At 48.5% G+C, this 57,671-nt stretch carries 51 protein-coding genes (2 of these 51 cut by a window edge); 14 read left to right on the forward strand and 37 right to left on the reverse strand.

The features are described from left to right. Window positions 1-1,356, forward strand: the 3' portion of a protein-coding gene (locus W04_RS10770) for an EAL domain-containing protein (protein ID WP_053910824.1). It extends 3,159 nt beyond the left edge of the window; 1,356 of the gene's 4,515 nt are visible here — the last part of the coding sequence; its start codon lies beyond the left edge, outside the window; it ends in the stop codon at window positions 1,354-1,356. A 37-nt stretch (window positions 1,357-1,393) separates the two neighbouring features. Here W04_RS10770 and W04_RS10775 read toward each other — a convergent pair whose 3' ends face one another. Next, window positions 1,394-4,174, reverse strand: coding sequence for a hybrid sensor histidine kinase/response regulator (locus tag W04_RS10775; protein WP_053910825.1), 2,781 nt, complete (start codon window positions 4,172-4,174; stop codon window positions 1,394-1,396). Window positions 4,175-4,213: 39 nt separating this feature from the next. Next, on the reverse strand, window positions 4,214-5,131 hold the full coding sequence (locus W04_RS10780; RefSeq protein WP_045979060.1) for a cation diffusion facilitator family transporter: 918 nt from the start codon (window positions 5,129-5,131) through the stop codon (window positions 4,214-4,216). Window positions 5,132-5,479: 348 nt separating this feature from the next. Between W04_RS10780 and W04_RS10785 the strand changes: the two genes are divergently transcribed. Next, the gene (locus tag W04_RS10785; protein ID WP_022944611.1) at window positions 5,480-5,914 is read left to right on the forward strand and encodes a hypothetical protein; all 435 of its coding nucleotides are present in this window, start codon (window positions 5,480-5,482) and stop codon (window positions 5,912-5,914) included. A 118-nt stretch (window positions 5,915-6,032) separates the two neighbouring features. Then, on the forward strand, window positions 6,033-6,884 hold the full coding sequence (locus W04_RS10790) for a patatin family protein (protein WP_082342210.1): 852 nt from the start codon (window positions 6,033-6,035) through the stop codon (window positions 6,882-6,884). Between the two features lie 11 nt (window positions 6,885-6,895). Here W04_RS10790 and W04_RS10795 read toward each other — a convergent pair whose 3' ends face one another. The 7 genes from W04_RS10795 to ahpC form a co-directional block, all read right to left on the reverse strand. Next, entirely contained in the window at window positions 6,896-8,521 is a 1,626-nt protein-coding gene (locus W04_RS10795; RefSeq protein ID WP_053910827.1) for a methyl-accepting chemotaxis protein, read from the reverse strand. A gap of 213 nt (window positions 8,522-8,734) precedes the next feature. Further along, window positions 8,735-9,082 (reverse strand): 2OG-Fe(II) oxygenase, encoded by a 348-nt coding sequence (locus tag W04_RS10800; RefSeq protein WP_373432700.1) that lies wholly within the window; start codon window positions 9,080-9,082, stop codon window positions 8,735-8,737. A 142-nt stretch (window positions 9,083-9,224) separates the two neighbouring features. After that, a complete protein-coding gene (locus W04_RS10805; RefSeq protein WP_045978978.1) occupies window positions 9,225-9,965 on the reverse strand; it encodes an alpha/beta hydrolase in 741 nt (246 codons plus the stop codon). 41 nt (window positions 9,966-10,006) lie between these two features. After that, complete coding sequence (locus W04_RS10810; RefSeq protein WP_045978977.1) at window positions 10,007-10,474, reverse strand: nuclear transport factor 2 family protein; 468 nt, start codon at window positions 10,472-10,474, stop codon at window positions 10,007-10,009. Window positions 10,475-10,629: 155 nt separating this feature from the next. After that, entirely contained in the window at window positions 10,630-10,974 is a 345-nt protein-coding gene (locus W04_RS10815; protein ID WP_053910829.1) for a 5-carboxymethyl-2-hydroxymuconate Delta-isomerase, read from the reverse strand. 322 nt (window positions 10,975-11,296) lie between these two features. Beyond that, complete coding sequence (gene ahpF, locus W04_RS10820) at window positions 11,297-12,865, reverse strand: alkyl hydroperoxide reductase subunit F (RefSeq protein ID WP_053910830.1); 1,569 nt, start codon at window positions 12,863-12,865, stop codon at window positions 11,297-11,299. A 71-nt stretch (window positions 12,866-12,936) separates the two neighbouring features. Then, a complete protein-coding gene (gene ahpC, locus W04_RS10825) occupies window positions 12,937-13,506 on the reverse strand; it encodes an alkyl hydroperoxide reductase subunit C (protein ID WP_045978974.1) in 570 nt (189 codons plus the stop codon). Window positions 13,507-13,762: 256 nt separating this feature from the next. Here ahpC and W04_RS10830 point away from each other — a divergent pair, with 256 nt between their 5' ends. Genes W04_RS10830 through W04_RS10840 form a run of 3 tightly spaced genes read left to right on the forward strand, consistent with a single transcriptional unit; the run spans window position 13,763 to window position 15,409 of the window. Then, window positions 13,763-14,182, forward strand: coding sequence for a DUF3429 domain-containing protein (locus W04_RS10830; RefSeq protein ID WP_053910883.1), 420 nt, complete (start codon window positions 13,763-13,765; stop codon window positions 14,180-14,182). Window positions 14,183-14,237: 55 nt separating this feature from the next. Beyond that, on the forward strand, window positions 14,238-14,603 hold the full coding sequence (locus W04_RS10835) for a hypothetical protein (protein WP_053910884.1): 366 nt from the start codon (window positions 14,238-14,240) through the stop codon (window positions 14,601-14,603). A gap of 2 nt (window positions 14,604-14,605) precedes the next feature. Beyond that, window positions 14,606-15,409 (forward strand): Rossmann-like fold-containing protein, encoded by an 804-nt coding sequence (locus W04_RS10840; RefSeq protein ID WP_053910831.1) that lies wholly within the window; start codon window positions 14,606-14,608, stop codon window positions 15,407-15,409. Here the strand turns inward: W04_RS10840 and W04_RS10845 are convergent. The 20 genes from W04_RS10845 to galU all read right to left on the reverse strand — a co-directional run bounded on the left by W04_RS10845 (window position 15,345) and on the right by galU (window position 37,205). After that, entirely contained in the window at window positions 15,345-16,103 is a 759-nt protein-coding gene (locus tag W04_RS10845) for a hypothetical protein (protein WP_053910832.1), read from the reverse strand. The genes W04_RS10840 and W04_RS10845 overlap by 65 nt on opposite strands. Continuing rightward, a complete protein-coding gene (locus tag W04_RS10850) occupies window positions 16,076-16,798 on the reverse strand; it encodes a tyrosine-protein phosphatase (protein ID WP_053910833.1) in 723 nt (240 codons plus the stop codon). The genes W04_RS10845 and W04_RS10850 overlap by 28 nt, the downstream gene beginning before the upstream one ends. A gap of 8 nt (window positions 16,799-16,806) precedes the next feature. After that, complete coding sequence (locus tag W04_RS10855) at window positions 16,807-19,020, reverse strand: polysaccharide biosynthesis tyrosine autokinase (protein WP_053910834.1); 2,214 nt, start codon at window positions 19,018-19,020, stop codon at window positions 16,807-16,809. A 14-nt stretch (window positions 19,021-19,034) separates the two neighbouring features. Next, complete coding sequence (locus W04_RS10860) at window positions 19,035-19,550, reverse strand: polysaccharide biosynthesis/export family protein (RefSeq protein WP_022945851.1); 516 nt, start codon at window positions 19,548-19,550, stop codon at window positions 19,035-19,037. Then, window positions 19,550-20,746 carry an outer membrane beta-barrel protein gene (locus W04_RS10865; protein WP_197275959.1) on the reverse strand — a complete coding sequence of 399 codons (1,197 nt, stop codon included), beginning with the start codon at window positions 20,744-20,746 and terminating at the stop codon, window positions 19,550-19,552. The genes W04_RS10860 and W04_RS10865 overlap by 1 nt, the downstream gene beginning before the upstream one ends. A 16-nt stretch (window positions 20,747-20,762) precedes the next feature. After that, complete coding sequence (locus W04_RS10870) at window positions 20,763-22,163, reverse strand: undecaprenyl-phosphate glucose phosphotransferase (protein ID WP_053910836.1); 1,401 nt, start codon at window positions 22,161-22,163, stop codon at window positions 20,763-20,765. A 137-nt stretch (window positions 22,164-22,300) separates the two neighbouring features. After that, complete coding sequence (locus tag W04_RS10875; protein ID WP_053910837.1) at window positions 22,301-23,035, reverse strand: WecB/TagA/CpsF family glycosyltransferase; 735 nt, start codon at window positions 23,033-23,035, stop codon at window positions 22,301-22,303. Window positions 23,036-23,044: 9 nt separating this feature from the next. Beyond that, a complete protein-coding gene (locus tag W04_RS10880) occupies window positions 23,045-24,067 on the reverse strand; it encodes an acyltransferase (RefSeq protein WP_053910838.1) in 1,023 nt (340 codons plus the stop codon). Then, window positions 24,064-25,272: a hypothetical protein gene (locus W04_RS10885; protein ID WP_053910839.1), complete on the reverse strand. Its 1,209-nt coding sequence runs from the start codon at window positions 25,270-25,272 to the stop codon at window positions 24,064-24,066. Before W04_RS10885 ends, W04_RS10880 begins: the two co-directional genes overlap by 4 nt. Then, entirely contained in the window at window positions 25,262-26,341 is a 1,080-nt protein-coding gene (locus W04_RS10890; RefSeq protein WP_053910840.1) for a glycosyltransferase family 4 protein, read from the reverse strand. The genes W04_RS10885 and W04_RS10890 overlap by 11 nt, the downstream gene beginning before the upstream one ends. Before the next feature lie 2 nt (window positions 26,342-26,343). Next, window positions 26,344-27,669 (reverse strand): phenylacetate--CoA ligase family protein, encoded by a 1,326-nt coding sequence (locus W04_RS10895; RefSeq protein WP_053910841.1) that lies wholly within the window; start codon window positions 27,667-27,669, stop codon window positions 26,344-26,346. Then, window positions 27,670-28,677, reverse strand: coding sequence for a hypothetical protein (locus W04_RS10900; protein WP_053910842.1), 1,008 nt, complete (start codon window positions 28,675-28,677; stop codon window positions 27,670-27,672). Beyond that, a complete protein-coding gene (locus W04_RS10905) occupies window positions 28,677-29,519 on the reverse strand; it encodes an AAC(3) family N-acetyltransferase (RefSeq protein ID WP_053910843.1) in 843 nt (280 codons plus the stop codon). The genes W04_RS10900 and W04_RS10905 overlap by 1 nt, the downstream gene beginning before the upstream one ends. After that, entirely contained in the window at window positions 29,503-30,750 is a 1,248-nt protein-coding gene (locus W04_RS10910) for a VpsF family polysaccharide biosynthesis protein (RefSeq protein WP_053910844.1), read from the reverse strand. The genes W04_RS10905 and W04_RS10910 overlap by 17 nt, the downstream gene beginning before the upstream one ends. Next, a complete protein-coding gene (locus W04_RS10915) occupies window positions 30,743-32,161 on the reverse strand; it encodes a lipopolysaccharide biosynthesis protein (RefSeq protein WP_053910845.1) in 1,419 nt (472 codons plus the stop codon). Before W04_RS10915 ends, W04_RS10910 begins: the two co-directional genes overlap by 8 nt. After that, window positions 32,154-33,302, reverse strand: coding sequence for a VpsD family glycosyltransferase (locus tag W04_RS10920; protein ID WP_053910846.1), 1,149 nt, complete (start codon window positions 33,300-33,302; stop codon window positions 32,154-32,156). Before W04_RS10920 ends, W04_RS10915 begins: the two co-directional genes overlap by 8 nt. Further along, window positions 33,299-33,844, reverse strand: a complete 546-nt coding sequence (locus tag W04_RS10925; RefSeq protein ID WP_157576410.1) for a serine O-acetyltransferase — start codon at window positions 33,842-33,844, stop codon at window positions 33,299-33,301. Before W04_RS10925 ends, W04_RS10920 begins: the two co-directional genes overlap by 4 nt. Further along, a complete protein-coding gene (wecC, locus tag W04_RS10930) occupies window positions 33,844-35,097 on the reverse strand; it encodes a UDP-N-acetyl-D-mannosamine dehydrogenase (protein WP_053910848.1) in 1,254 nt (417 codons plus the stop codon). Before wecC ends, W04_RS10925 begins: the two co-directional genes overlap by 1 nt. Window positions 35,098-35,108: 11 nt before the next feature. Beyond that, window positions 35,109-36,242: a non-hydrolyzing UDP-N-acetylglucosamine 2-epimerase gene (gene wecB, locus W04_RS10935; protein WP_053910849.1), complete on the reverse strand. Its 1,134-nt coding sequence runs from the start codon at window positions 36,240-36,242 to the stop codon at window positions 35,109-35,111. 36 nt (window positions 36,243-36,278) lie between these two features. After that, window positions 36,279-37,205 (reverse strand): UTP--glucose-1-phosphate uridylyltransferase GalU, encoded by a 927-nt coding sequence (gene galU, locus W04_RS10940; RefSeq protein WP_053910850.1) that lies wholly within the window; start codon window positions 37,203-37,205, stop codon window positions 36,279-36,281. A gap of 292 nt (window positions 37,206-37,497) precedes the next feature. Here galU and W04_RS10945 point away from each other — a divergent pair, with 292 nt between their 5' ends. From W04_RS10945 to W04_RS10965, 5 genes are all read left to right on the forward strand, one after another. After that, entirely contained in the window at window positions 37,498-38,100 is a 603-nt protein-coding gene (locus tag W04_RS10945) for a transglutaminase-like cysteine peptidase (protein ID WP_053910851.1), read from the forward strand. Window positions 38,101-38,107: 7 nt separating this feature from the next. After that, window positions 38,108-40,084, forward strand: a complete 1,977-nt coding sequence (locus tag W04_RS10950; RefSeq protein ID WP_082342213.1) for an EAL domain-containing protein — start codon at window positions 38,108-38,110, stop codon at window positions 40,082-40,084. A gap of 17 nt (window positions 40,085-40,101) precedes the next feature. Beyond that, window positions 40,102-40,590, forward strand: coding sequence for a hypothetical protein (locus W04_RS10955; protein ID WP_053910853.1), 489 nt, complete (start codon window positions 40,102-40,104; stop codon window positions 40,588-40,590). Between the two features lie 209 nt (window positions 40,591-40,799). Next, window positions 40,800-41,954, forward strand: a complete 1,155-nt coding sequence (locus W04_RS10960; protein WP_157576413.1) for an O-antigen ligase — start codon at window positions 40,800-40,802, stop codon at window positions 41,952-41,954. Between the two features lie 146 nt (window positions 41,955-42,100). Then, entirely contained in the window at window positions 42,101-43,594 is a 1,494-nt protein-coding gene (locus tag W04_RS10965; protein WP_197275960.1) for a VCBS repeat-containing protein, read from the forward strand. 57 nt (window positions 43,595-43,651) lie between these two features. On the opposite strand, the gene W04_RS10970 is transcribed toward W04_RS10965, so the two are convergent. The 6 genes from W04_RS10970 to W04_RS10995 form a co-directional block, all read right to left on the reverse strand. Beyond that, entirely contained in the window at window positions 43,652-45,100 is a 1,449-nt protein-coding gene (locus W04_RS10970; protein ID WP_053910855.1) for a DASS family sodium-coupled anion symporter, read from the reverse strand. Between the two features lie 11 nt (window positions 45,101-45,111). Then, complete coding sequence (locus W04_RS10975; protein ID WP_053910856.1) at window positions 45,112-46,059, reverse strand: porin; 948 nt, start codon at window positions 46,057-46,059, stop codon at window positions 45,112-45,114. Window positions 46,060-46,219: 160 nt separating this feature from the next. Continuing rightward, window positions 46,220-47,575 (reverse strand): sigma-54 dependent transcriptional regulator, encoded by a 1,356-nt coding sequence (locus tag W04_RS10980; RefSeq protein WP_053910857.1) that lies wholly within the window; start codon window positions 47,573-47,575, stop codon window positions 46,220-46,222. Beyond that, window positions 47,572-49,290 (reverse strand): ATP-binding protein, encoded by a 1,719-nt coding sequence (locus tag W04_RS10985; protein WP_053910858.1) that lies wholly within the window; start codon window positions 49,288-49,290, stop codon window positions 47,572-47,574. Before W04_RS10985 ends, W04_RS10980 begins: the two co-directional genes overlap by 4 nt. 166 nt (window positions 49,291-49,456) lie before the next feature. Then, window positions 49,457-51,559: a hypothetical protein gene (locus W04_RS10990; protein WP_231658116.1), complete on the reverse strand. Its 2,103-nt coding sequence runs from the start codon at window positions 51,557-51,559 to the stop codon at window positions 49,457-49,459. 215 nt (window positions 51,560-51,774) lie between these two features. Beyond that, window positions 51,775-52,209, reverse strand: a complete 435-nt coding sequence (locus W04_RS10995) for an organic hydroperoxide resistance protein (protein WP_045979053.1) — start codon at window positions 52,207-52,209, stop codon at window positions 51,775-51,777. A gap of 203 nt (window positions 52,210-52,412) precedes the next feature. Here W04_RS10995 and W04_RS11000 point away from each other — a divergent pair, with 203 nt between their 5' ends. Both W04_RS11000 and W04_RS11005 read left to right on the forward strand, forming a co-directional pair. Next, window positions 52,413-53,273, forward strand: a complete 861-nt coding sequence (locus tag W04_RS11000) for a DMT family transporter (protein WP_053910887.1) — start codon at window positions 52,413-52,415, stop codon at window positions 53,271-53,273. Between the two features lie 143 nt (window positions 53,274-53,416). Further along, window positions 53,417-55,330: a CHRD domain-containing protein gene (locus W04_RS11005; protein ID WP_053910859.1), complete on the forward strand. Its 1,914-nt coding sequence runs from the start codon at window positions 53,417-53,419 to the stop codon at window positions 55,328-55,330. Window positions 55,331-55,382: 52 nt separating this feature from the next. Here the strand turns inward: W04_RS11005 and W04_RS11010 are convergent, their stop codons facing one another. Next, window positions 55,383-56,351, reverse strand: coding sequence for a YihY/virulence factor BrkB family protein (locus tag W04_RS11010; protein WP_053910860.1), 969 nt, complete (start codon window positions 56,349-56,351; stop codon window positions 55,383-55,385). A gap of 132 nt (window positions 56,352-56,483) precedes the next feature. On the opposite strand from W04_RS11010, the gene W04_RS11015 reads away from it, so the two are divergent. Next, entirely contained in the window at window positions 56,484-57,548 is a 1,065-nt protein-coding gene (locus W04_RS11015; RefSeq protein ID WP_082342216.1) for a mechanosensitive ion channel family protein, read from the forward strand. Here W04_RS11015 and W04_RS11020 read toward each other — a convergent pair. Next, a protein-coding gene (locus tag W04_RS11020) for a MarR family winged helix-turn-helix transcriptional regulator (RefSeq protein WP_022945819.1) crosses the window boundary here: on the reverse strand, window positions 57,545-57,671 show its end. It continues 320 nt past the right edge of the window; only the last 127 of its 447 coding nucleotides appear in the window; its start codon lies off the right edge, out of view; it ends in the stop codon at window positions 57,545-57,547. The genes W04_RS11015 and W04_RS11020 overlap by 4 nt on opposite strands.

The following is a 57,671-nucleotide window of genomic DNA, read 5'->3' on the forward strand; positions in this document are numbered from 1 at the left end:
GTGATCACCGATTTGACCGAGCAAAAGCGTGCTGAAGACGAGTTACGCTACTTAGCCAATTACGACCCCTTAACTGGGTTACCGAATCGCACTATGATGCGTTCAAAAATATCCCAAGCAATTGACTACGCGAAAGAAAACGCCTCACTGTTAGCCTTATTATTTATTGATTTGGACAAATTTAAGCCGGTAAATGATTCGTTTGGCCATGCCGTTGGTGACCAAGTACTGTGCTGCATTTGTGAACGCATCAGCGAACAATTAGACGACAATGCGCTGCTCGCGCGTCAAAGTGGCGATGAGTTCTTGTTACTTATAGAACATGTCCATTCACCACAGATGCTCAGTGAATTTGCTGAGCACTTAGCCAAGGTGTTAGAGCAACCCATAAAAATTGGCAATATCACTATCAATATCTCTGTCAGTGTGGGGATTGCCCTGTCTCCTTTCGATGCGGATAACGCCGAAGATCTTATTCGTAATGCCGATATGGCGATGATCCATGCCAAGAATGCAGGGCGTAATGGCTATAAGTTCTTCACCGAACAAATGAACAACCGCATTACCCATAAACTAATGCTAGAAAATGCGTTACAAGATGCCTATCGCGATGAGGTGTTACTTAACCACTACCAGCCCATTGTGCATGACTTCCAAAAACGCATTGTAGGTGTGGAGCTACTGCTGCGCTGGCCACATGAAGGCACATTTATCTCTCCAGGAGAATTTATCCCCATCGCCGAGGAGATAGGCTTAATCGATGCCATTACCGAGCAAGCACTACACAGAGCCCTGCGCGATTTAAAGCCTTGGTTTGAGAGCTCTGATGATTTCTATTTATCTTTGAACCTGTCGCCTATTCATATCTTAAAGTCGAACTTAAGCGACCGCCTACAAGATATATTGGCACTTCACCATGTTAGCCCCACACAGCTTCGCTTGGAGATCACCGAAAATACGCTACTCGAGGATAAAACCAAAGCGGCAGAGCAACTTAACCGCTTACACAGCGCCGGATTCAAACTTTTCCTCGATGACTTTGGCACTGGTTTCTCATCACTGACCTATTTGAGTCAATTCCCTATTGATGTCATTAAGATAGACCAAAGCTTTGTACGGCAAATTGGGGTAAACCCAACCAATGAATCCATCATTCGCACCATTCACAACTTGGCGCGTAGCCTTGGCTTATACTGTATCGCCGAGGGAGTGGAGACCAGAGAGCAAATCTTTTTCCTCAATAAGTTAGGGTGTCACCATTTACAAGGGTTCTTCTTTGCTCGACCAGTGGACGCACAAACACTGCTATCGAGTGAGTTTATCGATGGCGTGATTGATAAAACCAAGAGTTTGTAGTGCTTGAGTGTCGTCGATGCTTTGAGTTTACCCTTAGTTAGTGGGAAATTTTTAACACAGCGCGAATACTGCGGTGCAACTCGTGCGCTTGCAGTGGCTTGGACACGAAAGCATTCATCCCCGCCGCCAAACAACGGTTTTTGTCCTCTTCATAGGCGTTGGCAGTAATCGCGATAACTGGCATGACGCCATATTTATGCGGCTCTTTGCGAATATGTTGGGTACATTGATACCCATCCATGTGCGGCATTTGACAATCCATGAGCACCACATCATAGCGTTGCTGATGGAGCATATCCAAAGCGTGTACCCCATCTTGAGCGATGGCCACCTCACAGCCCAAAGGTTCAAGCATCTTGGCAAGGACTAATTGATTTACAGCGTTGTCCTCAACCACAAGGACGTGTCGCTCAGTTAAATCAGGCGCCGAGAGTTCGCTATGTTGGTCCATCTCGACGTGCTCACAGGCAGGCGCTTTGATGGTAAAACGAAAGCAGCTGCCTTCTCCTTCAGCGCTGGAAACGCAGATATCGCCGCCCATTTTTTGTACCAAAGAGCGGCAGATTGCCAGCCCCAGACCAGTGCCCCCGTACCGCCGAGCTGTTGACACATCAGCCTGAGTAAATTCCGTAAAGATGCGTGCTTGCTGCTCTGCGCTCATGCCTATGCCAGTATCACGCACCGCCACCTGAAGCTCATCATCGCGGTATTGCACGCTAAGGACAATCTCTCCTCGCTCGGTGAATTTTTTCGCGTTGCTTAATAAGTTGGTGATCACTTGGTTGAGTCTGAGCTCATCAACACGAATACTAGAGGGCACATTCGCGGCTATATCGCACGCAAAGCCCACCTCTTTGTTGTCGTTGGCGCTATGAAATACCTGCTCTACGTGAGTGAAAAATGCTCGAGTAGCCAGTGGCTGTGCGTTCAACTCCAAGGCATTAGCTTCAATTTTACTAAAATCCAGTATGTCGTTAAGAATTTGCAGTAGGTTTTGTGCACTTGCACCCAAGGTGGTTAAATACTGGCGTTGCTGGGCGCTCAGCTGCGAGTCTTGCAGCAAAATGTCGGTGATCCCGAGCACACCGTTCATGGGTGTACGCAGCTCATGGCTCATATTAGCTAAAAACTGTGACTTTGCTCGGCTGGCCTGGTTTGCTCTATGCACCGCAGTCTTGAGCTCTGCAGTTTGCTCTTGTACTTTACGCTCCAACTCTTGGTTAAAGCGCGTTAGTTGTTTGTTCAAATCGCGGTTGCGGTCATCGGATTGTGCTAACTGCTCAAAACTCTGCTGCAGTTGCACCACCAGTGAATCAAACTGTTCGTGTAGTTGCTGAACTTCATGCCACTCGTGTTGGCTAAGCGGCGTCTTATTTGGCAGCATCGGGTAGCGCTGCATTACTTGGGTTAAAAAATTAAGTGGCGCAACCAATCTTTGGCTTAGCTGGCGAATGAAAATCCCCGCCAGCAGCAAGAGTACCAGCGTAAGCAACAACACATACAGCCAGGTTGAAGCGACCACAGTGTTTACATGAAGGCGGTTCATCATAGCGATGACCGTCCAACCTGTTTGGGAGCTATTAAGTGACCGGCTGTAATACAGCTCATTGTTAACAGAGCGGTACAAAGCGCTTGAATCACCGTTAAACTCCGCTAAAGCAGGTTGCTCGAGATGGCTTAGCACTTTGAAAGTATTTACACTGCTATACACCACGTGATTGTTGGCATCCATTACCAGCAATTCCCCTTGTTGCTCGAACAAGTAGGGCTGAAAGCGACGAAAAGACTCTAATCGCAGCGACCCCTCAATCACGCCTGCAAACTGTTGTTTTTCGTATATCGGTGCCGAGATGCCAACAATGGGGTTGTCACCTAAACCTCGACCGCGAAAAGCACTGGAAATATAGCCGTTAGGGTGGCTATGCGCTTGCGTGAAATAATCGCGGTCAGTCACATCTCGCTGCTGTGCGGAGAGCCCATCAAGAAGCGACTTGGGCCATCCCACATACGCCACCCCTTGCTGATTAATCAGCACTGTAGAAATAAAGCCAGGGTACATTTGCCCTAAATGACTAAGCTGCCAACGCTCATCAACACCTTGCGCCAAGGTATCGCGCGCCGAAACAATGGCATTTTGATGTTGTTCTAGGTAGCTATCTATTTGTTGCGAGACCCTATCTGCATGGGCGCGTAATTGTGTATTGACCTCATACTCTATACGCTCATAGTGATCGTTAACCAAAATCACGGTCGTCAACAACACCACCAATAGAATCAATACACTGACCACGTAGCTGAGGATATGTTTGAGCGAGTTTTGCCGATAGTGCCAAACTATAAAGGGTAAAAAGTAGCTTAATAGGTCAACTACAGCTAATGAAATAATGGCGTTAAGTAAATACTTGAAAATAGCAGTGGTAAGCGATAACCACGGCAACTCGACCATCCAATGACCAAAAACCACCAGCAGCGGCAAACCAATCAGCAACCAAAAGACCCCACCCCATGGCAATAAAGGACGCCTTAAGCGGCGACAACAAAACCAATGCAGCCATATCAACTCGAGCAAAAATGCGATACTGGGCCAAGCATGTTGCCAGCGATAAAAGATAAAAGCAGAGGCGATAGCCAAGGTGATAACACTGTAGCGTAAGCCCAAGGCAACGAGGCTCAGCAACACAAAAATTTGCCCAAATAAAAACTCGGAGCTGTCCAAAAACCATACAGGAATTAGGTGCGTCAACCCGCCAATCAGGCCGAGTAAGCAAGCCACCATGAACTTGTTGCTGCTTTGAAGTCCGGTGCGAATTGTGCTCATTTGTAGGAAAGCTTAAAAACTTATAGGAACTGCGTAGTCTTAGTGTTGTACACAGTGATGCGCTTGTCCATCTTCGGAATGCGGATGGGCCTCTATTTGCAGTACGCTGTGCTCAACATTAAAGCGTTGTTTTAACATCTGTTCGGCATTGTTTCGACAGACTGCATCATGAGCCGCGACAGTACATTGATGTTTCAATACGATATGTGCGCCAACGGCGAGCTGCTTGTCAATTCGAGATACGGTCACATTGTGCACACTGTGTACGTGAGCAAGTTTCGTCATCGCCTTTTCAATAGCTTGTGCACTAGGCAAACGCCCTTCTTGATTCTGCAATCGCTTTATACACTGCACAATAAGGCGCAAACCGGTGAATAACACGAAGACGGCAATCACCATACTAAACAGCACATCCAATTGCTGCCACCCAGTGAGCGCGATAGTGACACCGGCCACTAAGGTACTGACGGTGGAGAGTAAATCAAAGAAAGTATGGAGAAACACCGCGTACACATTAATGCTGTCTTTGCGGCCCTTGTATAACACCCAAGCGGCGCATCCATGAAAGACAAAGCCGATACTTGAAACCCACGCCATAATGGTGGTGTTAACGTCTTTGTGATGCCCCTCATGCATTTCAAAATACCGCTCAGAACCAAGAAACAAAATGGTTAAGCTAATTCCCAAATACAGGCTGCCATTAATAAGCCCGCCCACTAATTCGGCTTTTTTATAGCCTTCATTAAAGTTGCGTGCCAAATGAATGGCGATAGAGGAGGCCAAAATAGCGATAAATAACGTGCTGTTGTGCACAAATAAATGACCGGCATCGGCGAACACCGCTAGAGAGTTTGCGTGATAAGCTCCTATTAGCTGGATGACCATAAAGCTACAGGTTATAGCGAGCGCAATAAGTAAGCGTTTGCGAGAAGCCTGGTGTGTGGTGATGTCGGTCATGCGCGCCGGATGATACTCGGGAATGATATATAGTCGCAATTGTACTTGTTTTGCGACTATATTACACCCGTTTTCATCACCGCCCGTTGTGAATGCACAAGACTTGCTCATAAAAGAGTGATAGGCGCCACTGCCCGCTTTGGAACCAATCACCGCTCTAACTTGCCGGTCATATCGATAACTAAATTTCCCTAAAAATCATCCATGTGTAACTTTTTTGTTAAATCATCATTGAAACTATGCTTTTTTTAGCTAATCTCAAAGTCGCGTGGCGACACAACAGGACTGAAGGATTGCTCTTGTGTGTAACCAAAACGCAAAAACACATTTATATAAGGAAATATAATTATGAAACTAGTGAAATCACTCTCTACTGTGGCCTGTGTTATCGGCCTATCTCTTGCTTCAACCTCCTCTGTATTAGCTGCGTCTTCGACCTCGGTAGTCGGTACTTGGCGCAACCATGTCAATTGGAATTGTAATACTGCGGGCTCAACGCCGATTACCGCTGCGTTATTTACAATTAATGCCGATGGCACATGGAGCTACCCATACGGAGGCGGTAACTGGTGGCAAGAGGAGGGATTGGTGATCATCTCTTTCGATAGCTACCCGACTTTGCAGTACGTGGGTAATGTGACTAAAGATGCCGTTGTTGGCATTCAAGGCTACTCCGACAATCCAGGTTCTCGCGGCTGCTTCTATTTGTTGCGTGAACAAGCGGGTAAAGCCAGCGACGTTAAACACTACGTCGATGGTAAGGATGCGGTTACCAATCGTTGATCACTTTTATGGCGGTGCCCTATACACCGCCTTTTGCCCTTATTGCCCATTGCTGCGCAAATAAAATTCATGCTAAGTTGCTGAGGTAGTAATTAAAAGCGTATGCAGGGTTTTACCTATCTCCAATTCATCTCTAAGCCATGCCCTTGTTGTTGAAGGGGGCGCGATGCGTGGTATTTTTGCCACCGGCGTACTCGATACGTGGCTACAACAGCACTACCAGCCCTTTGATATGTATTTTGGAGTGTCCGCTGGCGCAACCAATATCGCTGCTTATTTGTGCCAACAACACCAGCGCAACTATAAGGTGATCACGGATTACTCGTGCCGACCTGAATTTATTAATTACCTACGTTTTGCACGCGGCGGGCACCTGTTTGATTTGGATTGGCTATGGCAACAGACCATTGCTGATATCCGCTTAGATTTAGCGACATTTGCGAAGCAAGTGGCACCATTTTATGTGGTGGCCACCAACATCGCCAACGGTCAAGCGGAGTATTTAAAAGCCAATGCCGATAATTTAGAAGCGATTTTAAAAGCCTCTTGTGCGCTGCCTTTGGCCTATCGCGATTACCCGCAAATTGGCGATAAGCAATATACCGATGGGGGGTTGAGCGATTCCATCCCCGTGCAACAGGCTTACTTACAAGGAGCGAAACGCATCACCGTGATTTTGTCCCAGCCGTTGGGCTATCGCAAAAAACCGAGTCGCTCACACTGGGTGACACGACGCTTACTGCGCGATACCCCGGCGCTGATCAGTGCCTCGAGCCGCCGAGCAGAGGGATATAACCAAAGCTTAGAATTTATCCATTCACCGCCGCCGGATTGTCATATCAAGGTCATTGCCCCCGAACCAGAGTTTGCTGTGGGCAGAACCACACGCGACGCCGCCAAATTACGCCACGGCTACACTTTGGGCTGCCAGCAAGGGCTAGACTATTTGCAGCGGCTAAGCATCAATTAGCGAGTGCGTATTTAGACCACAAAGGCTTTCACTTGCTGTTGCAGGCTATCAGCGAGCTGCGCCAATTCTTTACTGGCATCGGCATTTTGCTGTGAGCTTTGCGATACGCTGGTAATGCTGTCGTTAAATTCATTAATGTTTTGGCTTATCTCCGCAGCCACTGTCGTTTGCTCTTCGGTGGCTGTAGATACTTGTAAATTCATATCGGCAATGTCAGCGACCGCTTCACGAATACGGTTAATGGCGGTTGCCGATTCTTGGCTATGATGCTCACTTTCTTTGGCGCTGTCATCGGCACTCTGCATCGCTGCCACCGCCTGGCCAGCCATATCCTGCAGCTTGGCGATCATGGTATTGATATTTTCAGTGGCCTGTTGAGTATTGTGTGCCAGTGTACGCACTTCATCAGCGACCACCGCAAAGCCACGCCCTGAATCTCCGGCGCGGGCAGCTTCAATGGCAGCATTCAGCGCTAGCAAGTTGGTCTGCTCAGCCACCCCTTGAATCATGAGCACCACTTGGTTGATCTCATTTGACTGGGCATTAAGCTCACCAATCAATTGGGCGTTTTGCGCAACAATACGAGATAAAGTGCGAATAGCCTCAAGGTTATCATCAATGGTTTGACTGCCCTGCTCTGCCAAGCCATCAGCAGATGCAGCATGTTGCGAGGTATTTTGCGCGTTTTGAGCCACTTCTTGAATCGCTGCACTCATTTGTGTAATGGCGGTGGCTATCATCGCACTTTGTTGCTCTTGCTGGGTTGCAGTCGAGGCCACCTGCGCGCTGATCGCTTGCATTTGTTCTGACGCCGATGACAACGTCAATGTCGCACCCGTAACGTCAGTAACCAAAGTGTGGATTCGGCTAAGCATATGATTGAAGTGCTCAGCTGTGGTGGCTATTTCGTCTTTCCCGGTGACTTTGGCACGCAGGGTCAAATCGGCTTGCTCGGCAATGGTTTGAATAGTGCCCTGCAAGTGGCTCAAAGGCCCATGAATCGAGCGGTAGATAAACCAAGCCAATAAAGCCATAAAGGCAATGGTCAAGATGATAAAGACTAACAATAAGGTGGTGACGTGGGAAACTTGCTCATCGGCACTGTCGCGGAACCGCTGCGCTTCTGATAGCTGCAAATCGATAAGTGCCGCGTAGCTGCCACTGAGTGGGTCAAAAACACTGTAAAGTTCGGCTACAAATTGCGACTGGTCCATCGCTTTAAAAGTACCATTTTCTATGGCCCCCATGTATGTATCAATTTTCTCGGCCACTGGCGCGAGGTACTCATCCACCTCTTCGGTTAAGCGCTGCTCTTCGGATGTGAGTTTGGTTTGTAAATAGTCCTGCCAATGCTGCTGTGCGGTGGCTTTCGCCTGCTCAATCAAAGATATAACTTGCGGTTTGTCGATAACGCCTGCGCGATACTTATGCAATAGATCGACAATGTTGACCGCGTAATTATCTGACACCACTTTAATTTGCTTTAATGGCACCACCCTATCTTTATAAATACTGTCAACGCCCTCGCCAATGGTATTAAGTTGGGACATACTCAGCGCCGCTGAAATAATAAGTAATACAATTGGAATTATGGACAAAATAATCAGTCGCATCTTCACAGACATGGTATTGAGCATGGGACACCCTCGTAATTTAAACTAAGATTTTTGTGCCTATCCATGCACTTCATGCAACAGCAGTTGCTACTTAATTATTTTCGAAGATAGGCAAATGCGCCAATCCAGTTTAAAAATTACTGTTCTCACCCCGAGATAATATTTAAAAACGAGTGTGATTAGCGATTCATGCTAACCCATATGTGATGAATACTTTGGACGACAGCTGGTCTTTTAATGGCCGCGAACCCAACCAATACTTAACAAGTAACGATTGCCTAGGGTGACTTTCGTAACTGCATGCTCACTGATATCGGGGCGAAATAACTTGATTCGTTTAGAGCTGTAAATAGGCGTTTTACAAACAAACTGACCGCCACAGCGTGCTTGTTTGAGGATAATATTAAGCCGATAATGTCTGCCTGCGGTTACTTTGTCAGTGTGCGTGGGCACCTCACAGCCTTGTGGGAACTTGAGCAAGTAGACATCGAATTTTAGCGGCCACCATGCCCTTGCCAGCAACATTTTCTCATAACCGCTTTTCTGGCGGCCTTTTTGCCATCTAAAAAGTGTATTGAACATGCGCATAATCACCTTAGGAACTCACTATCTTTTGCAATACTCAGTTATTCACTTATTTCATTACGGTCGCCATGGCGCGCAGGGATAGAGGCGACAAAAAGTGCAAATCAACCAAATTTGGCTGCCAGCCTTGAGCCAGGTGTTAAGCTTTGTTGAGCATCGCACAGGGCTGGCCCACTAAATAGCCATGTACTAATTGCTTAATTTTATCTTGTAACCATCTTGGGCCGTGATCCGAAAGATCATTATGGCGAGCGTCAGGTATTTGCACTACGCAGATGTCGCTTTGCACTGTGTTTGCAGGTAACACTCCTTCATCGGCAGCAAAGTCGCTTGCCCGAATTGAGAATATGTTGATATCGGTATTTCTAGGTAAAGGAACGCGGCGGTGATCCAATGTAATTATTGATTTAATATAAGGCTTCTTTTCATTTCCTAGCCACGAAGAAATATCGCCACCATTGGAATGCCCAATTAAAAGCAGCTCATTAAACGCATAGTTCAAATAGCGAGACTGAAGCTGGCTCTTAAGAAACGCCAATGTCTTGGCACCCCTGACCCAATTCTCGCGTCGAGTCTCGTATAGATTCCCCGTTACCGACAGTGGCGGATCTTGAGGGAGCTCGTGAGCGACAGAAACCACCATATAGCCCAACTCACGAAGCTGCTCCTCTAAAAAAGAATACTGGGTGTGAGCAACACCGTACCCCGCGCTGAGAAATGCGACAGCACACTTGCTCTCGATGGTGCAGTCCTGCTCATTAATTGGATAAGATATTTTAACAGGAATGCCTCTATCCCTAGCTTCATCATAGATAATCTCTGCTTGCACCAGGGGGATACAAAAAATAGGGATAAGTAGCCATATATACAGGTACTTCATTTTCTCTCCTTAAGGCCTCGCACCCTACTCAATGGGCAAAGTTACTCATGGTATTTTCTTATTACCGCAATTTTGCCGTCTTCAATTTCCAATACTTCCATCATGACTTGGCTATATTCTATCGGTTGATTATTTTCAGGGTGGGTGCCCTTAGCGTAGTTTTTATATCTTATAGCCACTGCTGAGTGGTTAAATGTAAATACATCCAATAGCTCTGCATTGTATTCGCTGTGGGCGCCAAGATAAAAAGTCATCCCTTTTCTCATTGCCTCTTTGCCATTTGGTAAGCGCGAATCATCTGTCACCCAAGGTAAGTGCGAATGCCCAACATCCTCTGTAAGTAAATTAAGATGGGTCTCCAGCTCTTTTTTTGTTGCTCCTGGGCTTTGCGTGGCAACCATGGTATCGAAATACTTTTGAGCAAGTTCATTTAGATCAATTTTTGTCTCTTTGGCGGATAACGATGCTGAAACCAAAATTGATACTGCAAAGAATAGGTATTTTTTCATTGAAAACTCCGTTTTCGGTTAATTCATATAACATGTTTATAAAGACCCAGTCGCGTTCCTCGAAGCCAGTAATGCGATTGAATTCAAGCGACTCATTGGCAAATTTGTCCAAAGCGAGCACTGAATGTCACCATAGGTTTGGGTAATGTGACGAGTTACACCATTGTACGATTACAGTAAGTGGCCATTTCAAAGTCACTGATGTTCATCGCGATATTCGGAACATTCGGAAATAAAGTTACCAGCTTTGATACCACTTGCTGCGATAGCATCGCCTTTTGCTCAGTCGTCCTGCCTTGCATGATGGAGGCGAAAACATGAATGAAGGGCTCTCGCTTATTACCTACAGAGTATTTTTCGAAAGAATTTATTCTGACTTTAATATCACGTTCATCAAACAAATTGGTAGCACCAGCTTGCAAAAAAAGTTGTTCAATAATAAAGGCTTCATCATGGGAGACGAAGATGTCCTGTGAGCAATCCATTACAAAATGTGGCATTAATCCTCCGCCGACGGTCTGACTAACAGGTATTGTCCCTGCTTTACACGCTAGCATACCTTGTAAAATTGAAATTCGCTAATGAAGGTAAAGCAATGAAAAATAAACTGAAAAATGACAGCTAACAACACCGGTAGCGCGGCATAAGTATAAGTGGGCGGCATTCAAATAGAACCGCTTAATCGGTGGGATTACATGCACAATCAGCGTTACCGCTTGCAGTGGCAGTCGCTCTCAATTTTCACAACACAGGAAAAAGCCGCTCATTGAGCGGCTTGGGGACTACACATCTGGAGATTTCAGGGTGTGTGCAGTATCTACTTTAAGCGGCATCACTTTGCGCTTGGTCGTCGCTGTGACGAATTAAGTAATCAAAGGCACCTAGGCTGGCACTGGCTCCAGCGCCCATGGCAATAATGATTTGCTTAAAAGGCGTGGTGGTGGCGTCCCCAGCGGCAAAGACCCCAGGCAAGTTAGTCGCGCCTTTATCATCAATCGTTATTTCACCAAAAGAGCTTAAATCCAGACCACTGTCTTTCAGCCACTCAGTATTAGGCACTAAGCCGATTTGTACGAATACGCCGGCCAAGGCTACATGCTGCGATTGTTGTGTTTCGCGGTCGGTGTAATTAAGACCGGTCACCTTATTGCCATCGCCAACAATTTCGGTGGTCGCCGCATTGGTAATGATGGTGACATTAGTAAGGCTTTGCGCCTTTTTAACCAGCACGTCGTCAGCACGTAAGGTATCGGCAAATTCAAGTACTGTTACATGCTCAACAATGTTGGCTAAATCGATCGCTGCTTCAATGCCTGAATTACCGCCACCAATCACCGCTACCGACTTACCTTTAAAGAGCGGACCATCACAGTGCGGGCAATAAGCAACCCCGTGGCCACGGTATTCACGCTCACCTGGCACATTCATTTCCCGCCAGCGAGCCCCCGTGGCGAGGATCAGAGATTTGCTTTGCAGTGTGGCACCATTATCCAAGGTGATGGCGCGGTTATCGCTGTCTAAACGCGCGGCGCGCTGATTATCGATGACATCGACATTATATTCTTTAACATGCTCTTCTAGCTGAGCTACCAGTTTCGGGCCCTCTGTGGCTTTGACCGAGATAAAGTTTTCAATGGCCATGGTATCGGCTACTTGGCCACCAAAGCGCTCAGCGACAATACCGGTGCGCAGCCCTTTTCGCGCCGCATAGATCGCAGCCGATGCACCCGCAGGACCACCGCCGACTACCAATACGTCATAGGGGTCTTTTTCATTCAATAGTTCGGCTTGGCGCGCCGCAGCTCCCTCATCGACTTTGTTAAGAATATCATTGAGGCTGATAGCGCCTTGGCTAAATAGCTCGCCATTCAAGTACACCGTAGGCACCGCCATGATGTTGCGCTGCTCGACTTCCTCTTGGAACAAGGCACCGTCTATCATGGTCACATTCACCTTAGGGTTCAAAGCCGCCATGGTATTGAGCGCTTGCACGACGGCTGGGCAGGTTTGGCAGCTCAGCGAGATGTAAATTTCAAAATTAAGGGCTTTATCTAAGGCCTGGATTTGCGTGCGTTGCGCCTCATCAGCCTTGGTTGCCACTCCGCCGCTGTGCAGTACAGCGAGCACTAATGAAGTAAACTCATGACCCATCGGGACCCCAGCGAATGTAATCGAGGTGCCTTGCTCGCCGAGTACTTGCATCGCAGGGCGTCGCGCTGCTTGGTGGTCTTGTCGTATACTAATGCGCGGGCTCAACTCGGCCAAATCGTTGGCCAAGGTGTCTAATTCTTTACTTTTGCTGCTTTCATCGAGGGCTAGAACCAGCTCTATATTGCCCGTCAATGCACTAAAATGGCTTGATAATTGATTCTTAATGGTACTGTCTAACATGGTTAGCCTCTTCAAGCGTTAGAAAAATAAGGCGGTGTTGCCACCGCCCGAGTGTTGCGATTTAGGCGTTATTAGATTTTGCCGACGAGGTCTAGCGAAGGTGCAAGCGTTTCTTCACCTGGCTGCCAAGAGGCTGGGCATACTTCACCGTCGTGAGTAGCGATGTACTGCGCCGCTTGTACTTTACGTACTAACTCTTTAGCGCTGCGGCCAATGCCTAGGTCGTGCGTTTCAACCACTTTAATTTCGCCTTCGGGGTTGATAACGAAAGTACCGCGTAGCGCTAGGCCATCTTCTTCAATCATCACACCGAAGTTGCGAGTGATTTTGCCAGTTGGGTCGCCAATCATTGGGAACTCAATTTTGTTAATGGTTTCAGAAGAATCGTGCCACGCTTTGTGGGTGAAGTGGGTGTCGGTAGACACTGAATAAACTTCAACACCCATTTCTTGCAATTGAGCGTAGTAGTCAGCCAAGTCACCTAGCTCCGTAGGACATACGAAAGTAAAATCCGCTGGGTAGAAAAACACGATTGACCATTTGCCTAATAGGTCTTGCTCGCTTAGCTCAACGAAGTCACCTTGGTGATAAGCCGTTGCGTTAAAAGGTTGGATTTTAGTGTTGATCAATGAGTTGCTCATAAATTACCTCATGTTGTCTGTCATCAGTTTTAAATAATTAGCGGCGTGTGCCGCTGCGGTGATGAATAAGATAGAGGGTGTGCTTTAATAAATAAAACAGATTGATTCGATTACAACCATCGATAAATGTGATTGACGCTTAAACTTACTGCGATTTCTTAGACCGTTAATGGCTTTTTCGCCTGAACTCGTTGAACTCTTTAACCTGCGCCACGTACAATTAGGAAAAGCATTTGCGCTGAGGTCTACTTTGTCTATTGCCCGTTATATCAATCATATCCAACTAGGTTATCTGGGATTACTGCCGTTTTTAGCCTTGGTTGGATGGAGCATGCTCAGTGGTCGCACTGAGTACGCTGGCACCATGTTCATATATTATGGCATCGCGATTATGAGCTTCCTTGCCGGTCAGTTATGGCGCCCCGGTGAGCAAAGCCATGGGCGCGCCATTGCAACCGTTATTCCCACTATCCCGCTGCCATTGTTGGCGTTGGGCAATGAGCTGTTCACATTGGCGTGGTTAAGTGCCAGTTTTTGGTTGGTGCTGGCCATTGAAGTAAAACAGCCGCAATGGGCTGAGCACCACAAGGACTATCGCAAGATGCGCTTTGTGCTTACCTCAGTGGTATTTGTGTGTCATTTACTGATGATTGCCGCCATGCTCGACAGACCTTAGACAGCTTCACAGCAATACAGTACACTGCGCGCTCTGATTTTTCGGTGAGATGGCCATGATTGACGATTTACGCAGTGCCCTTGAGCAGTTGGGCGAACAGTTCAGCGAAAAAAACGCCGCATTCAAGGTAAAGGTGGTGCCGTTTTTTTGCTCGGTACGCATTAAAAAAGACCATAAGCACGAGGGCACCCTGCACTTTTACGCCAACCAATTTATAGATGCGTGGTTGGTATGTTTGTTTATTTTATTTGGGGCATTAATTTATCAGCCTGAGCTTGGTCTTACCCACGGCCCTATCCACTTTGCCATTGCCGCTTTCGTGGCCCTGCGTTTAATTATCCGCCAGGTGGCTATTGAATCACTGAAAGCTCGGCTCTATTTATTGCAACCCCGCTCTAATGCCCCGCAGAGCCAAGAGTAATTATGTACTTAAGTGCTCAGTGGCGTATTTTAACGGTTGGCGACGGCGATTTAACCTTTACCCGGGCGCTTAAACGACGCTTTGCAGACGCCCATATCGTCGGCTCGGTGTATGACTCAGAAGCGGTACTGCGAGAGAAGTACTCCAGTCATGGCATTGATGAGTTACGCCAAGCCAAAGTACCACTGTATTTCAGCTTTGATGTGACCAATCAGGCCTGCTGGCAACGCCTTAGCACGGGCTTTGATGTCATTATTTTCCAATTTCCATTGCTCAGCCAACTAGGTTCTAAAAACGCCTTTGCTGCGGCGCAGCAACAAGGCGGCCTCAATACCTTGAATCGCGCCCTCTTACACCAATTTTTACGCCACGCTAGCGCCTATGGCCTAGCTAAACACGGCGCTGGGCTGTGCTATATCACCTCAAAAGACGTCAAGCCTTATAGTCATTGGGGACTTGATCACGCCCTGTGTACTGGTCTTGATATACAGTATGTCGGTGAGCAGCCCTTTAATATTGATGAATTCCCGGGTTACCGTATCCGTAACGTGGACCGCAATAAACATGTCAAAGACACCAAAGGAGTCACCTACAGCTACGCGCTGAACCCCAAAAACGTTGACTTTCCTTATCACCGTCCGCGCCATTTAGATGATACCAACTATTGCCCACTGTGCCATGCTGGGCCTTTTTGCAATGAAAAAGACCAGGCACAACACTTCGAGAGTCGTCAACACCAGCTTATGCTGGGTTATCAGCAACACTGGCAAAATTGGCTTGCGCACGCTTACAAAGATTATTCATGACTTGATGCTGCTGTTGCAATTTCGCCACTTCATGACATAACAAGGTTTTGCGCATTCGCAGTTGGGCTCGTTCCCACAATAACCAGGCACCGTCTCGTTGCACTAACGCTCGTTGCAGCTGAGTACGCAGTGCTTGGCGCTGCTCGGCGTTGAGTTCAGCGTAATATAAAAGGTAAAACTCAACACTGGTGATATTAACCTCTTTTATAAAGGGCCCATATTGTTGCGCCTGTTTTAAATACTGCCACACCGAATCGTTGATTCCGTCCAGAGAATAGCTTACTTTAGCCAACTCCAGCCAAGTATACGGCCAGCTCGGTCGCAAGCTCAGTGAGTGCAATAATTGTTCTTTAGCTGTTCGCAGTTCAACGCCATCCGCATAGCCATGCGCAAAGCCATACAATGATAGCTGCGCCTGAATCGTGTGGTATTGTGCATGATTAGGAACGAGCTCAGCAGCGCGCTGTAGACGCATTTGAGCGCGCATGTAATGGGTCGAGCCGACGGCTGGCTCCAACTCATTTTGTTGCAACTGCAAGTGCGACAGCAATGTTTTACCTTGTAAATAGGCAAGATTGCCCTGCAAGGCAGCAATGGAGCCCGCTGCCAAGCCGATACTGATCAGCATAAGCACGGTGGCTGCCAAGTGGCGAGGTGTTAACCGAGCTAAAATAGACCTTGGCATAGACGCCATGGGTTCTCCTTGGTGTAGCGTTGGGCCAGCTCCTTGCCGACCAGTTGCTCAGCCCGGTCACGGGCCTGCGCTAGGCGAAAAGGTCGGCGTTCGCAACTGTGGGCATCACTGGCTATCAGGTCAACGTCACCCTGCTCTAGCCACTGCACTGCGAGTTTTTCACTGTCATCACCAAAGTCCCCTAACAAGCTTCCTGCTGTCACTTGAATTAAGCATCCCAAGCGCTTAAATCGTGCCAGTAAATGTGGCTTCGCCTTAATTTCTCTATTGCGCTCAGGGTGCGGCAGCACCACTGTTAAGCCTTGGCGATTTAACCAAGTGATCAGCTTGTCGGCACCGAGAGGTACATGCGAGTGCGGCAATTCTAAGAGGATTGCGCGCTCTGGGCCTTGACCATGAAATAGCGCAATGAGGTCCCTGGCCAGGGCGGCCATAATTTGCGAGTCAATGCGCACTTCACTGGCAAAAGCAACGTGAATATCGAGCTGTTGCTCACGTATAGCTTGCTGCAACCGCGCAAAACTTTGCGCGACTGCGGGTTGGGTGTTGTCAAAGCGACCAAAGTGCAGATGCGGAGTGACAACCACATGAGAGATCCCTTGCGCCTTAGCTTGTTCGAGCATGGCGATACTGTGTTGCCACTGCTGCGGTCCATCATCTATCCCTGCCAACACATGGTTGTGAATATCAATCATAGCAAGCCTTACGTTGGTGCATTTGCTTGGGTATATCCATGGCTATCGTAGTAGCCATAATGAGCGTTATGACCCTGCTTTTGCTTGCCATTAACTTGGTTCAGCAGCACCCCACAAACGTTTGCTTTAGCATCAATTAAGCGGTGTAGCCCGGCCTTCACTAATCCCTGACGTGTCGACCCTGATTTAACGACATAGATCACTGAGTCACTGTGCTGGGAAACAACAAGCGCGTCACTCACCGCCTCTAAAGGTGCCGTATCAAGCACGATATAATCGTATTGCTGGCGCAAGTGTGCCAACAGGGCCTTAAAGTTTTCGCTACTGAGTAGCTCTAACGGATTAGATGGGATTTGCCCAGCACACAACACGTGAATGTTCGACTGTTCATCAACGTGAATGCACTCCTCGAGCTGCTGAGTGTTCGCAAGGACATTCGCCAACCCTGGCTGATAAGCCGGAAGAGAGAAGCGCCCAGCCAGCGAAGGACGACGCATATCAGCATCAATTAATAACACTTTTTCCATTTGCCCTAGCGAGAAAGCGAGGTTGATGGACGTGGTTGATTTCCCTTCACCCGGCACCGATGAAGTCACTTCAATCACTTGATTGTCACGATCCATCTGACTGAGTACCAGCGACGTTCTAAAGGTGCGCACCGCCTCCGCAAAAGCCAACTTACCTTTATCAAAGAAGGTGTGCGTTGGCAGCGGTTTACGTTTTGATGACGGTAAACTCGGCAACACCCCTAGCAGTCGCTGACCGAGCTTATTTTCTACTTCTTCAGCGTTGTTCAGCGTGTCGTTTAGCGCGTCGGTTAGAAACGCCAGCACGATACCGAAACCTAAGGTCGCAACGAAGGCCAATACGACGATTAACTTACGGTTTGGCTTCGCTGGATTCGTCGGCTGGTAGGCATAATCGGTAAACCGCGCGATTGGCGAATTGAAATCACTGGTGACTTCGGTCTCTTTTGAGCGCGATAAAAAGGTATCATAGATATTGCGGTTGGTTTCCACTTCGCGTTTGAGCTGGTGATACTCAGTTTCTTTACGCGTTAGCATTTGAAAACGCTGACGCAATTGCTCCACATCTTGCTGCAACGCTGACACCGTACTATTGGCGGTGCGCATCTCTTTTTCTAAGCCCATCACCAAAGAGCGAATTTGTGCCGATAAGTTTTCTTGCACAGTGGCAAGCTCCGCTCGCGCGGCAATCATTTTAGGGTGTTTAGGGCCATACACTTGTCGTAATTCACTCACTTTGCGCTGCGCGGTCACAACCTCGCGCTTCACATCTTGAATCACTTTGTGAGTGGTGATTTCGTTGATTGATTCCAACCTGGCAATGTCATCACGACCATACTCATCCACCACGCGCATAATCGCGTTGAGCTCGCTTTGGTTACGCTTCGCTTCCACCAATTGTTGCGCGGTTTGCTCTAATTCACGACGCACTAACCCCACAACGCCCTCAATATCAACTAAATCCTCACGCTCTCGGTAGCTTTGCAGCTTCTGTTCGGACTTATCCAAGCGCTCTCGCAGGATACTTAGGCGGTCGTTTAACCACCCCGAAGCCTGTTTAGCAATGCCCATTTTCGCTTGCATCGCATGAGTAATGTAGGCTTCACCAACGGCATTGGCGACATCAGCAGCCAGCGCCGGATCGCTCGACTCATAGGCGATAACCACCAACTGAGTTTTACGGATCGGATGAATACTTAGGCGCCGCGAAAACGCGGTGATAATTTTCTGCATTCGTTTTTCGTAAGCTTGCTGCGCATCAGCGGTGCTGGGCAGTGTCTGTGGCTTTTGTGGAATATATTGCTTCACCCATTGCTTAATATCATTCATAACCCAATTGAGCATGCTAGGCTTAGGTTGAAAATCTCGATGCTCAAGCAGGTTCAATTGCTCTATCACATCTCTGGCAATGGCTCTGGAGCGCAGAATCTCATACTGGGTTTGATAGTACTCTTTTTTTGAGGCATCTAGACCATAGACCTCTTCAAAACTGACCGCTTTACGCTGCTGCGCCTCAATAAGTAAGGTGGCGCTAGCACGGTATGAAGGAGTCAATTGCAGCGCCCACACCATAGCGAGGGTGGTAACTAAAATCGCTAAGAGCGCAATGCGCCACTTAAACTTGTTAATAACTTTTAAGTAATAGCCCAGAGTCACAACCTCAGCGGCGCCTGTATTGCGTGTTGCTGTTTTCATTCTCTACCCTGAAATTAGAAGAACCGTTGCTCTATTTTTATGGTGTCACCGGCGGCGACCTGAGATTGCAAAGACGCTTTACTGCGCTTTGCCTGTTGCTGCTGTTCACTGAGCAAAAAGATTTTGTCTGTGGAGGCTCGCTCAGTGAGGCCACCGGCCAAGGCGATAGCTTGATCCACCGTCAGTCCTGGTTGATAGGGGTAGGCACCAGGCTCTTCAACTTCGCCATGAATATAGAAAGGTCGGTAGCTGACCACTTGGGCGTAGACATTGGGCTCAACGAGGTAGTCGCCTTTCAAGCCACTGTAGATCAGCTGCTCCACTTCTTTTACTGTGAGTCCTGTCAAGGTAAGCTCACCCAAAAAGGGGTAGCTGACTACGCCACTTTTGCCCAATAAAGCATCTATATTAAGGTCCGGCTGACCAAACACTCTAATTTGTACTTGATCGCCCGGCCCGAGCTTATAATCGCTGTTGGCAACCGCCCATTGACTACATAGTGCCAGTAGCACTGCAGCTAGCCACCGCATTAACGACTCCCCATCAACGCAAACTGTACAGTCAAACCAATGCGATTGCGGTCAAAAGCTAAATCGTCGCGAGTAGAGTTGTCATTGCGCAGTTCGTAATAACTTGATAGCACCACGCTTGGGCTCAATGCGTAATCCATCGCCAAAGTGAGTCCGCGTAGCGAGTCTTGACGGCTTACACCGACGAACTCATCATCGGTGTACGAATACGCCACCTTAGTTTGCAGGTTTTCACGCCATTGGTGCACCCACTGCGCCTCGTAGAACGTCTCACGAACATAATCGCCTTCAACTAAAGGGTCGCGCGCACTGCGCGAAGTGGTAAAGCGGAAGTGGCTATAAGTCAGCGGCTGCCACTTAATCTTGGCCTGCCAGCTGACCCCAGAAAAGTTCTCACGAGCAGCATTAGCAAAATCCTTTTTCTGATAACCGACTTTGATCTCACCTTCAGTTAGCGCCGTTGCTTCCCAGCTGTACCCAGCATAAGCCTGATAATCATCGGAATCGCGAGTGACACCATTGATGTCAACAATATCGTAGCGATAGTTGTTTTGATGTACGGAGACGAACACGTCTGAGCGGGATTGTGAATTAAAGTAAAGTGTGGCGCCGAAATTTGCTTTGTCGTAGTCACGATACTGCGTAATGGTCTCAAAACGCGTGTAGTTTTTGTTGTAATAGCCCGCATCAAACTTAACACGGTACATCGCTGTTTGAGCGCCAAACTCATAGTCGGCGTGGTAATTTTGCTGCTCGTAAGTAAGCGGCTCAGCAAACGCGTTAGGTTGTCCTTCAGACAGACCTTCACCACGGCGCTCAACATTCCAATCAGCGTCAACACGCACATTGAAGCGATGACGTCGTGACGGTTCAAAGTGAGACAAGTAACCAATATGACCATCGGTATAATTGTCTGCACTACTTTGAATATAGGCCGCTGAACTTAACCGTGTAGTAAGCTGATGACGGTTAATGCCGTCATCATACGCCATCTCTAACTCTGGCGTGGCAGTGTAAATCATACTGCTTTGTTCATTGTCGGCCGTACTGAAAATATTATCATCGTACATCGCGCCAACACTGAGCTTGGGCGTTAATTCAAGGCCATTTTGGGTGATATAGCTGCCTGGCTTTGACATCGCTGCATGGGCTGTTGTCGCACTCAATAACGCTGCTGCCAGCATCGACTTCCTCATTATCCACTCCCTGATATTAATACGCATTTTTTCCAACGAAGCCTTTGAAAATAGTCATAAATATAATTTTTATATCAAACCACAAAGACCAACTTTTAATGTATTGGAGATCGAACTCCACCCGCTTTTCCATTTTCTCTAAGGTGTCTGTCTCACCGCGCCAGCCATTAATTTGTGCCCAACCTGTGATGCCTGGCTTAACCTTGTGACGGATCATATAAAACTCGACTTTCTTACGATACTCCTCGTTATGTGCCACAGCATGCGGGCGAGGGCCGACAATGGACATATCACCGAATAAAACATTAAAAAACTGCGGTAATTCGTCCAAACTGGTGCGCCTCAAAAACCCACCAATGGGGGTAATGCGTGCGTCGTTTTTCGTCGCTTGACGCACCACAGCATCGTTTTCCATCACTTTCATTGAACGGAACTTCCATACTCGAATACGCTCGCCGCCGAGGCCATACCGGTCTTGTACAAACAATACTGGTCCCGCAGAGGTTAATTTAATTGCAATTGCTATAGCGATAAGCAGTGGTGAGATGAGCAGTAGGATTAACGCCGCGACGACGATATCTTCAGAGCGTTTGATAAATTCTCGCGCACCTAAATAAGGCGACTCAAACACGCTTAGGGTATCAAACCCTCCGACATGGTCGATGCGCGCATGAATCAAGTTCGAGAGTAAAAAGTCAGGGACAAAGTGTACGTCAACAGTGGTATCCCCAAGTTGACGCAAGATATCGGCAATACGCTTGTCGGCTTTCATCGGCAGAGCAATGAACAGCACATCGACTTCACCTCGACGAGCAGCGTTGACGGCCTCACAAATTGCTCCTTGAACATGGAAATGCAACTGCTCGAATACTCTATCTGGTTGGCGGTCTTCAAAAAAGCCCACAAAATCAAAGCCCAGCTCATCATGCTGACTTATTTCCCTAAATAAATTGGCCCCTGACTCGGTCGCGCCAATAATAGCGACTCGTTTTAAGCTAAAACCAAGTTTTCGTTTATTTACTTTATATAAACGAATAAACAACCGCCAACTAAACAGAAATATAAATGAACTAAGAAACCAAATAAACAAAGTTAAACGTGACAAATTTTCACTAAACTTAAAACCAAAAGCAAAGATGAATAATGCACCACTTGCAATAACTAAAGAGAGCCAAGACCAGCTCACCATATGCTGAAACTTACCTGCTCGCCAACTGCGATAGACGTTAAAAACTTCCGCAGTGTAGAGGTAACAAATCATCAAGATAAGAAATGCTACCAGGTAATGCTGATCCAGCTCTACGCCACGTATAGAAGCGGCTATAAAGAGCCCAGCAGTGATCGAAAACAAATCCATCAAGCGGTAGAAAACACCGCTGGAGGTTGGGTTATTTTTAAATGTTTTATCGCTGGTCATGGGTGCTCCAAGCTTAAATTCAGCCATCCTAGTAACAGGTGAAATTATAATCCAAAATCTCACCAAGTAAAATAGATTTAACTAACTTATCTATAATAAACATTTAACCATGAACAACGGGTTAACTATAAGCGCTGTCATCTATTTGTCATGCGCTCTTTCATTAACAAATAAGCGAAGCGGCTATTGGTAACAAGGTAGCGCTTCCACATTCTTCCGGGTTCTTGCAAAACGCGATATAGCCATTCCAACCCCGCATTTTGCATCCACTTTGGCGCCCGCTTTACCTTACCGGCAACAACGTCAAAAGTGCCGCCAACGCCCATAACAAAGTTGACCCCGAGCTGGTCTTGCCAGCGGTTGATAAAGTTCTCTTTTTTCGGCGAGGTGATGGCCACAAAAAGTAGCTGTGCACCGGATGCCTTGATTTTCTCAACCACGGCCTGCTCATCATCCCAAAAATATCCGTGGTGATACCCTGCTACATTTAATTGCGGATTTTGCTTTTGCACCACCTCAGCTGTACGAGCCACCACTTCGGGTTTCGCGCCAAGTAAAAACACACTGAATTGTTGCTCGGCGCTCATTGCCAGTAGCTCATGGAACAGGTCAACGCCGGCGACGCGCTCTGGTATGTCATGACCACAGGCTCTTGCTCCCCACACCACACCCTTGCCATCAATATTGATGATGTCACAAGCTTTAACTGAGTCAGCGAGTTCAGCATCACGTTGCATATTGACCAACTTAGCGACATTAACCACCACGTGCTGAAGAAAGTGCCCGCCCTTAATATGATCGCGGATCACCGTTACCGTCTCCGCCATTGTGGCGCTATCCATAGGGGCATTTAAAAATTGAATTCTTTTCATGATTTCTCCTTAATATCCGGCAATATAGCGACTGTATCGCTTGCCGATAAGCCGTTGGCCAATAGTGAGCGCACCGCACGCAAGCGCAAGACACAGCGCCATTGCGACCACGGAGCTAAGTACATAGCTAATGTGTGCCAAGGGTTTGGTAAGTAGATACAACTCGTAGGTAAACAAGCCGTGAATAAAGAAGATGCCAAAACTCATCATCGCCAATTGTGACAGCGGCTTGAGTAAACTGGGATGCCGTTGCAACCACTGCTCTACACGGAGGTCGCTTAATAACAATAACAACATGCAACTGAGCATCGCTTTTTGCACAAACAGCCAATCAACAGCATAAAACCCTAAGCGTGGATGATGGGCATTGCCAAACTGCTGTAAATGCAGGCTTTGATATAGCCATACGCCAATAGCAGCCACAGCTAAGCTGACTATCAATGCTCTCGATACTGGTCGACAGCGCTGCAGCTTTTCACAGCTCAAACCCAGTAAAAAAGCAGGTAAGAAATAGAGTAAATTATGTGCGAGATGGGTCAGCTCTTGCGGACGCCCAATACGCATGGAGAGGTAGCACAAGGGGATTAGCACTAGGGCTTGCAACCACAGCGGCTGAGCATGATACCGTTTGAGCATTGGTGTAAGCGAGAACATCACCATAATAAAGGGCACATACCAAAGCGGGAATAACGCTCCCCCTAAGCCCACCTCTATAAGCTGATAGTCTTGGCAGTACAAACCTAAGGTGCATTTAGAATACGCTTTGGTAAGCGCCAATAAAGAGATGCACACAAAAGGTGGAATCAACAGCGCCTCTTTCTTGCGCATAAAATCAGTCCAGCGCTGCTTCGACCAGCTGATATGCGCCGCTAAAAAAGCAGACAAAGCAACAAAGAATACCGATGAGTTAGCGACCAAATTTTTATATAGATAGTCAACAGCAGTTTTGTCGTCGCCCATCAATGAGGTGTGCTGCGCGACGACCAAAATAATCGCCAGTGAGCGCATTGCGTCAATCCCAGCAAGTCTCACGCGGCCTCCTGCTCAACGAGGGTACGCTGCTGCACAAGCGCCAATTCACTAAAGCTGTAATACACCCAGGCCTGGGTCCAACGCATATAATTGACTTTATTGGTATAGCGTTTGCCTTTTTGATACACAAAACGGCCACTGCGCTGCTCGTAGAGCAACTCCACGCTGCGAGTGAGTATTTTATCCGCCAATGCCAGTTGCTCGGCATTGGGGTTCACCTTTAGCAAAGTTAATAGCGCCTGGCAGACGCTGTGCATATCCAGTGGGTAGGGATTATCGTGATAGTACTTCGCCGTGCCTTGGCTATCAAACAAGTGCTCAGTATAAAACTGCAAACCACGTTCTATCGCCGCGTCAAACTCTGTCGTTTGCAATTGCGAACGCACAATATCCAGCGCCTCGAGGTTATACCCGGTGTGAAAGCCGTCAATGAACTGATGATGATGACGTGTTCCATAGACCCACGCACCCTGCTCATTTTGTGCTTGTACTGATTGTCGCGCAACCTGCAAGGCTAAGTCGCCGTATAAGCTGTCATCATAGTACGCAGCGAAGGTGGCCACCCAAGCCGCAGCCCACAAACTGGCATTGTGTACGAATGCCGACTCACCTGGAATATAGGCAAAATAGCATTGCTCTCGCCCCTGTTCGTCCGTGGTCTGCGTATATAAATGGTTTACCATAAAGTGGGCGCTTTGCATTGCACACTGTGTATACTTATCTTGCTTCGTCACTTGCCCAAAAGCATGTAAGGCTTTGGCAACATACAGGGTAGTGATCACATTGGGCTTGCCTTTGGGCACATAAAACGCCCGGGCATTCCAGTCAAAATGATACCCCCAGCAAGGCGCTCCCCACTGCTGCTCATCGCATTTCTGCGTCAGTAACCAGTCGGCTAAACGTTGTGCCTCATACACATACTTTTGCTCACCACTGCGCTGATAATCATTCACCAAGCCTAAGATAAATAATGCCACACCTTTGGGGTTGCGTTTCTTGGGCACTAAGCATAAGGGCCTGAAGTTGATGGGCGAGCGTTTGAACAGCTGCGTCCATGCCAGCCCAAATACGCCCTTGCGCAATATAGGAGCAACAGAAAACAGTCGACTGTTCAGGCCATCAAAAGGGTCATAGCCGGCATAATCATCCGCTTGCGCTAAATTTAAAGTTTGCTGAGCCAGTGTGTGAGCAGTCTTAGTGTTCATCGTGTAGCTCCCGGTACAGGGCGTCTAACTGCGGGATCACCGCCTGCTTGGAAAAGTTGTCTTCAAAGCGTTGTTTCGCATTAGCGGCTAACCGCGCGTTAAGGCCACGATCGCCAATGGCATTGATGAGCAACTGGGCCAACGCTTTAACGTCACCGGCAGGACACATCAATCCGCTGTGTTGATGTTGCAAGGCGTCAGGTATGCCTCCGGCATTAGAGGCGACCACGGCTTTTTGCGCAGACATGGCCTCGAGCACCCCCATAGGGAAGCCTTCGTTGTAGCTAGGCAGGCAATAAATATCCGCTCGCGCAAGATAGTCGAGCTTTTGCTCACCACTGATCCACCCTAAAAAGCTAACATCCTGCTCTAATCCTAATTCAGCAACCTGAGCTTTAAAGGTGGCCATATCACCATCGCCACCGAGTGCTAAGCGTGCGTTAGGACACTGTTTTTTTACCTCAGCAAATGCCGCAATTAAATCTCCAACCCCTTTGCGCTGGCCTAGACGGCCCAAAAATAGAATCAATCCAGGCTCGGTGCGCTCAGTCCCTAATTGCAAAGAGTCCACGGCGTTGTATATCACTTGTACTTTACTGGGGTCATTAACTAAGCTCTCAACCCAGCTTTGCCACTGTGTGGAGAGCACAATCACCTTATCAGCGAGCTCGTAGGTATGACGAATATGGGCTTGTTTTTGGGCGTCACATTCGTTTTCGAAGAATTCACGAAATTCGGCGCCATGCAAATGCAACACAACCTTCACTCGAAAGCGTTTTAGCAATCTAATAAGCAGCGATTTGCGTTGATAACTGCCCCGCGATGCCATATGAATATGCGCCACCGCCACACGGGAGCTCAATAAAGTCCACGCTGTTTGGATATAGGCGAAGAGAAAAGTAAACAGCCGTTTTAGGCCCAACTTTGACGTGTCACGCTGATGGGTGGCGATATGCTTTACATGCCAGCGGGAGAAAAACCCCGAAGATTCCAACGTATGCAAGACCGTAGCTATACCGCCTTGGCCGCCTCGCGCGGTGGCTAACGTAATGTTTTTGTACTGTTTCATCCTCATTCCTCAATGCTACAAAGCGCTTGGCGTACCTTGCCCGATGCGGTTTTTTCTAGTTGTGATACCGGTGTTACTTTCACCTGCATGCTTTGACCCAAGCGTTCCTTGGTATTGCTTATTAATTGCTGGCGCTGGTGCTCATCAAAGCGCCTATCATCTATTTGCACTCTAACCTCGAGCGCGCCTGGGCGATGTTGCACAAACTGACACCCCAGTAAGCCGTCAACCCCTTTGGGAATATGGTTAAGCACGTAGACCTTCTGCCCTTGTTCAGCCACCAAGTAATCCCCTTGGCGGCCCTCAATGGCGCTGATAACAGGATAATGACGACCACACGGACAGCTTTGTTCATCGCTCAGCTGGACAAAATCGCCCGTGCGATAGCGAATGAGTGGAAATAAAGAGTTGTTAAGGTTGCTTCCGATCAGTTCATAACGATTACCATCGATATGGTGCAACTCAACTTCAGCGTAATCGTTGAGAAGGTGGTAGTTACCATGCTCACAATTGGCTATCGCTGCAACACGCTCAAATAGACCATACCAATCAAATACTTTGCACTTAAAGCGTGACTCAATCAGGGCTCTGTCTTCGGCGCTTAAAGATTCTGATGAGGTGATGACTGACTTTAATGGCGCGGGGTAGTAGGTATCACAACTTTGTAAATATTTTGCCAAGCTGACAATCGACGACGGGTAGGCTTGGATAACATCGACACCAAACTCGACCATGGCGTCGATGTAGCTCGCCATATTAGCTGTGGTTAAATGAAAGGAAGACAGCATGATCATATCTTCGAACCACGAATAACGCCAAAACGGCGCCTTTCGTTGCTCACTTGGGACGATCATATCTCCGCGAAGCCACGCTCGCTTATCTCCTTTTTGATACCCCGCCCACTGTCGGTGGCGATTAGTAAAAGCTCGCTCACGCATGACCGATTCTTTCGATTGGTAAATCACTAAAGGACTGCCTGTGGTACCACTGGTCGCTCCTTTGATCTTGACCCCTTGATGTTCAGAGTCTAGAAAATCACGGTGCTGAGCTTTGACAGTGGCTTTATCAATCACACTGTATTGCCCTAAATCAGTGCCTTTATCGCGATAAAAAGGAACTCGGCGAGCCGCGTGTGTAAGCATTTTTTCAAGCCGCGCTTGGCGATAGGCGTCGCATTTGTGCACGTCGTATTGCAACTGTTCAAGCTGCGCTGTTAGCGAGCGAGTGTGTCGGTTATCCCGCAGCTTCTGACGTAAACCACCATAGACCGAGGCCAACACATTTTGCAGCCAAATCGGACTGCGCTTGTACATACGAGAGGTATACATTTACACCGTCCCCCGCGCATCTGAGAGAGTGATAAATTGACCTTGACGCTGTGCTCGTTTAAGCGTGTATGCAAAAGGAGAAAACCATGAATAGTCTTTGGCATGTCCAATAAGTACGGTGCTAGACAAGCACTTTTGCTGCGCCAAAGCTAAAAATCGCTGTACTTGTGCTCGGCTACTTAGACACACATCGAAGTTACTGTTTGTCAATTTGTGTGGCTGCAAAGGAGCAGCCGGCTTAACGCTACGCTGATAACCAATGCGCTTTAATTTTTTATTAACTAACCGCGTGTATAAACGCGCCAGAGAGATTTTTTCTGGCAACGAGCTGCGCAGCGTAAGCAACGGGTACTCGATGACTTGTGTAGGCTCATCACTGCCGGGCATAGGATGAGGTAAGAATGAATCACAGTCGGTATAGTCGTATTGACACAAGGCCTTATTGGCGTAAAAGCCCGGGCACAAAGATGATTCTGTATCAAAGCCTGCTGCGCTTAGTGCTTTCACACTCTGCGGATTAAAGCCGATATTGTAGCCACCGGCACGAAAAGCATGACAACGATATTCGCTGTTGAGGGGCTGAATTAATGCTTCCAAAAAGGCTTTACCGGCGAGCAATAAATCAAGCTGACCAGGAGTGCCATCAGCACTGGTTCGATAAGGCAAGGCTGAAAATCGCCACCAGTCAAAGTTGAGCTGCCATTGTCCTTGACGGTACTGTGCTTGATACCATTGAGGGTGCAGGTGTAATTGTAAGTCGTGACCTAGAGACACCATACGCTCGAGCTGGGCTTTAATATGCTTGGCATCGTCGATAAAAACAGGGTTGCCGCTGTCGGCTTCTTTAAAAATCGCTTCGAGCTCAAGATATTCGATGAAAAAAGTAGCGCGTATTCCCAAACGTTGCATGGTTTTGAGCATTTTGTCTGTGGGCGTGACCAAGTGCTTAAACACATCGCCCTTGCCACTGCCAAACAACTCATAATCAAACGTCAAAATGTACTTCATTAGCTCTTCTTCCTTGAGATGTTTTGCGCGAATAGCTGCTGGCAATGCGGCAACAGTTTAGAGTTGTCGATAGCATAACAAGGCGAAACTAAACGCTGACTTAAGGTAACCAATTGGGGACAATGCAAATCAAAAAATGTGCTCGACTCCATCAGCGGCTCGCGAATGTCATGCACAAAAGTGGTTACGCTATGTTGTTTGCCTTCATTAATCACCGTGGCTGCAAAGGGCTTGTCACCATAGAGATACCCCAGGTCTTGCTCGTACAGGTCTTCAGCGCAGTGCACCATCGAACAATTACGTACGCCCAAACCGATGGACTTGGAGTGCTCCAATTGTGCCAGCAAGTAATAGGGGCTGTGCGCGTCATAAGGCGTCTGGCTATGCTGGTGATGAGCGGTAATTAATCGGCTGTGTTGGCCCCAAGCGGCAACAGCTTTGATAGGGTGGATACTGATGTGACTGTGCTCATCATCAGCTAGAGTTTGCGCCAATACCCCGGTGCCACAACGCACATGTGCGCTATCAAAAATACGCCCAGCCTTTAGCCAATCTTGCGACAACCCTGGCGGGTAAAATGGCATGGCCAAGGTCCCTGTAGGGCCGACAATTTGCTTTAGTAGCTCGAGCAATTGCTGGGGAGTAAAATCAGCATGCAAAAACCCAAAACCACAGTGCACTAACAATGCATCCCCTTGCGCTATCTGCAAATCATCGAGCAACACCGCTCGCATCTGCGCCAGCGTGGTTTTAGGTTGCGCGTTTAAAGCCTGACGTTGGCGACGGTACTTTATTTGCCGTAAATGGGCATAAATAGACGATGACTTAAGTCGCGCAAGCATGGCTAGCTCCTTGGGCCCGAGTCGATTGTTGGGCTTTTTGTTGAAGTTTTAAAGCACAGAACAAGGCACAGTAAAGTAGTAACAATACCGGTGTTTTTGTTGTTAATGAGTTATTGGTTACCCCCACAATCATAAACACACCAATCGCGGTACGGCTGACTAAGTTCCCGTGATAAAAGAAATAACCTAGGGGCAAGAAAGCGGCGATAAAAAGCGGCACAGCCCCAATCAAGCCAAAATTAAAAATCCATCCTACGAGGTAGTTTTCAATAACCGAGATATCAATATAAAACTCGATAGCCGCCATCAAACTCGCTGAAGCGCCGAACACCCACTCTTTTGGGCTCAACTGCTCAAGCAGATAAAACACATCTAAACGCGCTGTAGCACTGTGATCGATATACATTTTCGAAGCGATACGTTCGGTGATCCCCGACTCAATAAGCACCACAATAAAAGCAATAAAGGCGAAATAGCCGAGCATCATAAGTACCGCTAGATACCGCCTGTCAACGGCCACACCATGGGTTAAAAATCGCCACAATGCGGGCACGGCACACACTAAGGCGCCAAGGCAAAAGAGTGCTAACGCTGCCCGCCCACCAAAAGCAAACAGCGCCAAAATCACGAGCCCGATATAAGCAAAAGCAGGGAGTCGAGTGTAGGTGCAGAGCAACAAGGCTAAAGCCACGGTGATCAGGGCATTGTTCAGGGGGTGTGTCATCAATGCGGTTGAGCGAAAAAAAGCAAAGGAGTCAAACTCAACGCTTACTATACGAGTATTTAACACGTACTCCCCCACCGCAAGTAAGGAATTAAACAGCAACAAGTAAGCAAGTAGCACCAAAATACGCTGCAACTGCGAGTGTGATAATTGCGCGAGTAGTACCAACAACAACAATGGCGCTAAAAAGGTATTAACCATATAGGCCATGCCTGACGTGCCTTGTGTGGCTAGGCCATAGACGATAACAGCGCTTAGAGCGATAAATGACCACCACCAAATAGACGCTAACTGACCTAATTCAGCAACACTTGCTGCCATGCCTCTGCTCAACACCAATAACCCAAATAACGCCAGTAAAATGTATGCATAAAGGTGTATTTTAACCACCGGCGAGCCGCCTTCTGATACGTAGGCGATACCGAGATTTTCAAGCAGGTAGCCACCGAGTACCACTGCACTGAATAAGGCTAATTGTAGGTATTTTGCTAATTTAATCTCAGACACTGCGCCGCCTCCAGTTGAGGCTCTGGCTACGTATAGCGAAGGTATTGAGTAACCAGTGCATCAGCACATAGATAGTGATCCCTGCCAGTACACCAATAACAAGCTGCTGCCAAGGCGCAAGTGATACAAGGGTGCTCAACAATGTATAAAGCACTGCGCCCATCACCGTTGTCGCCAGTAGCGTTTTATAAAGCTGTGCTGGCCAGGTAAAGTGGTAACGGTAATAACGCCCAGTTATCAACGACAGCAAGGCTGCAACACACATAGCAATAAGCAATGCCAATGCTGCACCTAACGCACCTAGCTTGGGTACCCATGTAAATGCTAAAGCGAGCTGCAAGGCAAAGCCTACAGCAGTGATCAGCGGTAGCCATTGAGTGCGCAACCTAAACTGTAAGCCATGGTCTAAATAGTGGCCGCGTAGGTTCAAAATAAAGGTGGCGGCGGCAATAGCATAAAATACGCGTAAATCTAGCTGCTGATAGCGCTCACCTAAAAACACAGTGATCAGTGGCTGTGCCAGTAAACACAGCCCGGTAAGCGCCGGTATCGCTAACGCACACAAATACCCACCATAGCGGCTATGAGCCTGACGCAATTGCTGCGGTTTGTCAGTGAGTTTGGTCAGCTCTGGATACAACGGCAGAGCCACGACCATAAACACCAGTGCCATTAAGCCCACTAACAAGTTGGCTATGCCGGCGTAGAGCCCAGCTTGCTCTAACGAGGTAAGCTGAGCAATGACGATACGGTCACTGCGTGTTGCCAATACTCCGAGGGCACCGGTAAACATAAAAGGCAAACCATAGTGTAGAAACTCTCGGCGCAGCACCGGTGTGCCCTTATGTCCCTGAGGGTTTCTACGCAAAGTAAATAACAAGGCGATGGCGTTACTCGCTACCAAAGCAATTAAGGCGCTATGCAGGGCACCATCAAGCCACAGGCAACCTAAGGTAAGCACCACGGATAACACCGCTTGGGTCAAGGCCGCATAACGATAACGATTAACTTGCTCACACACTCGAGCGCGCTCAAGGTAGTAGGTGTATGTTCCTTTGGCAACGAACAGCAGAGCAACCCAAAGCATATTGCTCCATGAAAATAGCGAAAACACCCACAAGCATAAGGCTACAACCAGTACCGCTACCGCTGCAAATAACCATAACAACGAGCTACTGAGGCACAAAAGTTGTTCACGCTCTGGACTTTGTGCACTGGGGTAAAAGCGTAGCAGTGCAGTGTTAATCCACTGCGCAAACATAGAGCGTGTGCTTTCCATGATCACCAGCAGTACTGCCAAAAGACCGTATTCGCTTACCGCGAGAAACCGAGTTTGTATGGCTATGAGCGCAAACACACTCAATGCTGAAAATATCTGTACTGGGGCGTAGCTGAGTAACTTATTAAACACCCGCTAGCTCCTTGTACAACTGCTGATACTGGGCATTGACTCGTTGCGCCGAAAAAGCGTCGGCAATGAGCTGAGGCTCAGCACTGCCCCTGCCCTCGAGCACCTGACTAACTCTTTGCACCGCAGCGTCGATATCATTGCTATCGATAAACGCACCACCCGCACTGATGAATAACTGTGGCTGCTCAGCCAATACACCCACGCGCGTCGAGACCACGTTAAGACCAGCAGCGACCATTTCCAAAGGGGCCAAGCCAAAAGTTTCCTCTTGTGAACAAAACAAGCCCACATGTGCTTTGGCATAATGCTGCGCCACCTCAGACATTGATAAGACACCGGTAAATTGCACGTTAGCCGAGATCCCAAGCCGCTCGATTTGAGCGTCTAACTCCGCTTTATAGTCATGATCACGTACCGGGCCGATAATACACAAATTCACCTCACGGCTTTGATTTAGCTTCGCCACAATATCAATAGCGACATGAATGCCTTTTTTCCGGTGGATCATTGCACAGGTCACTAAGGTGGGGGTGTTAAACTTCTCTATTGACGCTGTATTTACAGCAAAAAAAGTGGGATTAATGGGGTTTGCAACGACCTCTGCATTTATTCCTGTTTGCTGGGCAATACACTGTCGCAGCTGCTCGCCTACACAGGTAACTTTATTCGCCCTATGGCGTGACAAGCTCGGCAGAATACGCTCATAGAGCAAGTCATTGAGCATGGACACTGACTTACGTCCTAACTTTCCAAACGAATGCACTGTCACCATTTTCGCAATGTGTTTGGGCACGCCAAGCAACAACGACCAATAGTGACTGTGCACCACATCCGCACGGTGCGCCCGGCAAAACTTGCGCACTTGCCAGCACTGATAAATCACGCCAGGTACTGGCACTCCCGCGATCTTGCCCTTGCTAGGTACAAAGGTCACATGCACTTGTTCGCTTAAGCGATAACGCGTGAAATACTGTGCTGAAGACTGACCAACTTTCAACGCGAGCACTTCGTACTGACACCCGGGCGTTGGCATCGCGATGAGTGCTTGCAATAACTGCTGGCACACACTATCGACGCCCCCAGCGTTATCGCTGCCCCATTCAATGGTGCTTAACGGTGCAACAATCACTACTTGGGTCATGAATTAACCTGCACTGGATTTGCAATATAGGTTGCCTCACCATGTTCGCGCACCACTTTAGCCGGGTTTCCGACAACGGTGGCATGCGCAGGTACATCCTTGATCACCACAGCTCCCGCGCCTACCTGAGCACCATCGCCAATATGTACGTGTTCAACCACACTGGTGTGTGGTCCAATGTATACATTGTCACCAATCTGCGCTGCGTGACCATGGTTTGAACCAATCACGGTATAAGGGCTTAAATTACAGTTAGCGCCAATTTTAGCGCTGGCATTAACAATAATGCCGGTGCCATGACCTAAGTACAGCCCAGGCCCGACCTGCACTTCCTTGGGCAACTGAATCTGATACCGTACTGATAAATGTTTATGCATCAACCGCGCAAAGCCGCGCATCAGTGCGCTGCGAGCACGACACAAGCGAAACCAAAACACATAGTTGAACGAGGGGTTCACTAATAAATGCTTGATCAGTAACACCCTAGAAACCCGCCCGGTTTGCCGATATAAATCGGCCTTAATGAGCTGCTTAGGTGTCATCACGCCAACACACCTCGGGTATCAATCACCACTTTACGGGCAAACTCGGTTTTGTCGGCATTTTTAAATTGCTTATGATCAACCAGTACAACGACGATATTTGCAAGCTCTAGCGCCTGCTCCAAGGAAGTCAGTTCAACCCCTTGGGCACCAAGGTGACTAGGAAGCTCATCGATGTTCGGTTCAACAGCCAAAACGGCACCGATTTGCTGTTGCGCTAAGTCACTGACAATGTCTAAAGCGGGGCTTTCACGTAAATCGTCTATATCAGCCTTAAATGACAGACCAAGGCAAGCAATAACCGGGCGCTTAAACTCATCCGCCGCTTGCTTTATTTGCTCAACCACATAGCTTGGCTTGCCGTCATTGACCAAGCGCGCTTGTTTAATCAGCTTTGCCTGCTCGGGAGCACTGCTAACAATAAACCAAGGGTCGACTGCGATGCAGTGACCCCCCACCCCTGGACCGGGATTAAGGATATTGACGCGGGGGTGGCGATTGGCCAAGCGAATGAGTTCCCACACGTTGATTTTTAGCTTGTCACAGATCAACGATAATTCGTTGGCAAAGGCGATATTCACATCGCGGAAAGAGTTTTCGGTTAACTTAGCCATTTCTGCGGTGCGTGCATTAGTGATAATACACTCGCCACGAACAAAGTTTTCATACAGCTCAACGGCGCGTTTTGAGCATGCTTGCGACATACCACCAATGACGCGGTCATTGGAAACTAGTTCCTGTAGTACGTAGCCAGGTAGTACGCGCTCTGGACAATGGGCAATTTTAATATCTGCGTTGTCACCCACTTGCTGTGGAAAGCTCAAATCTGGACGCGCTTCGCTTAACCAAGCAGCGAGTTGTTCGGTGGCCCCAACCGGAGAGGTCGATTCAAGAACCACTAGATTGCCTTTTTCCAGCACCGGCGCAATCGCTTGCGCCGCACTTTGGATATAACTTAAATCGGCCTCCACTGGTCCACTGTCATTATCTTTAAAGGGAGTAGGCACCGCGACCATAAACGCATCCGCTCGCTGAGCTTCGGTCGTTGCTCGCAGATTGCCGGTGGCAACCACACCGCGTACCACAATGTCTAAATCAGGCTCAACGATATGGATTTTCCCTTCATTGATGGTATCCACTGCTTGCTGATTTACATCGACACCAATGACATTAATGCCCCGCGAGGCGACAACGGCGGCGGTAGGCAGGCCAATATAGCCCAAACCGATAACTGAAACTGTTTCAAAATTCATAGTAACTATCCTTATTGGGCATGAAAGTGAGCGCCGATGGCATCGGCAATGCGTTGACTGGCTTGACCATCACCGTAGGGGTTATGAGCACGGCTCATACGCTGGTAGGCCTGCTCATCAGTCATTAAACGTTCAACGGCAGTGAAAATGGTTTGCTCATCAGTGCCAACCAACTCGACTGTGCCCGCCGCCACCGCTTCTGGGCGTTCGGTGGTATCACGCATAACTAATACAGGCTTGCCAAGGCTTGGAGCTTCTTCTTGCACGCCGCCAGAGTCGGTCACAATAAGGTGCGCACGATTCATTAAATAAACAAAGGGAAGGTAATCCAATGGCTCAATAAGTGAGATATTTTCCAAGCCTTGGAGCAGACGATTAACCGGCTCACGCACTTGCGGATTCATGTGCATAGGATAAACAATCCGGCTTTGTGGAAAGCGCTTAGCAATGCGCGCCAATGCCTGACAAATACGCTCGAAGCCGCCACCGAAACTTTCTCGGCGATGCCCGGTCACTAAAATCACTTTCTCGTCTGCGGCCAATGCTAATTGCTGCTGCAACTGTTCGCTAAGACTTGGCTCGGTGTTGACCTTATCGACAACATCGAGCAACGCATCAATTACCGTATTACCGGTTACGTGCACGTTGCTCGGGTCAATATTTTCCTTCAGTAAGTTGTTCTTTGACGTGTCTGTTGGCGCAAAATGCAGCTGTGTCAACACGCCTGTAAGCTTACGGTTCGCCTCCTCAGGCCACGGCGAATATAAGTTCCCGGTGCGCAGCCCTGCCTCTACATGGCCGACGGGAATTTGCTGATAGAACGCCGCCAAACTCGCCGCGAAGGTGGTGGCGGTATCACCATGCACTAATACGATATCGGGTTTAAATTCATCAAGCACAGGAGCTAAACCCTGCAAAATGCGACATGTCACATCATTGAGTGACTGCCCTTTTTGCATAATATCAAGATCATAGTCGGCTTTAATGGCAAAAAGAGCCATAACTTGATCGAGCATTTCTCGGTGTTGTGCCGTGATACACACGCGCGCCTCAAAGCGAGAGTCATTCGCCAAGGCTTTCACTACCGGCGCCATTTTGATTGCCTCAGGACGTGTACCAAATACACTCAGTACCTTAGTGGCCATATAAATCCTCTATTTTTTTAATTCGCTTAACAGGTGTTATGCCGATGCGCTGGCACTGTGCTTGGCTTGCTCGATGGCTAACATGCTTTCCAGTGCAGCTTGAAACTCGCTGCCAAACTGTTGGCTGCGCATGGCATAGTGCACATTGGCAATCATGTATCCGAGTTTAGAGCCACAGTCATGAGAGCGACCCTTCAAATGGAATGCCTCGACGGTTTGAAGTTGGCGAAGCTGATGTAGGGCATCAGTTAATTGGATTTCGCCACCGGCTCCTGGGGGCGTGTGTTCGAGCAGATCCCAGGTTTGCGCACTGAGTACATAACGGCCGGTTATCGCCAAACGGCTTGGCGCTTGTTGCTGTGAGGGTTTCTCTACCATGTCACGAATAACAGCGCTGTCACCCGCATGAATAGTCTTACCATCAATGTCTACGATGCCATATTTGTCGACATCAGTGGCTGCTACAGGCTCAACCATGATTTGCGAATGCTCACTGTGCTCAAAACGTGCAATCATCTGCGCAAGGTTTTCGCTGCGCAAGTTACACGCAAACTCATCAATAATCACATCAGGCAATAACACCGCGAACGGGTTTTCACCAACGATCGGACGCGCTGCTAATACCGCATGGCCTAACCCTAGCGGCTTGGCTTGGCGTACTGAAATGATAGTGACATCGTCTGGCACAATGCTGCGCACCTCTTCGAGCAAGCTACGTTTGACTCGTTTTTCCAACGTCGCTTCGAGCTCAAAGCTGGTATCAAAGTGATTCTCTACTGAGTTTTTTGAGGAATGAGTCACCAGCACAATTTCCTTGATCCCCGCCTCAACGGCTTCACGGACCACATGCTGGATAAGGGGTTTGTCCACTAATGGGAGCATCTCTTTAGGGATGGCTTTGGTCGCTGGGAGCATACGTGTTCCGAGACCGGCGACCGGTAATACCGCCTTTTGCACTTTCATATATATTTCCTTTGAAAACGGTGTGAGTGGCAAAACACTCAGTGAGCCCACTCCGTCCTTGGCACTGCACATCTAGTCGATAAGTACTAAACATTGTACTTGTTAACAAATAGATTTCAATAACTAGCACCAAAGAATTAGATTAAGTTTTTATTTCGCATGTACCTGTTGTACATTTAAGTGATATCATTCTGGGAATGAACGCAAACTTATAAGGGACTGCAAAATTGTAACCGGAATCAAAACAGCAGTAAGATTTGCTGTCGCAGTCGCCTTAAGTTGCACGGCTGCATTGACCTACGGACAATTGTTGCAGCCGCAGCAGCTCGTTGAGTACGTGCAAAATAAAGGGAACATTGGCGCATCAAGGCGGGCCCAACACTGGCTAGAGATGCTTGTTATGCAGCAACATGCAGATGCATGGCGCCAGCTGCAGAGCGTCAACCAGTTCTTTAATGAAGTGGTGGCCTACCAAAGTGATGAAACGCTGTGGCATCAAAGTGACTATTGGGCCACACCGGCTCAACTGCTGATCCAAGGTGCCGGTGATTGCGAAGATTACGCCATCGCCAAGTTTTTTACCTTGGTTAGTTTAGGCATCCCCGATGAGCAGCTACGCTTAATGTATGTGCGCCATTTAACGCTTGATCAACCACATATGGTAGTGCTGTATTTTGATGGTCAAGATGATGAGCCTTACGTACTTGATAATTTTGATAATCGTATTGTCAAAGCCAGTGAACGCGAAGATTTAAAACCGATTTATAGTTTCAATGGCCAAGGATTATGGTTGGCTAAAGCGCAAAACCTCAGTGGCCAAGCCACTGGCAGTCGAGTGTCTGCTTGGGAGGAGTTGATTAAGCAGATCGAACAGGAATCAGCGAACAAGGAGTGAAAAGTCAATGAACAAACCAAGGATGAGTTTACAAACTCAAGTCTACGCCCTCATCGTGTTACTGGGAATAATCACTTTTGCAGTGAAGTTAAAGCTTAGTAGCGAACAAACCCAAGCCTTTTATCAGCAACAAATGGCGACGCACGCTCGTGACACCGCGACCAGTTTAGGTCTGGCTATTTCACCCTATTTAAATGAGCGCGAGATGATGGTGGCACGCACCATGGTTCAAGCTATTTTTGACTCTGGTTACTATGCTCAGATAGAGCTTAAGGATGATCAAAATAAGTCGCTTGTTAACCTCAATCACAACCCCGAAATACAAGGGGTGCCATCATGGTTTATGCGCCTATTTCAGCTCCAAGCACCGACCTACACCAAGGAGCTCAATAGTGGTTGGAAAGTGGGTGGCTTTTTAAGTGTCACCACGCATCCAGGTGCTGCATACATCGAGCTTTGGCAGCAGGTGAAACAAGCGGCAATCAGCTCAGCAATAATTTTAGTGATTGCTCTGAGCCTTGCTTATTTCGTGCTGCGCTCGGTATTCAGGCCACTGCGAAAAGTAGAACAGCAGGCACAGCGCATTGGCCAAAAACAGTTTGTGCAAAACAACGCGAGTCCGAAATCTCGAGAGCTGTTCTCTGTCACTAAAGCGATGAATGACATGGTGACAAGTATTCAGCGTACCTTTGATGCGTTAACCAAACAAAGCGATGCCTACTACCGCCAAGCATATCGTGATGAGTTAACTGGGTTGGGCAATCGTCGCGCCTTTGATAACCAACTTAGCGCCGTGACCGAACAGCTGCAAGATGAGCATACCCACAGCGTGGCTATGGTCACCTTGCCTAGCCTGCAATTAATCAATGAACATCATGATTACCGCCAAGGTGACGCCTACGTGCTTGCGGTGTTGGAAGTCATCAAACGCTACCTCGCCCACCTAGGTGACTATCATATCTATCGCATCAGCGGTGGTACATTTACTATTCATATGCCCTACCCTTGCGACTTTGTTGCTGAGACATTATCGCGCTTACATCACAGCCTTCAAAAAGAGCAGCACCATCGTTATGAGAAGGGCTTTGCACATTTGAGTATTGCCTCCGTTAACAGCTGCAGTACCGTGGGCAGTATACTGAGTGAACTGGATACCGCCATTTCAACAGCGAGCCCTGACAAGCCGGCAATGTGTCACACACACAATTTAGTGCAATCGCAAAGCCAATGGCGAGAGACCATTGTGAGAATTATTGAGCAAGGTAATTTTAGTTATTCATTTCAACCCGTTCGCAAACAACAGCAGCAGCAAGCCCATTATTTTGAGACCTTCGTGCGCATTAGCGACCAAGGGAAGTCTATTGATAACCAACAACTATTTGCCATGGCTGAGCGCCTCGGCTTAGCGTGTGAGTTAGAGAAAAAGCTATTCCAAGCTTTTATTAACTTTCGTAATACCCATACGGAGTTAGCCCTTGCAGTAAACCTAAGTAAAGAGGCGTTTTACAATGAAGATTTTATTACTTGGGTGTGTCGTCAGGCTCATCATTACGGGTGCTTACGCCACAACACAGTGTTAGAAATAGGTGAAGCCACCCTATTGGCCGATATCGCCATGGCCAAGAATGTGTTGGCGCGACTGAAAGCATTCAATATTAAAGTGTGTATAGAGCACTTTGGTTCCAGCCTTACCTCATTTAGGTATTTGCGTGACCTCAATATAGATTACGTGAAGGTGGATGCGGCCTATACCAAGGACTTACAGCAGAACGATGATGCACTTGCTTTGTTACGCTCCATAGTCACCACTTGCACAGGAATTGGAATAAAAACAATTGCCTGTCATATCGAAAATGCGGTGAGCTTTGACAAAGCTATGCAGCTGCAGTTTGACGGTCTGCAAGGAAACTACATAAAGCCGCCGATGCAATTAGAAGAAGGCCCCGAACAGGCTATCTTCAACTTTCAAACACGAACATTATAGCGATAAAGGAGTCGATCATGAAAAAGACCGGTTTAGTGCTGTGCACAGGGATGATATGCGCCATGATGATAGGCAATGCGCACGCTGTCGAAGCGACCGCTAAAAGCGATGCGATTATTACTGAGGCTATCGACCAAGGGCAGCCACTCAGTGCACAAATTACCGCACTTATGAGCCGCTACCCAGCATTAAAAGCGGCTTTGGTTAATTCTGCTATCACCGCTGTTGGGGCTGATACCAGCGCAGCCAATGAGCTATTTTCCCGAGCCCTAGTCCACGTGGGCGTGACCTCAGATGAGGCCATGAATATCGTTGCAGCGGCGCTCAGTGCAGGCATGAACCCTGATAATGTGACCGCGTTAGCTATTGCCAACAATATGGATGCAACCTTAGTGTCACAAGCAACTGCAGCCGGGCCGGCAACAGCCCCAAACTTCGCACCATCCCCCATCGTCGGTCTCGGTGGTTCAGGCGGGGATGGCGGAATTTCTGAGTCAAACCAATAAGCGTTGATTCTTCAGTGTTAAGCCTGTCTCTGAAGACATCCGAAAGCTCGGATAATCGCCTTAAAGCGCATGGTTCACGTGCTATCTTTGCGCTGCTACTCATCATCTTATTTATAGCCCCCTTTTTATTAGGGGGCTTTCGTCTTTGGGCCAGTGCATTATTGTGCCTAGCTCTCGCTGTAGTCAGCGCTTTGCATTGTGCTTATGCTATGATAACTCAACAACCGCTATGGAATATAAATAAGACACACCGCTGGCTTATCATCCCCATGCTAAGTTGTGTGTTTGTAGTGGCTATGCAGGATGTACTAGAGCTGAGCGCCAGCCCCGGTGCGACCAGGCATGCTTTGCTGGTCACGGTAGCACTGACCCTTTACGCCGTTTTGCTGCTCACTTACTGCACTAGCTATCAACGATTGCGGGCACTGGTCGTGTTATTGGTGATAACCGGGTTGGTGCAGGCAAGTTATGCCTGTATTTTGGTGTTAAGCCCTGACTTACCTAGCCTAGTCTTACAGTGGCAACGCAACGATAAAGCCTTCGGTAGTTTCACCTACCAGAACTTTTTAGCTAATTACCTTGGTTTGGTTTTAAGTTTAGGCGTTGGGCTCATCATCGCTCAGCTAAGCACCGGACAAAATCCTCTCAGCTTTAAACGTCTGATCCAGGTATGGTTAAGCCCCAAATTAATGATTCGCTTAGCATTAATGGTTATGGTTATCGCGCTTATCCTGACCCGTTCACGCATGGGCAATGCTGCTTTTTTCATTGCCTTGGCCTTAGCCTGTTTATTAGCCCTGTTTTTTTACCGCAAGCCCTCAAAGCAATTTAAATGGTTAATTTTTAGTTTTTTTGTGCTTGATTTCATTCTTATTGGCGCACTGTTCGGGGTTTCCCAAGTGAAGGAACGTTTGAGTAACACCGCTTTGCTTTTCGAAAGCCGTGATGAAGTGCTTCGTGACGCATGGACACTGCTGTTCGAACACCCTTTTTTAGGCCATGGTGCGGGGAGTTTCTACACGGTATTTCCAAGTGTCCAACAAGGGCCCTACTCAGGATATTACGATAACGCCCACAATGACTATCTGCAGTTTTTAATTGAGCTTGGTTGGCCTGCTAGCATTGCCTTGGCAGTGGCGATTGGTGGTTGCTTATGGGTCTCGGTACAAGTAATGAAAAAGCGCAGAACGCGGCTTTATCAGGGGCTCGCATTCGGAGCAATCGCCGCCATTATATTTATGTTATTGCACGCAAGTGTAGATTATTCTCTGCAAGCAATGGCCAATGCGCTCACTTTTATTACCGTGTTATGTATTGGGCTATTATGCAAAACCTTATCACCGCCTGTGCTTGCCCGTAATTAGCGTTTATACACTTACTTACATTTGAATGTTGGCGAGGCATTAAAAGTTATGTCACTGTAAAGAAGTCATCTTGGGCCTGTACTTGCGTGAGTAGCTGGCTCCAAGGCAAATACCAGTGACAATACATAACAATAATGAGGTTTAACGTGACAGGAAGACACTTGCCAATTAAAAGTGCCATCGCCGCAGTGCTTTTGCTAAGCAAACCAGTATGGGCTGACGCTTTTAGTGAACACCATCTTGATGTTGACTTTAATATTACTCAGGCCCCTATTAGCGCCGATATTTCGCCTCATCCGGGTAAAGAGATAATCGCGATTGGCCGCAGCAGCGCCAAAGCACAGCAAGTGGCCGTTCTGGCCTTGGTTGACGGGACACTAACCCAGGTGGACCGCTTTGCCATTGGTGAGCAGTATTTTGCCTATGACATTGGCAACGACCCACAGGGCAAACACACCCTGTATTTCCTCGCCAAAGACCATGTTGGTCGTTATCAGTATCCACAAGGCCCTTCAGAGCCAAGGTTATTGTCCTATCTCGAAGTCAGCTCCGTATTCCAAATTCAACGCAGTAACTTTATGCGCCGCATGCCATTTATATTTGATTTTAATGGCGATGAAAGTGCTGATGTGATGCTGCCTAACTTTAATGAGTTACAGGTGTGGTTTAGCCAGCAAGATAAAGCGCACAAGCTCTCCAAATTGGCTATTACCGGCCAAAACGTATTGACTCGCGATGGCTTGAGTGTGACTCCGGCACAAACCTTTACCTTAGATATTAATAACGATGAGCGCATGGATATTGTTCACCTCACCGCCGGCCAGCTGCACATTTACACTGCTGCCAAGCGCCATTTTGACCACCAAGCAGTGGCCATTCGCGAGGATATTCACGCCATTGATTGGTGGGATCAACTCGATGATGATGGCCGCTCTTTGGACCAAAGCGATCTCAACTACCGTAAGTTGGAGCGCTTTGAAGACGTTAACGGCGATGGGATAGTGGATATGGTGGTGCGCTATACCCAAAGCTCTGGCGTGCTAGATAGAAAAAACGACTACGAGATATTTTATGGCAAAAACACCGCTGATGGCGAGCTTCGTTTTGGTGCGCAGGCCGATACCACAGTGCGTGCAGAAGGCACACTCACCGGTCTTGAGCTGCAAGATATTGATGGTGATGGCCGCAAAGAAGTGATGGTATCCAGTTTTGAGTTAGGGGTCTCGCAGGTAGTCTCTGCGCTGCTAGCAAGTAGCATTGACCAAGACGTGCTGCTCTATCGCCAAAATGCGCAAGGACAATACCCGGAACAGCCGAGCATGGACTATGAAACCGAAATGGGCTTTAGTATCAGCAAAGGCCGCGCCAGCGAACCCTTGGTGAAACTCGCCGATATTAGTGGCGATGGCATTCTTGATTTACTACTTTCTGAGGACAGCGATGAGCTTATTTATCGCTTCGGTAACAAAGACGGTGGCTTCTCCCGCAAAAGCAGTCAAGATATTGCCTTGCCACAATCCGCAGCGCAGATTAGCCATGCCGATATCAATGGCGATAATAAAGCCGACCTTATCGCCTATTATGGCAAACTCGATAGTGCCGAGCTGCACAAGCGCTTAACCCTGTTGGTCGCTAAATAACTAGCTACGTAATCACAGGCAGCGCGTTGTTTATGGCCGCGCTGCCTGAGAAAACCATTAAAAGTTAAGCACCATCGGCGCTATCACTAAAGTTACCAGCGTGATCAGCACAATGGCAATAATGTTCAAAGCAAAGCCTGCACGGATCATATCGGTAATTTTTATCTCCCCCGAGCCAAATACAATCGCATTCGGTGGCGTCGCCACCGGCATCATAAAGGCGCAACTGGCGGCAACCGCAGCGGGCACCACCCACACTAAGGGCGTACCAGTAATCGACTCTGCCACCGGCCCAAGTAAAGGCAAAAACCCGGCGGCCGTCGCCGTATTGCTGGTGATCTCGGTTAAGAAAGTAATTAACGCGGCCACCACGAGAACACTTATCACCAACGGCATCGCACTGGCGCCACTAAGCAGATTAGCAATGTAATCAGCCAGGCCTGAGCTTTTTATCTGCGCCGCTAAGGTCAAGCCGCCACCAAAGAGCAACAAAATCCCCCAAGGCACGTTTGCCGCGTTTTGCCAGTCTAAAACCCGCTCTTGAGAGTGCTTTTCTGCCGGTAACATAAACAGCAGCAACGCTGCAGCAATAGCAATACCGGTATCTGATATCGCCAGCCCGGTGATATCAGCGAGCACTGGGCGCAACACCCAGCTCACCGCCGCTAAGGCAAAGACCGCGAGGACACTTTTCTCGGCCCGAGACATCGCTCCTAACTGCGCTAGTTGATTGCGAAACATGCCTTTGGTCTCTACTTGGCTGGCAGTTTTATCCACTTTATACATCACTTTCGTTAACCACAGCCAGGTTAGGGTCAGCATCACTAAAGCTAAGGGGACGCCTATCATCATCCAGGTAGCAAAGCCGATTTCGATGTTGTAACTGTCGGCTAGATAAGCAGCCATCAAGGCATTCGGAGGCGTGCCTATCAAGGTGCCAATACCACCAATGCTAGCGCCATAGGCAATACTTAATAGCAGCGCCTTGGCAAAATTATCACATTGGCTGCCATTATCTTTTAACAAGTGGACCACTGATAAAGCAATCGGTAGCATCATCACGGCTGTTGCGGTGTTTGACATCCACATTGATAAAAACGCGGTCACTGCCATCATCGCCATGATCTGCAAGCTTGGCTTGCTGCCCGCCAACAATAAGGTAGTCAGAGCAATGCGTTTATGCAGCCCCCAACGCTCCATGGCAATTGACAGTAAAAAGCCGCCTAAAAAGAGGTAAATAAGAGGATGAGCGTAAGGAGCTGCAACCGCCTTAATTGGTGCAATCCCAGCCAAAGGCACAATCACCAAAGGCAGCAACGAGGTGGCCGGAATAGGCACCACTTCGCTGACCCACCAAGATGCTAACCAAATTGTTAAGCCGGTAGTGCGCCACGCGGCCATAGACATCCCCGCTGGTGGGTCGAGCAAACAGGTCAACAACATGACGCATGGCCCGAAGGCCAACAACAGTTGACCTCGAAGTTGAGTAAATTTCGAATCTGACATGCTAAGACCTCTTAGAATTTATATTTTAGTCCAATTGCAGTACTGGTATCGGAGACTTGGTTGAGCTCAAGTTTAGTCGCTAAAAAGTAAAAAGATGTTTGCTTATCAACTATGTAGTCAACACCCGCTGAGAGCTGCTCGCTATCACTGTCATGACGAAGCTGGCTGGTATCACGCGCATATTGCAATTTAGGTTGCCATGCGTCACTGGCATAATAGCGCAAACTCACAAGCACACTGTTGCCGTCTTTATCGCCGGCTAAATTTTCACTGCGCTGCACCAGCACCCCACCTTGCAGTCGTTGCCATTGATACACCGCACTGACGCGCAACGCTTGAATATCAGCTAAGGCATCGGTGTAGCTTAGGGCTAAATAATAGGGGGTCTGCTTTAGGGCGCGATCGCCATAACTCAATAAGGCGGCGACGCCATTCTTTTCGGTTTTAGCGTCATCTTTCGGCGCAAAAGTCAGCGCCCATTGCCATTGTCCCCACTTTGGCGAGGTATAGGTAATACTATCGGCAATACGGTCTTGACCGCCTATTGTTTGCGCTATGTCGCTTTGGGTCTCATTGAATTGGTCAATTTTGCCCTCACTGTACTTAAAGCGGCTGTCATTACGGCCAAATAGCACTGTGCCGTAAGCTGATTGCACCCCTAAGTAAGTGTTGCGCGCACTGAATGGCTCACTGGTGTCGTCGCTTTCAAAGCCTTTCACCTGCACTTCGTATTTATATACCACTTGGGCTTGGGCACTGATATCGTGCTTGCCTTTTACGCCAATGCGCGAGAATGGCGCATCAATATGGGTGCCCTTATCGGTGTAACGCATCAACCCTTTATCGGTGTGCTCAAGTTGCACCTGTGCTTTACCATAAATGCTGTAGTCGCCGGCCACAGCGCCATGTGTAGCCACCCCAAGCATCACGCATGAATATAATGTTATTGGTCTTATCATAGTGTTGTCCTATTGTTGTCTGCAACACTACAATCAAGAACCTGACCAATTTTAATAACCTAATATAAACAATGAGTTGTCATAACTTAAAGAATGTTTAAGGTGTAACATGTGTGGATTCCCGCACATTCTTTTACTTATTTATCACCAATTCCACCCATTAATTAGGCTCGGTATAACTTGCTCGGGTGAGCTGGTACTTGGCCATTTTGTCATACAGCGTTTTGCGCGGAATTTGCAACAGCGCCATGGTCTGTTTGATGCTGCCTTGGCTTTGTGCCAAAGCATCTTCAATGAGTGACTGCTCATAGTAAGCGACTTTTTGCGCCAAACTCAGTACTTCTTGCTGCGATTCAAGCGCTTGTATTGAGTGAGTGGCTAATTGCTCGCCAAGCAATACCGTACGCTCAGCATGGATGCGCAACTCACGTACATTGCCCGGCCAATCGTATTGCATCAGTTGCGCACGCAGGGGCTCTGTTAACGCCATACTGGGTTTATGAAAACGCGTGGCGGCGATAGATAAGAAGTGCTGATACAAAAGGGGTATATCGGCTTTTCTTTGCCGTAGTGCCGGGATCGGCACTTTTAAAAGATTGAGGCGAAAGAACAAGTCGGCGCGAAACTGTCCAGTATCCACTAAGGTTTGCAAATCGACCTTGGTTGCCGCAATCACCCGCATATCAAGATCAATGCTCTGGTTCGAGCCGACGGGGGTGACTTGGCGCTCTTCGAGCACACGCAGTAATTTAACTTGTAAGCTTGCTGACATCGCTTCGATTTCATCGAGAAAAACCGTTCCGCCATTGGCGTAAGCGAACTTGCCTTCGCGTGCCTGATTAGCTCCAGTATACGCACCACTGGCAGCACCGAAGAGCTCACTTTCAATCAGCTCTTCTGGAATTGCACCACAGTTGATTGCCACAAAGTGGCCTTGGTTGCGATCGCCATGTTCGTGTAAATAACGCGCGACGAGCTCCTTCCCGGTGCCGGTTTCACCTTCGATTAATACATCTGCGGGGGTGTCTCTAATCGCATCAAGTAACTGCATCATCTGCTGTATTTGTGGGGTTTCCCCCAAAATACGCACCCCAGGAGCACAATGATGCTCTATTTGCCGTTTTAATTGGCGATTCTCTAGCACTAGTTTGCGTTTATCCAAAGCCCGTGCCAGACAATCTAATAGCTGTTCATTGACCGGTTTTTCAAATAAATCATAGGCCCCTTGCTGCATCGCCTTTACTGCGGTACTCACATCGGCATAGCCAGTTAAAAACACCACCGGCAACTCAGAGTCAAACTGCTGAACCTGCTGCAAAAACGCCAAACCATCCAGTTTAGGCATATTAATATCGCTCAGCACCACACCGGCAAAGCTACGGTTAAGCTTATGCAAGGCTTTATTGGCATCATCAAAACACACGACCTGATAGCCCTCAAGCTCTAGCAGTTGCTTTAAGGAGTCGCGGATACTCGGTTCATCGTCAATAACGTAGATAGTCTGTGCATTGCTCATATTTGTGGCTCTTGTTGATGCAAACTAATTAAAAACTCAGCACCGCCATCGGGGTGATTATGAGCGCTAAGCGTGCCTTGGAAAGACTCGATAATTTGCTTAGAAATAGATAACCCCAACCCTAGGCCATGCTCGGATTTGGTGGTGTAGAATGGTTCAAAAATGCTGCTTAGCGCATGATGCTCTATCCCCGAGCCGGTGTCGATAATGGATAAATACACATTCTCGTCGTCGCTATCAGCTTCAATACGCAACCGCTTCACCGCCTGTTTTTCCATGGCTTGGCAGGCATTGGCAAAAAGGTTCACCAACACCTGCTCGAATTGATAAGGGTCAACCCACACCGTCACACTGGACGGGTGGTAGCACACCTCAACACCGTATTCTTTAAGTTGCGGCCCTGCAACCAGCAAAGCGTTATCTATGGTTTGCGCCAATGACGTTGCTTGCATTTTATGCTCACGCTTTTGACTAAAAGATTTTAGTTGCGCCGCAATGGCATGAACGCGATTAACCAATTGCTCGATTAACTGTAAGTTGCTGAGCGCTTTATCATATTGACCACGAGCAATAAGCCGTTTACTGGCGGCAATATACGCACTCATGGCACTGAGCGGCTGATTAATCTCATGGTTAACGCTGGCACTAAGTTGACCGATAGTGGCGAGTTTAGCGGTGCGCACTAAGGCATCTTGGGCTTGCTCCAACTCCTGACTTCGCTGCTTCACCTGCTCTGCAAGGGAGCGCTCGCTGTAAAGCAGTTGCCGATAACCCGCTACTTTTACCAATAAATACTCAACCAAGGCAATCAAGACCAATAAACACATGAGGGTGACACCAAGGCGCGCCACCAAGGTTTCATTAAGATAATTGCGAGGCACGAGGGTCAATAGTTGATAAGGTGCACGCGCCAAAGCGGTGTCATCAATGACAAAGGTGCGCTTGCGCTTTGCAATGTAAACCTGCGCTTGACCTTGCCACTGCCAAGGTGCTGGAGCGATGGTGCGTTCAAGAAATTGCTGCGACTGCTTTAGCTGCTGGCGCTGCGGCGTCGTCATTGGCGACAACGAGGTTAATCGCCACGGTTCAGCGTTCGACATCAACACCACATTATTGTCATCAACCAATGCAAATAGCGTATCTTGCACGCTATCGAGCGCCGCTTTATCGGCCTCAAACTGGCTGGCATTCACTTTAACAACGATGACACCGGCCACCTCACCTGCGACTATGACAGCTTGAGAAAAGTAAAAGCCGCGCTTGCGTGAGCGCTGCCCTAGGGCAAAATCAATGGCGCTATGGTGGCGCATAGCATCTCGAAAGTAGCCGCGAAAAGCAAAGTTATTGCCCTTGTAGCTGTAGGGTAAATGCCAATTACTGGTCGCAACCACAGTGCCTGATGTGTTGAGTAAATACACATCAGAGGCGCCACTGGCCAGTTGCATATCGTGCAGATAGCGGTCGGTATCTTGACTGGCTGCGCGCTTTATATCTAAGGCTTGGTGCACTGCTTTACTGCGACTCAAGGAATCGACAATACGTTGATAGCGGCTAAATTGCCTGTCGATATAGTCACTGAGGTGCGCGCCTTGCACCCTTGCTTGTTTGTGCGCACGTTGCGCCTGCTGCTGCATGGTCACCTGCACGGTCAACACCATAGCGACCACCAGCACCACGCTATAAACAAGAAGCTTAATGACCAGCTTATTTGACACTTATTATTCACTTATTGATGGTGATATTCGCCTCTCAGTCTACCAGTGTGATGACCATGATGGTAGCTGCACAACGACGAGCGATGCACGGGGTTAGCGCGCATTCGAGCAATAAAAAGGCCGCTAATGCGGCCAACAGGAGACACAGCGATGACGCTGCAAAGGGCTATTTTTGTAGCACTAACGCAATGGACTCTGGCGCGACGAAAGCATAGCTGGCATCTGCACTCACATCCCCACTGGCGCGGTTAAGGATATTATCCCAGCGCATCACCAAGCCATTGGACTTTTCTGCGAGGTATAAATCGCGACCACTGAACATAATGTCTACTGGGTTTCCTAACATCGAATTAGGTCCGCTAATGGCAATATCAATGTTAGTTAGCCCAGAGGCCATGGCAGCGCCATTGAGCACATAAATTTTACCATCGGTAGCATCGGCGGCGCTGCCCACATCTGTTACGATTAAGGCATCACTCACCGGGTCGTAGTCAATGCCATGAATATTGGTGGGCGCCGCCACAGCCATACCTGACATTGCCGGGACAATAAGTCGGTCTTCGCCGGCTAAGGTGCTCATTCCACCATACATCTTAGCGCTGACTTCATCGAACACGGCAATGGTGCCATTGGTTAAGGCCACAAAAGCGCGGTCGCTTTGGGCATCATAATCCACATCCCAAGGGCGTGCATCGTTGGCTGGCAACAAGGTCATCAACGGCGCCACATTACCCGACGCACAGCGCGAAAAAACTTTTATACCACGATTACTAGTCGAGAATTCGGCAACAAACACGAGCCCTTGCTTTGATGCGATATCGATCCCTTTCGGTGAGGTTAACGTGGTGTTGGTACCGCTTACCAAACGATCCTGACTCAAGGTGAACATGCCGTTATCACGGGTGTTGGCAATACGGTTTGCGATGATAATGCCGCCAGAGCTGCCATCACTGCTATCGAAAGTGGCGTAACCGTTACCCTCAATATCAAAGGTCACGCTTTCAATGGTCGCTTGGGTATCAAAGCCCATATTCATAGCCGACAGCGGCGCATTTAGTTGCGCTATCATTCCGGTCGTCGGCCCAGCAATCCCCGGATTAGACGACACCGCAACGCCACGTACCGTGGCTGGCCTATCAATATCTGAAGCATCAAGGTGCGTGGTGTGTTGTTTGCGAGCAAGAGACTCGGGTTTGCTGGTCATGGTCACAAAATCAGGAGCGATATCACCGCTGGCACCATTGAAAATATTAGTGTATACCAAAATCGCATCGTTCGACTTCTCGGCTACTCGCAAGGTAGCGCCCTCTAGAAGAATATCAACCGGATTACCTAGGCGGGTGCTTGGGCCCGCTATCATACGGCTTACCGGGGTATTGCCGTCAGCCATTGCCGCACCTTCAATGATAAACAGCGTGCCATCATCGGCACTCTGCGCACTGCCAACATCAGATAACACTAAGCGGTTTTGGCTGCCATCGAAGGCAATGCCATGTAAATTTACGCCAATGGCGTCGCCGTTACTGTCGCTTGGAACAATCGTACGAGCTGGGGTGGCTGTCATACCTGAAGCAATGTAATTGTCGTACACCGCGACAGTGCCATTGGTGAGTGCAGCGTAGAGGCGGTCATTAATATCGTCGTAGGCGAGATCCCAAGGAGCGGCATCGGTAGCGGTTACGGCAATTGGCGCGTTATCACCACTGGCCATCGCACCAAAGGCGCTGATTTGCATAGCGCCAAAGTCAGCAACCAATAAAATCCCGTGCGCGCTGGCGAGCGTCATCCCCTTGGGGTTTACCAAGGTGCTATTGGGGCCAGATATTACGCGATCCCAAGTGCTAGAGAAGCCATTGTTTTGCGCCCTTAGCGATGTTGCGCACAGTGTTTTAATACTGCCAGTATCGGCATCCCCGGCTTGAATAAGCTGATCTTGATGGCCGTATACCAGCCCTTCATTGTTGCTGGTTTCTAGCGTGTATAACAGTTCACCGTATTCATTGGTGACATCAACGGTGCCGGCATTATCGCTGCCGTTATTGGCACGTAAGTAGGTGCCTGCTGACAAGGCCGGGCGGCCGTCTTCTCCGTCGTTGCCATCACTACCTGGCGCGCCATCCGCTCCTGGCGCACCATCACTGCCATCATCACCGCTACAGCCAGCAATGAGTCCGGCGCAGGCCAAGGCGATGATACTCAGCTTTATCGCATTGGAGTGGGTAGAAGGTGAGAGCTGCTGCGATGCAGCAGAAGTATGTTGATTACGCATATCCATTCCTCGCAAGTTGTTAAACCGTGTTATAACGTGTCTTCGCTATACTGCTTCACGTCCTAGCCCTGACGTCGCTATCTTTAGTTACATCAGGGGCGTAACGGCTTAACCTCGCGATTGGATGCAAAATTATTCAAAATATCAGTGAAAAACTGATAACCATCTGATTTAAAAAGGGGTAATGATACCCCTTATTCGGTAATTAAAACGCCTTAAGCGTCTTTGAGTACCAGTTGTACCTCAATATTATCTCGGGTCGCATTAGAGTAAGGGCAGACTTGATGGGCTTTTTCAATCAATTGTTGCGCTTCATCTGTAGCCATATCTGGCAGATGGATCTCTAATTTAGCCTTGATGCCAAAACCGCCTTCAATCGGCCCTATCGAGACCTGCGCGTCAATGGCTGTGCCCTCGGGCAGGGAGGTATTTCCCTCGTTGGCAACATGGCGCATAGCGCCAATGAAACACGCTGAATACCCTGCTGCAAATAACTGCTCCGGATTGGTTCCCTGGCCATCATCGCCCCCTAATCCTTTAGGCGTGGACAGGGTCACGTCCAAGCGACCATCGTCTGATTGAGCATGGCCTTCGCGGCCACCTTCGGTATGTACTTTCGCGGTGTAAGCAACCTCATTAAGTGTCTTCATACTGTGCTCCTCTTTAGCAGTTGATGCTAAGTGTGATAAGCGAATTACCAAGTTTTCCTTGGGCCTATAATGGGTGTTGCGACGCGAGCGATGGTTTTCAAGACCAATGACAATAAAAATGCGACCAGCAACCAATGGCCATGTTTACCCCACCAGCTCCCTTAGCTACACTAGCGCCACCTCATCAAACACGGATGATTGCTATGTTTTCTCCCCAATACCGTGTGCTACTCAGCGCTATTTTTTGTGTTTTATTGGCCATGGTCACGATTCAATCGGGCGCTTCTATTGCCAAACAGCTATTTCCCCTAGTAGGTCCGGAAGGGACCACAGCCTTGCGCTTGGGCTTCTCAGCCTTGGTACTGTGTCTGGTTTTTCGCCCTTGGAAAGCGCTTCCCCAGGGCACCGAGTGGCGCAGTATTATCACCTATGGCTTGTGCTTAGGCGGTATGAACATAACCTTTTATTATGCCATCGAGCGTATCCCCTTAGGGATCGGTGTGGCGCTCGAATTCACTGGGCCTTTATGCGTTGCATTACTGAGCTCAAAACGTAAACGTGATTTAGTGTGGGTGGCATTGGCCATCGCAGGTATTGTGTTGCTGCTGCCGGAGATAGATGCGCAAACGGGCCTCGACCCCATCGGTGTTATTCTCGCATTAGCGGCCGGTGGTTTCTGGGCAGGTTACATCCTCTTTGGGAAGCGCACCGGTGGGCAAAGCTCCGGTGGACGCACTGTTGCTTTAGGCATGAGTGTGGCAGCCTTGGTATTAGTCCCCTATGGCGCAGCATTTCAAGGCATGGCCTTACTGAGTTGGCAGGTGATCCCGCTCGGCCTATTGGTCGGTGTAATGTCCAGCGCCTTACCTTATACGCTGGAAATGATTGCTCTTAGAAATATGCCAGCCCAAGGCTTTAGCGTGATGATGAGTATGGAACCAGCCATTGCTGCTTTGGCCGGATTCATGATCTTGGGCGAATTGCTGACGCCACTACAATGGCTGGCCGTAGCCTTAGTGATCACCGCGTCCATTGGCTCATCATTGCAACCTAATAAAGCATAACCAGGTCTATTTCACTGCTTTTGAAAATAAAAAGTTAATTAATGTAAGCGAATTTGATCGTTTCTCATAAGGCTTTCGTAATCGCCCTAGTTGGACACGCAGTACACGTCCCTCTGTGAGCAATCAATTTACAGGAAGCCATTATGAGATACCTACTGTTACTGAGTAGTCTACTATTTGTGAGTGCCTGTAGTGATGACGATGACGACAACGTTACTACACCGCCTCCCCCTCCTCCCGCACCAGAATTTTCTGCCACACAAACTTATGAGCTAACCCTCAGCGCCAAGCAAGAAGTACCGATGAACGACTCCATGCAAAGCGCTGCTGCCACTGTTGAGCTCGATGAGAACCTGATGCAGTTTCGAGCCTCTCTCGATGTCAGTGATGTCGAAGGCGTTAGTGCTGCCCACATTCATGATGGAGATATCGGCGAAAATGGCGATGTTGCCTTCACCTTTAGTGCAGCCAGTGAAGGCATGTTAGAGGTGGCCATCACCGATCTAAGTGAAGACTTAGTATCGGACTTAATGGACGGCGACTGGTATATTAATGTCCACACCGACGCCTACCCAGACGGAGAAATTCGTGCCCAGATTGTGCCTGATACCACGTCTATTATCACCTTTAAGCTAAGCGGCGAGCAGCAAGTTCCCGCTAACGACAGCGTCGGTCTTGGTTATGGCTATGCCGCCTTTGACAGCACCAATAATGAGTTAGCGCTGCGCGCCGTAACCATGGGCGTGGACGATGCCACCGCCGCACATATTCATACCGGACGTATAGGTAGCAATGGTGAGGTGTTAGTTGTACTCGAGCAAGATGATGAGGTCATGACCGATTGGGTTGCACCTGAGGGCACGCAAATCAATGCTGATACACTCGCTGTTCTGCTCTCTGGCGGCCATTATGTTAATGTCCATACCCCTGACTTTCCTGACGGTGAAATTCGCGGGCAAATTCTGACAGATAACTTTGTTGTCGCGACTTTCCCACTCACCGGTGCTCAAGAAGTTCCTGCGGTTGAGACTATGGCATCTGGTGACGGTTATGCCCTAGTTAACACCGACGACTATGGCGTTGAGCTGAAGGTCAACACCACCGGCGTTGATGATGCCAGCGCAGCGCATATCCATACCGGCCGTGTAGGCACCAATGGTGAAGTGCTGGTCGCCCTTGAGCAATCTCTTGACGATGCTGGTACGTGGATGGCCCCTGAAGGCACACAAATTGATGCCGATATTTTTGCTGTGCTGGCCTCTGGCGGTCACTACGTCAATGTGCATACGCCTGCTAATCCCAGCGGCGAGTTACGCGGACAAATACTGACCAGTAATTATGTGCTGGCCACCTTCGCGCTAAGTGGTGCCCAAGAAGTGCCTGCGGTATCCACTTCCGCCTCAGGCAGCGGTTACGCTTTGGTGAATACTAGCGACTACAGCACCGAAGTACGGGTTGTCACCGAAGGCGTCGATGATGCCACGGCAGCCCATATTCACACCGGCCGTATTGGTACCAACGGCGAGGTGTTTGTTGCCCTTGAGCAATCCATGGAAGATGCAGGAGTGTGGATGACCCCAGAGGGCACACAAATTGATGCTGATATATTCGCAGTGCTGGCTTCAGGCGGTCATTATGTCAATGTGCATACACCGGCAAATACCGGGGGTGAACTGCGCGGGCAAATCCTCACCGATAACTATGTACTTGTCGCCTTTCCTTTGAGTGGCGATCAGCAAGTACCCATGGTGACCACAGACGCTTTTGGTGATGGCTATGCCCTAGTTAACACCAACGACTATGGCGTCGAGCTGCAAGTGCTTACCAGCGGTGTCAGTGATGCCACTATGGCGCACATTCACACCGGTAACCTGGGTGAGAATGGCCCGGTCTTAGTCGCCTTGGAGCAAGACATGGAGAACGACAACCTTTGGATGGCACCAGCGGAGGCGGCCATTACCGCAGAAATTTTCGCTATTTTAGCCAGTGGTGGCCATTACGTGAATATCCATACGCCTGCTTTCCCAGACGGAGAAATACGCGGACAGATTCAATAAAGCTTACAAAGGCCAGCAAAGCTGGCCTTTTTTATTTCCTCGCCGTGCTAATTCATTCTTTGTCTACCTGCTGGCGCTGCTTAGTGGTTAATTCATCGGCTACGGTTGCCCCACGCTCCCCTCTTGAGCGAGGCTCCCCTATGGTGCTATCTGTCAAGGTTTGTTGCTCAATACTGGCGTTAATCGCTGCGCCCAGAATGACAATATAGGCGCTGATATAGAGCCACATCAACATGATCACCACACCAGCCAGTGAGCCATAGGTTTCACTGTAAGAGGCGAACCGTGAGACGTAAAAAGAAAAGCCAATCGAGGCGACAACCCACATGCAGGTGGCAATGAGCGCACCGCAAGAGAGCCATCGCCACTTAGCCGCTCGACGATGCGGCGCGTAGCGATAAATAATACTCAGTGACAATAAAAAGATGACAGCCAGCAGCGCCCACGTGATTAATTTTATAGTCCAGTCTATGTTGCGCTCGAAGCCCACATAATTGAGTATTACCGGCAATATACCAATGGTGGCAAGAGCCACCACCGCAATAATGATGGCGCCAAAAGCAAAAACAAAGCGCGTTAATAGGGCAATAAATAAATTGCGCTTTTTACTCTCGTGATAACTAATATTGCACGCAGTGATCATCGCTTGCGCGCCTTTGGAACTACTCCAGATGGTCAACACGAAACCGATAATGGCACTGATGCTTAGGCTTGCTTGAGATTGCGCATTCAGCTCTTGTACTTGGCTCATGACCAAGTCTTGGCTCGCCGGTGCAAGTAAGCTCAGTACTCTATCAAGTTGTTCAACCATATCTGCTGCTGAGAAGAAATAGCCATACAGTGATAATAATGCCGCAAGTGCTGGAAAAATCGCCAACAAGCCATAAAATGCGACCCCTGCAGCGACGAGGGATAAGTTGTCTTGGCCTAAATTATGGACCAGCCGTTTGCTTATGTCCCACCACCCCCGTAGTGGAACATCACTGGGCTTTTGAGCCTGATAACCTCGCTTTTTCAACATATTACTCCGTTATCTTGGCGGCACAGCCGCACCGTCATCGTACTTTATTAACTAGCAATAACAGCGCCAACATAGTGGCACTGGATTTGCTCGCATATACCCCTATTCGTTCATTTGTGGGCTAAAAACACCATGAGTATTGACCTTACCACTGTGATTTTAAAGGCGGCTGAGCGCATTGCACCGCCGATGCCAGAGCCCTCTTGGCAAGCATTGAGTGAACAGTTTAGGCAGTTTTTACACAACGCCTGGCAAATGTTACCTAATCTCAGCCTTGGCCTCGCAGTCATGATCCTATGCTGCCTGCTCGCTCGCCCTGTGGCCTACCTGTTGATCAAACCTTTGCATCGGTTCAGCCAAAGCCGTTTAGTTCAGGTGGTCATGCGCCGTTTTATCAGTATTCTCATTATGCTGCTGGGTGTTTATGTATTTCTTCGTCTGGCCGCACTGACTGAATTTGCTGTCGCAGTAATGAGTGGTACCGGCCTTATCGGACTCATTCTCGGGTTCGCCTTTAAGGATATTGCCGAGAATTTCATCTCTAGTATGCTGCTAAGCATACAGCGGCCTTTTAAAATAGATGACGTTATCGAGGTGGACGGCCGTTTAGGCGTAGTGCGTAAAGTGACCGCTCGCGCGACCACTTTGGTTGACTTTGATGGCAACCATATTCAGATCCCCAACGCCACCGTGTACAAAAATGTGATCAAAAACTTCACTGCCAACCCCAAGATGCGGGGTCACTTTATTATCGGCGTTGGTTACGACAATAACCTAAGGCAGGCTCAACAGCTTGCTTTACAGTGTATTAGCAGTAAAACCATGGTATTGAGCGACCCACCACCACAAGTGTTAATTGATAATCTCGGTGCATCCACCGCTAACCTGCAGGTTTATTTCTGGGTTGATAGCGAACGCTTCAGTGTGCTTAAAGTGGCCTCGCACCTGATGCGCGAGGTGGTCGATACCTTTACCGAACAGGAGATCAGCATGCCTGACGATGCTCGAGAGCGCATTATTGTTAACCAACCTGACGCCTCAGCCGAGACTACGCATGCACAGCCACAAAAGGCAAAGCCGAGTACTGGCGCCAGCAGCCATAATCAAGCGGTGGATGACATCAGTAGCGACGCCGAAGATATCCGTGAACAGGCGCAAAAATCCCGAGAGCCCGAACAAGGCAACAACATCATCTAGCTGAGCTCGGCTATCAGCGCATCAAGTTGCAGTGCCATGGCATTCAGTTCTTCTCGCTGACACTGCAAAGATTGGCTTAGGGTGTCTCGCCACTGCTTAGCGTTGCTTTGCAGCGCCAAACCC

This window comes from Pseudoalteromonas sp. SW0106-04 (genome assembly GCF_001293805.1).
Taxonomy (GTDB): domain Bacteria; phylum Pseudomonadota; class Gammaproteobacteria; order Enterobacterales; family Alteromonadaceae; genus Pseudoalteromonas; species Pseudoalteromonas ruthenica.

Excerpts from the sequence above, each read along its gene's own strand:
- W04_RS10810 (WP_045978977.1), bottom strand. The coding sequence starts at position 10,474 with ATGAAAAAATACCTATTCTTTGCAGTATCAATTTTGGTTTCAGCATCG.
- W04_RS10845 (WP_053910832.1), bottom strand. The coding sequence starts at position 16,103 with ATGGCGTCTATGCCAAGGTCTATTTTAGCTCGGTTAACACCTCGCCAC.
- W04_RS10855 (WP_053910834.1), bottom strand. The coding sequence starts at position 19,020 with ATGAAAACAGCAACACGCAATACAGGCGCCGCTGAGGTTGTGACTCTG.
- W04_RS10925 (WP_157576410.1), bottom strand. The coding sequence starts at position 33,844 with ATGACACCTAAGCAGCTCATTAAGGCCGATTTATATCGGCAAACCGGG.
- W04_RS10800 (WP_373432700.1), bottom strand. The coding sequence starts at position 9,082 with ATGTTCAATACACTTTTTAGATGGCAAAAAGGCCGCCAGAAAAGCGGT.
- W04_RS10850 (WP_053910833.1), bottom strand. The coding sequence starts at position 16,798 with ATGATTGATATTCACAACCATGTGTTGGCAGGGATAGATGATGGACCG.
- W04_RS10890 (WP_053910840.1), bottom strand. The coding sequence starts at position 26,341 with ATGAAACAGTACAAAAACATTACGTTAGCCACCGCGCGAGGCGGCCAA.
- W04_RS10970 (WP_053910855.1), bottom strand. The coding sequence starts at position 45,100 with ATGTCAGATTCGAAATTTACTCAACTTCGAGGTCAACTGTTGTTGGCC.
- ahpF (WP_053910830.1), bottom strand. The coding sequence starts at position 12,865 with ATGTTAGACAGTACCATTAAGAATCAATTATCAAGCCATTTTAGTGCA.
- W04_RS10920 (WP_053910846.1), bottom strand. The coding sequence starts at position 33,302 with ATGACCCAAGTAGTGATTGTTGCACCGTTAAGCACCATTGAATGGGGC.
- wecB (WP_053910849.1), bottom strand. The coding sequence starts at position 36,242 with ATGGCCACTAAGGTACTGAGTGTATTTGGTACACGTCCTGAGGCAATC.
- W04_RS10840 (WP_053910831.1), top strand. The coding sequence starts at position 14,606 with ATGTACTTAAGTGCTCAGTGGCGTATTTTAACGGTTGGCGACGGCGAT.
- W04_RS11010 (WP_053910860.1), bottom strand. The coding sequence starts at position 56,351 with ATGTTGAAAAAGCGAGGTTATCAGGCTCAAAAGCCCAGTGATGTTCCA.
- wecC (WP_053910848.1), bottom strand. The coding sequence starts at position 35,097 with ATGAATTTTGAAACAGTTTCAGTTATCGGTTTGGGCTATATTGGCCTG.
- W04_RS10865 (WP_197275959.1), bottom strand. The coding sequence starts at position 20,746 with ATGAGGAAGTCGATGCTGGCAGCAGCGTTATTGAGTGCGACAACAGCC.
- W04_RS11005 (WP_053910859.1), top strand. The coding sequence starts at position 53,417 with ATGAGATACCTACTGTTACTGAGTAGTCTACTATTTGTGAGTGCCTGT.
- W04_RS10900 (WP_053910842.1), bottom strand. The coding sequence starts at position 28,677 with ATGAAGTACATTTTGACGTTTGATTATGAGTTGTTTGGCAGTGGCAAG.
- W04_RS10980 (WP_053910857.1), bottom strand. The coding sequence starts at position 47,575 with ATGAGCAATGCACAGACTATCTACGTTATTGACGATGAACCGAGTATC.
- W04_RS10895 (WP_053910841.1), bottom strand. The coding sequence starts at position 27,669 with ATGTATACCTCTCGTATGTACAAGCGCAGTCCGATTTGGCTGCAAAAT.
- W04_RS10775 (WP_053910825.1), bottom strand. The coding sequence starts at position 4,174 with ATGAGCACAATTCGCACCGGACTTCAAAGCAGCAACAAGTTCATGGTG.
- W04_RS10875 (WP_053910837.1), bottom strand. The coding sequence starts at position 23,035 with ATGAAAAGAATTCAATTTTTAAATGCCCCTATGGATAGCGCCACAATG.
- W04_RS10995 (WP_045979053.1), bottom strand. The coding sequence starts at position 52,209 with ATGAAGACACTTAATGAGGTTGCTTACACCGCGAAAGTACATACCGAA.
- W04_RS10955 (WP_053910853.1), top strand. The coding sequence starts at position 40,102 with ATGAAAAAGACCGGTTTAGTGCTGTGCACAGGGATGATATGCGCCATG.
- W04_RS10860 (WP_022945851.1), bottom strand. The coding sequence starts at position 19,550 with ATGCGGTGGCTAGCTGCAGTGCTACTGGCACTATGTAGTCAATGGGCG.
- W04_RS10960 (WP_157576413.1), top strand. The coding sequence starts at position 40,800 with ATGATAACTCAACAACCGCTATGGAATATAAATAAGACACACCGCTGG.
- W04_RS11015 (WP_082342216.1), top strand. The coding sequence starts at position 56,484 with ATGAGTATTGACCTTACCACTGTGATTTTAAAGGCGGCTGAGCGCATT.
- W04_RS10990 (WP_231658116.1), bottom strand. The coding sequence starts at position 51,559 with ATGCGTAATCAACATACTTCTGCTGCATCGCAGCAGCTCTCACCTTCT.
- ahpC (WP_045978974.1), bottom strand. The coding sequence starts at position 13,506 with ATGAGCAACTCATTGATCAACACTAAAATCCAACCTTTTAACGCAACG.
- W04_RS11000 (WP_053910887.1), top strand. The coding sequence starts at position 52,413 with ATGTTTTCTCCCCAATACCGTGTGCTACTCAGCGCTATTTTTTGTGTT.
- W04_RS10805 (WP_045978978.1), bottom strand. The coding sequence starts at position 9,965 with ATGAAGTACCTGTATATATGGCTACTTATCCCTATTTTTTGTATCCCC.
- W04_RS10835 (WP_053910884.1), top strand. The coding sequence starts at position 14,238 with ATGATTGACGATTTACGCAGTGCCCTTGAGCAGTTGGGCGAACAGTTC.
- galU (WP_053910850.1), bottom strand. The coding sequence starts at position 37,205 with ATGAAAGTGCAAAAGGCGGTATTACCGGTCGCCGGTCTCGGAACACGT.
- W04_RS10885 (WP_053910839.1), bottom strand. The coding sequence starts at position 25,272 with ATGAACACTAAGACTGCTCACACACTGGCTCAGCAAACTTTAAATTTA.
- W04_RS10950 (WP_082342213.1), top strand. The coding sequence starts at position 38,108 with ATGAACAAACCAAGGATGAGTTTACAAACTCAAGTCTACGCCCTCATC.
- W04_RS10975 (WP_053910856.1), bottom strand. The coding sequence starts at position 46,059 with ATGATAAGACCAATAACATTATATTCATGCGTGATGCTTGGGGTGGCT.
- W04_RS10780 (WP_045979060.1), bottom strand. The coding sequence starts at position 5,131 with ATGACCGACATCACCACACACCAGGCTTCTCGCAAACGCTTACTTATT.
- W04_RS10785 (WP_022944611.1), top strand. The coding sequence starts at position 5,480 with ATGAAACTAGTGAAATCACTCTCTACTGTGGCCTGTGTTATCGGCCTA.
- W04_RS10870 (WP_053910836.1), bottom strand. The coding sequence starts at position 22,163 with ATGACCAGCGATAAAACATTTAAAAATAACCCAACCTCCAGCGGTGTT.
- W04_RS10795 (WP_053910827.1), bottom strand. The coding sequence starts at position 8,521 with ATGCTCAATACCATGTCTGTGAAGATGCGACTGATTATTTTGTCCATA.
- W04_RS10905 (WP_053910843.1), bottom strand. The coding sequence starts at position 29,519 with ATGCTTGCGCGACTTAAGTCATCGTCTATTTATGCCCATTTACGGCAA.
- W04_RS10815 (WP_053910829.1), bottom strand. The coding sequence starts at position 10,974 with ATGCCACATTTTGTAATGGATTGCTCACAGGACATCTTCGTCTCCCAT.